The following is a 56,464-nucleotide window of genomic DNA, read 5'->3' on the forward strand; positions in this document are numbered from 1 at the left end:
ACTTCATCCATAAGCCGGATCCCAGCCATCCCGAAGCAAACAACACGAACGATGGGTGCCATATCGACCAACTTTACGGTCAGTCCTGGGCGCATCAGCTTGGAATACCACGAGTTGTTCCCGCCAAGGAAGGCAAGCGGGCAATGGCCGCCCTCTTCAAGCACAGTTTCTATCCGGATATCTGGGACTACCGACGAAAGGTCCGCGGAATCACCGGGGGTCGATGGTACGCAATGCCCGGAGAAGGTGGCTTGATCATGTGTACGTTTCCGAAAGGCGGAGCCGAGCGAGCAACGGGGAAGGGTGGCGATAGTTGGGCGGCCGCGTACTTCAATGAATGCATGAGCGGCTTTGAGTATCAGGCGGCAGCAAACATGATCCACGAAGGACTCGTGACCGAGGGACTCACAGTGGTCCGCGCAATCCACGCGCGCTATCACCCTTCTCTGCGGAATCCGTACAACGAAGTTGAGTGCAGCGACCACTACGGTCGAGCGATGTCGTCCTTCGGTTGCTACCTGGCAATCACGGGAATGCGAATCAATTCACCCAAAGGTGAATTACGCCTCGATCCCCGAATGAAGGGCAGATTCGTGTGCGCCTTCCTGGACGCCTCAGGCTGGGGAACTGCGACGTATGAGGGCGGTAAGACAACTCGCGAGTATGCCTACCGAAGTTAGGCTTATGGGTTGAACCGATGACTTGTCGGCGCTCCGGGGAGCGGGAACGTTGGCATAGGAAAGATGCTCAGGAGGAAGATCAAAATGAGCGAAATCGTGAAGGCAACTGCCTTCTGTAGTTTGGTCCACGAGCAGTGCCAGAACAAAAGGAACAATCCGATACCGATCCAGTCGATCAGGACGTCACTCATTCGTCCGCCCCGCCCAGGAATGTAGACCTGATGGAGCTCGTCGATCAAGGCGTAGGTTCCTGCGAGTCCCACAGCTAATCGGAGTTTTCCGCTTGTTGAGCGGTAGATCAGCCACCCAAGGATGCCAAATTCGGTAGCGTGCCACCCTTTCACAAAGATCCACCAGACCGACTTCCAAATGGCCTCGAACCCCTCAGGAGTGACTCTTACTGGACCCGCCGTTTTTGCAACGGCAGTGGAAAGCTGCCTCACTGTCACCACCCCGCTTGAGGTCGCGAAGATGAACAGCACCCAAAGAATGGGCCAGAGCTTCGGTTTGAATCCCTTCAAGGCGGAATTGCTCATCGAGTTGTCGAGATTCTATCACCTTGCCCAAGCCCAACTCGGTAATCTCGGCAGACATATGGGACACGTCCGACCGACAGACGAAAAGTTTTTTCGTACGATGATTCGGTTGCTGCATGTCGAAAACTCGCTCACAGGACTATCTGCTGGCAGGCAGTTCACAGGGTCACTTCACCAATGCGAGGGACAAGATGCTTGCCCTACGGTCGCCTGCCTGTGCGCCTATACTCACGCAGACTAGAGAGGAAAAATGAGACGAGCATTCACCCTGATCGAGCTGATGATTTGCATCTTAATCGTATCAATTCTCGCCTCATTGCTTTTTCCGGTATTTTCCAGGTCCCTCAAAAGTGCCCATGGCGTCGGTACGATCTCGAATCTTCGACAATGCTATCTGGCACTCGCTACTTATGAGTCCGATAACTCCGAGTGGCCAGATTACGAACAGTCAATCCTGGCTTTAGCCAAGGCTCCTACTCACGACTCAGGCGATTATTGGAAAGTATCCCACGGAAAAGTGTATGAGCCGATGATTTACTCTTATGCCTACATTAGAGGCGTGAAATACTCGTTCGGCTCCGATGCTCTATGGCATGCCTTTCAAAGTGAACAACTCTCAAAGGGGCAAGCTATTCCCCTCTTAGCCTCCGTTTGGCAGTCGGAGCCACGCACCGAGTTTGTAAGCTCGAGTGCAGTTTTTCCGACTCCCCCATCCTTTTTCCGCTGCTGGGCTGAACGTCGCTGTTTCATTCCTCCAAGGGTTACATACGTTTTTCTGGCGGGTAATGCGAAGGCAATGCAGTTTAAGCATGAAATTCCGCCACGGCCCTTCTACTGGGACCGCTTGTTTCTAAGATCCGTTGAGAAGTAAACATATGAAGTCATTTCCCACTGTGCCGCCCGCCTTTTGGAGATTTACCGCAAATTGGTCACGATTGCAGCGACTAGTTTTTTGTCCCCTAATTGTAAGCCCCATTCTGTATTTTGTGTCACTGCGACTCGCCTGTCTAGTGTCGAACTCCTATTGGTACTTATTCCGATTCGATCAGGTGTTTGCTTTTCAATCCAGCCTTTTCTTTGTCGTGGGCCTAACATTGGTAAACCGGTACTGGTTCATCATCGGCACCTGTTGGGTCTTGGCGCTGACTGTTCTCGCAGTTACCGTCTCGGTGGGAGTCGAATGGAGAAAGTTTCTCGCTGCTTTGATTTACAATCCGCTCGCAATCGTTCTCCTCATGAGTGTGCTCGGTCCGGTCAGCTCAATTACCGATACTCGGCGTGGACGCGATTCGTCGGGTCCGTAGCTTTGCACTCCAAGTACAATTGGCCCTCTTCGCGGAACTCTAGGCAGATCTGTGGGAGATGCTCGTTGAACAGATGAGCAGTTTTACCTCTGCGACCCTTCTACTGAGACCGCTTCTTCCTAATATCCACTGAGGAGTAAACAGATGAAATCATTTCCCACTGTACCGCCCGAAGTTTGGAACTTTACTGCCAACTGGAAACCTTGGCAGAGGACTCTTATCTGCCCACTCCTCGTTAGCCCTGTGATGTATTTCTTTACATTATTGCTATCTTGTCTAGCAACTAATTCTTACTGGTATCTGTTTAAACTTGATACTTCCTTTTATCTCCAGTGCAGCTTTTTTCTTGTCATCGGTGTTACGCTGATCAATCGTTTTTGGGTCAAAATTGGTCTCGTCTGGGTGCTATTCTTTCTGATTCTGACCCTGTCCCTTACTGTTGGAATAGACTGGAAGGGAAGAGTGATCACCATGGTGCAGAATCCGATCGCTCTGCTGCTGTTAATGAGTGTGCTCGGCCCGGTCAGCTCAATCACCGAGACAGGGCGCGGACGCGATTCGTCGGTTCCGTGACTTTGCCCTCTAAGTAGAATTGGACTTCCACGCGGTAATCTCGCCAAACATATGGGACACGTCCGACCGACCGACGAGCAGTTTTTTCGCACGATGATTCGGTTACGGCATGTCGAGACGGCCCTCTCCGAGCTCTCGGCAGCAGGTCAGCTTCGCGGTTCGCTGCACCTATGCGAGGGGCAAGAGGCTTGTCCGGCAGGAGCCTGTGCGGCGTTGCTGAAAGAAGACTATGTGACGGCGACGTATCGCGGCCACGGTTACGTTTTGGCGAAGGGGACTTCGCTGGATAAGGTGATTGCTGAAGTTCTAGGACGGGCGACGGGTTTGTGTAAGGGTAAGGGCGGAAAGATGCACTTATTCGATCAGGAGTTTGGTGTGCTCGGCACGAACGGGATCGTAGGCGCAGGAGTCGGGACCGCCTGCGGTGCGGCGTTGGCATCCAAGTTGGACGGGACTGGTCGGGTTGCGATGACTGTCTTTGGAGACGGCGCGAACAACCAGGGGCACCTGATGGAGTGTTGGAATATGGCGGTTCTTTACAAGCTACCGGTCATCTTCTTCTGCGAGAATAATCTGTATTCCGAGATGACACCGTTGTCGCGTTCGCACGGAAGCGTAAACTTAGCCGAGCGAGCAAGGGGCTTTGGGCTCCACACGGATTCAGTGAATGGCAACGACCCTCACGCGGTTTTCGAAGTTGTCTCCAAAGCGGCGGATCGAGGCCGCAGTGGCCAAGGTCCGACGTTTATTGAGGCGATGACCTATCGAACAACGGGACACTACCAGGCTGACTCCGGCACGGCATATAGAACAAAAGAGGAGGTTGAAGACTGGCGCTCTCGCTCGCCGATATTGTTGCTTCGGCAACGAATCGGGGCAAAGGCAGACGAGATTGAAGCTGAAGAGCTAGCGGCAGTGCAAGCCTCGGTCGGAAAAGCTTTGGCATCACCTGTGCCTGGGGTCGATCAGTCGATGACGGAGGTGTTCGCATGAGCAAGATGTCGTTTGTTCAAGCGTGCAATGCAGGGCTCCGACAGGAGCTTTCGCGCGATCCAATCGTGTTTTTGATGGGTGAGGATATCGCCCATTACGGCGGAATGTTCCGGGTGACCGAGGGGCTTCTTGAGGCGTTTGGCGAGGACCGAGTGATTGACACTCCGATCAGCGAGAGCGGGTTTATTGGAATGGCGTTAGGCGCGGCGTTGGCAGGCAAGCGTCCGATTGCGGAGCTGATGTTTATTGACTTCGGACTGGTCGCAATGGATCAGCTTCTGAACAACATTGCCAAGACGCACTACATGAGCGGCGGGCGGTGTCCGGTGCCGATGACGATCATCACTCAGGGCGGCGGCTACCGCGGCGCGGCGGCTCAGCATAGCCAGATGCTGGAGGCTCTGTTCTTACACCTTCCCGGGATCAAAGTGGTTTTGCCTTCCAATCCCGCGGATGCGAAGGGACTCATGGCGGCGGCGATTCGAGATGATAATCCGGTCGTCTTCATCGGCCATAAGCAGCTTTTCGGAAAGCAGGGCGAGGTTCCGGATGGGGAGCATTTCATCCCGCTTGGTACATCTAACGTGGTCCAATCCGGTTCTGAAGTGACCATTTTGACCTACTCGTTTACGGTCGATCTGGCCCTCAAGGCGGCAGAAGCGTTTCCTGGAAAGGTCGAGATTGTTGATCTTCGGACTCTAAACCCTCTCGACTGGGCGACGATCGAGGCTTCAGTGCGGAAGACGCATCGCGTGATCGTTGCTCACGAGGCGCACGGGCGGTGTTCGGTCGCTTCGGACCTTGCGTTTCAGGTTCAGCAACGGCTGTTCGATGAGCTGGACGCTCCGGTTGAAATCGTTGCCGCGCTCGATGCTCCGATTCCGTTTGCGGTTGAGCTCGAGAACGAGGTTCTTCCGACGGCGGCTCGGATCGAGGCGAAGTTGCGGGAGATGCTGGGTTGAGCCTTGCCCTCGTGACGGGCGCGGCCCAGGGGATCGGTCAAGCCATCGCCAACAAACTTCGGTCCGAAGGTCACGACGTGATCGGCATCGACCGACAACCGGGCGTTGAACTTCAACTTGATCTGATGGACCTCGATTCCATTCCCGTTGCGTTGGCAGGACTCGAAAGGTGCCCCCAAATCCTTATCAACGCTGCAGGAATCTGTCTCACGAGACCGTTCTTTGAAGTCGAGCAAGCGGGCTTTGCGAAGACTCATACCATTAACGTCCAAGCTCCGCTGGTTTTGATGCAAGCGGTTGCCGCACGCCTGATAAAGGAAGGCAAGCTCGGCTCGTTTGTCAATATCACCAGCAATTCGGCGTTTATGCCCAAACTTGAGCAGCTTGATTACGCCGCCACCAAAGCGGCGCTGATTTCAATCACGAAGTCTGCAGCCCTTAGCCTCGGCCCCCACGGAATCCGGGTTAATGCTGTCGCTCCTGGAATCACGAACACCCCGCTAACCCAAGGCATCGCCAAGCAGCGCGCCGAAATCCGAGGCGTCTCGCCCGAGGAAACCCTTGCTCCGGTCGTCGCCTCTCTCCCGCTTAAAAGGATGGCGGAGCCAGATGAGATCGCCCAGGTCGTCGCATTCCTCGCCTCGGATGCCGCGAGCTATGTGACTGGGCAGACTTATCTAGTCGATGGCGGACAATGGATGCACTAGGCGAGCGTTCGTGATATGATGCCGTGTGAAAACATCTCATGGTATCGTTGTCGCCACCGCGCTCGTTTGCGGAACGGCGGTATTTCTTCAGTCCACTCAGGCCCAAGAGCCTCGGCTTCAAGTTCCGAAGCTGAATACGTCCAAGCTCACCGCGGTTCGCAACTACGAGGTCTATACGTTCGAGAACAAAACGCTTCGGATCGATACGAGCACCGGGCAAGTCGATTGGTTGTTTTATCCTCAAGGCGACTGGTTCTGGCGGACTGACGAGGAAGGCGGCACCAAACCCCAACCCGGCACAAATCGGTACGTTCTGTTCAAAGACAGCAAAATCAAAGAGATTCTTCGCATGGATAAGCAAACTGGCCGAACCTGGAAGCAAAGCGTCAACATCACCGGTGCGCCGGTTTGGCTGGACTTCATCGCGAAGTAACCCGCCGTCCGGCTATGCTTAGTCGCATGGCATTCAATGGGCTTTGGCATGCGAGTTTTACGGTCTCGGATATGGAGGCTTCGCTGGCGTTTTATTGTGGGCTGTTGGGGATGGAATTGCATCACCAGCAGGTTCAGTGCAACGAGTACACGTCCAAGTTGGTGGGCTTTCCGAACGCTGATTTGAAGGTGGCGATGCTGCGGATTCCGAATTCGTTTGTGGGGCCGTCAAACCACCATTTGGAGTTGGTGGAATATGTTCATCCACGCGGAGAGAAGACGGATGTCACTACGAACCGGCCCGGCGCGCCTCACTTGGCGTTTATCACCGACGACATTCACGCCGACTATGCTCGACTCGCGGCAGCTGGTGTGCGCTTCAAAGCTCCTGAGCCCGTGGCTATAGAAGAAGGGGTGAACAAGGGTGGGTTCACGGTGTATTTCCTCGATCCTGATGACATCACACTTGAGATGCTCCAGCCTCCAGCCGGTCGGCCGTGGGGTTCAGTGAACGGCGTGGAGCTGAAAAAGCCGTGACAAAACTTGTTCTCCGAACGCGTGAGCAAGACACGTTTGAGAATGCACTTGCCTGGCAGATTGAAGATTTCCGGAAGGTTCGACCCGACATCGAGATCGAGGTCGTCGCAAAGCCGATCAGCGCTCATCAGCACGAAATGGTGGTTGAGGAAGGGGCAAAGAACGGTGAGGGCGATCTTTTTCTGTGCTGTACTGACTGGCTCCCAGAGGCTTTTGCGAAGGGGCTGATAGTGCCTCTGGATGGGTTTGAGCTTCCCGCAGATTGGCCGGATGGCTGGCATCCGGCGATGCAAAAACTTGTGTATCAGGGGGGTTCGCTGATCGGGATTCCCTGGCACGATGGCCCCCAGATGTTTATCTACTTGAAGCATATTTTCGAGGATCCCGGTCATATCGCACAATTTGAAGCTCGGTACGGCTGGCGGCTCGATGTTCCCAAGACTTGGGAACAGTTTCGACAGGTCGCGGAGTTCTTTACCCACCCCGAGAACGATGAATGGGGCTGCATCTGTGCGGGATATACGGATGGGCACAACAACGTTTATGACTTCCTAATTCAGCTCTGGAGCCGAGGCGGGGTTCTGCTGGACGACGAGTTTCGGCCTTGTTTTGATGGCCCGGAGGGCGTTGCGGGGTTGACGTTTTTGCGGGATTTATACCGTGATTGCATGCCTCCGGCGGCCCTGAATTTGGGCAGTGTGGAGGCAGGCGACTCTTTTGCAAAGGGCAACGTGGCGATGATGTGGAACTGGTGTGGATTTGCGGCGGTTTGCGAGATGCCGGAGTACAGCAACGTGGTCGGCAAGGTCGGCTTGGCCTCGCTTCCCGGCGGACCGGAGTCGGTTTCGCTGAACATCTATTGGGCGATGACGATCACTTCGGGTTGCGTTGACAAGGAGGCGGCTTGGGCGTTTATGCGTCACATTAGCAAGGCGGACTGCGACAAAGTGACGAGTATGGTCGGGGCAAACGGAACTCGGCTGAGCACCTGGCGCGACCCTGAAGTGCGAGCAAAGTATCCGCATTACAAGATCATTGAGGAGGTTCATGGGCAGACCCGGACTCTTCCCGCGATTCCGGAGTACACCATGGTTAACGACAACATCTCGACCGCCGTTCATGCCGTCATTCACCTCGGTGCTGATCCAAGACTCGCGTTGGAAGCCTCCCGGTGCGAGGCGGAGTACTTTCTGGAGCAGTCTGGGAGGCTACGACGGAACTAAATCAGACTCCTTTCATGCCGGATTCGTTTGTTCCGATCGTGAGCATCGGGGCAGGCGGAATCGTTCAAAACGCTCACTACCCGGCGTATCAAAAGGCTGAGTTTGCGGTTGCAAAGACTTACGATCTGAATCGAGACTCTGCCGAAAAAGCCGCCATGAAGGTGGATTCCACGGTGTGCGATTCAGTTTCGGAAGCCGAGCTTTCGGGCGCAATCTACGACCTAGCAGTGCCGGGTTCGGCAATCCTCGAAACCCTTCGCCAGCTTCCCGACGGAGCCTTTGTTCTGATCCAAAAACCGCTCGGCGAAACGCTCGAACAAGCCGAACAAATCGTTGGGCTTTGCGACGAAAAGGGGCTGAAAGCCGCCGTCAATTTTCAACTCCGCTGGGCACCCTACATGCTGGCCCTCAAAGATTTGATCGCTCGGAACGCGCTGGGCGAGACCCATGAGCTTGAGTTCAAGGTCAATGTCCATACGCCATGGGCGGAATGGAGCTTTCTTGAGAAGGCTCCGCGAATGGAGATGGTCTACCACTCAATTCATTACCTTGACTTCATTCGCCACCTATGGGGAGAGCCGCGATCGGTGAAGGCTCACTCGATCAAAGACCCAAGCTCGCCGAAGTTAGATTCTTCCCGGAGCACCGTGATCCTTGATTACGGTGACATGAAGCGGGCAGTGGTGCAGACCTATCATGGTCATGTTGCTCCACCAGGTCATCAGGAGTCCTATCTGCGAATCGAGGGTACCAAGGGAGCGGCTTGGGTTCAAATGGGCCTCAATATGAACTATCCACAGGGTGGGGACGATCGGCTTGAGTATTGGATCAGCGGGAATGTTGAGTGGACGAATGTTGCACTCCAGGGCAGTTGGTTCCCCGATGCCTTCATCGGCCCCATGGCGGCAATGATGATCTGGGCGGAAGGCGGAACGGCCCCGTCGACCGAAGTTCATGATGCTCTAAAGACCATGTTGTTGGTGGATGCGGCGTACAAAAATTCTGACCTTGGTGGAATCCTGCTTGCGTGAAGTTGAGCTAACGTTTCCAGTTTCGAATCTGTACCCGGAGCTTGTCAAAAGCTTCGATGCGAGGGGACTTCACTGCAAAGACATGGGTGGGCTAAAGTCTTATCCTGGTTGTTCGCACTGGCACGTTTCAAAGCCGGGAGAGCCAGGAGTTCTTGAACTCACATATTGGCCGGTTCAAAGTCGATTCTGGATAAAGGTCGCACATAATCGGAGAGCACCGTGGATTGAACTAGAGATCGACGCGCTTCTTACTGACTACTAGCTCTCAACTACCAAACGTCCCAAGCTGGAACCCCAAGCCCCGGAAACCCGTTCCTGAGTAAGATGAATCCGAACGTGGCACTGGTATCCATCAATAATCTCACGGTTCGGTACGGGGCATTTACCGCGCTGGACGACTTTTCTTGCCAAATCGAGGAAGGATGTACGGGCCTGCTCGGGCCGAACGGGGCGGGGAAAACCACGCTTTTGAAAACGTTACTCGGTTTCATCACTCCTTCCAGCGGAGGCGGGAATGTGCTGGGGCTCGACCTTTACAACGGTAACAAAGAGATTCGGCAAAAAATCGGGCTAATGCCGGAGCAGGATTGCCACATTCCGGGATTATCGGCGGTGGGGTTTGTCGCCTACGCTGGCGAGCTGGCCGGGATGCCTGCGGATCAGGCTCTCCGCCGGGCACATGAGGTTCTTGAATACTGCGGGCTGGGCGAGGCTCGTTACCGCAACGTTGAAACTTACAGCACAGGAATGAAGCAGCGCATCAAGCTTGCTCAGGCGATGATTCATGGCCCCAAGCTCCTCCTTTTGGACGAGCCGACGAACGGCCTTGACCCAAAAGGCCGCGAAGAGATGCTTGATCTGATCAAAGACATTTCACACAACAAGGGGGTCAACGTTTTAATTAGTAGCCACTTGTTGCCGGACATCGAACGGGTCTGCGACCGGGTCGTCGTCGTGCTTCGGGGCAAGCTGGTCAGCCAGGGCACGATTCGGGATTTGAAGAAGATCGAGGGTCAGCCACTGGATGTCGATCTTCGCGAGACCAATGAGGCGTTTGTTACAAAGATCAAGGCGAACGGAGGCAATGCCTCTCCCACAACGTACACGACGGTGCGAGTCCAGATTGCTGGAACGAGGGAACACGCGATGAACACGATTCTTCAAACGGCAAAAGACTCTGGCGCGCAAGTGCGCGGTGTAAAGCTGGCGGAACGCTCGCTTGAGGAAGCCTTCCTTTCGGCGGTGCAAGCATGAGCAACTCACCAATTGCCGATCTCAGCTATCGCCACTACGACGGCCCGCTAAGCGGCGTCAGTAAGCGCTGGTGGAGCATCGCTAAGATGACGATGCAAGTTGCAACCAAGAGGCGCGGCTTCTGGGGCTGGAGCCTTTTTTCGGCGTGGTGGTTCTTTATCTTGCTCGCAGTGTTTTGGTTTGCAGATAACGTTTTGGGGAACTTGACTGGCTCGGCTGGAGGCGCAAACGCCTTCTTACAGCAGATCAAGTGGAAGGATCAGTTTGTCCACGGCTACAGCTACAGTCAGATGATTCTGATGGTCGTCACCCTGATGATCGGAGTTGGGTCGATTGCAAATGATAACCGCGCGAACGCGCTTTTGGTCTATCTCAGCAAGCCTTGCTCGCGGTTTGATTATGTTTTCGGGAAGTGGCTCGGAGTCTTCATTCTCATCAGCTTGGTTTCGTTCGTTCCGATGATGGTGTTTTGGTTGTATGGCTACATGAGCTTTCAGCAATACGGTTTTTGGAAGGACGCCCCATGGCTGTTTTTGAAGCTCGCGCTGGTCTCTATTTGTTCAGGGGCACTCCATGCGTCGCTTGGCCTAGCGGTCAGCTCACTGTTCAATCAGGGCCGGTTGGCGGGTGCGACTTACGCGGGAATCTACTTCATGTCCTACATCCTGACGCAGGTGATGAGCGGGTTCAACGCAAGTTCGACATTCCAAAAGACCCCGACCCCAGCGATCGTGCGGCAACTTTTCTACGGTTCAATTGATGGAATTCAGATCGGGCTCTCCAAGCTCATCATCGGAACGAATGGTTCGCCACTCTTCCCTGGCATGGGGCCTGGCGGAGGCGGTGGAGGTCGACGTCGGAACGGACCTCAAATTGATGTGGATCAGTGGATCATTGGGGCGCCAAACGCATCCTGGATCGTGCCGGTGTTTTTTGTTCTGGTCATCGGCGGATTTGCTGTAGCCTACTCCCGAATCAAGGCCGTGGAGGTGGTGGGATGATCGAGATATCAAACGCTTCGCGATGGTACGGACAGATTATTGGCGTCAACGATGTCACCTGCCAGATCGGGCCAGGAATCACCGCTCTACTGGGAATGAACGGGGCCGGCAAGAGCACGTTGATGCGACTCATCACCGGTCAGATGCACCCAACGACTGGCTCAGTAAAGGTTTTTGGCGAAGAACCCTTCGATAACCCGGCGGTATTTAAGCGGCTGGGTTACTGCCCTGAGATCGATAACTTTTATGAGTACATGAACGGGCTTGAGTTCGTGACTTATATGGCCGAGATGGCGGGGTACGGCCGCGCCGAGGCCAAGAAGCGAGCGGCCGAAAAGATCGCCATGGTCGGCATGGCAGACCGAGTTAAGAAGCCGATCAAGGGCTACTCAAAGGGGATGCGGCAACGGATCAAGCTTGCCCAGGCAATGGTGCATGACCCAGACATCATTCTTCTGGACGAACCTCTGAATGGCCTCGACCCGGTAGGTCGTCACGAGTTCTTGAGCGTCCTCGGGCATTTGTCCGAAATGGGCAAGACAATCATCGTTTCCTCACATATCTTGTACGAAGTGGAGCAAATGACTCGCTCGATTCTGCTTCTCCATCGCGGTCGCTTGCTAGCGACCGGAGATCTCCGCGTCATCCGTGATCTGATCGACAAGTATCCGCACAAAGTGCGGATCGAGACACCGAAGCCACGCGAAGTGGCGGGCAAGTTGACCCAACTCGCTGGAGTTGTGAGTGCAAAAGTCGACGACCGCAACGAAGTGATTAACCTCGAAGTGAACAATCCGAACGAATTTTACGAAATCCTGAGCCGCTTGGTGCTGGAGGATGGTCTCCCGATTCTCAGCTTCACTAGCCCTGACAACAATCTGGAATCAGTGTTCCAGTACCTGGTGGAGGGCTAAATGTTGGTTGCCTATCGCTATATGCTTCGCGAAGGGCTTCGGCTTCGCAAGATGCTTCCGTGGCTCATGTTGGCGTTCGTCGCGTTCTTGTTCGCGATGTTTTGGGGGCGGTTTGCTTCGGACGCGACGCCGGCGGATAAATACGTCAACGTCATCAACTTGTTAATCTTTCGACTTCTGCCGCTGTCTGCCGCGATCTACTCAACGATGATCGTTGCACAGGAGATTGAGCAGAAGACGATTGTTTACTTGCTCACCCGGCCAATTCCGCGCTGGCAGCTCATCGTCGGTCGATGGGCGGCGACGGCGACAACGGTGGTTGTCATCTCGGTGATCGGAATGATTGCGGCCCAACTAGGATCACGCGGCGGCACGGCATTCTTCTTGCGTGACTTAATTGCTGTCGCGCTCGGAGCGGCTGCATACACCTCGTTGTTCATGTTCGTTACGCTGCTGTTCAATCGGGCGTTGATGATCTGCGTGCTGTTTGCATTTGGTTGGGAAAGCTCAGTTCCAAACTTGCCGACGGGCCTGCAAGGGCTGTCGATTCTTTCGCACATGCAGGCGATTGCGAAGCATCCGGACGGCGGAGAGAGTGGCGGACAAGTTTTGGATCTGATTGCTGGTCTCCTCGGGAAAACGGATATGAATCCGCTGACTTCAGGGTTCGGGCTTTTGGTCTTCTCGGTCGTGATGGTCGGATTGTCGGCATACTGGTTCAGCACCCACGAGTTCATCCCTCGCGAAGATTCGGAGTAGAGTTGGAGCGCGGACTCCGCGCTCCACAGTAAAACCGGGTAAACCTTCCAGCAGGCGCGAACATGGCGAGATTTGAAGTTTCGAACGACTACCTTCAGCGGTTCTTGGTGGACCTTCTGAACACCCCGTCTCCCACTGGCGACACCGAATACGGTATCGGCTTCATCGAATCCGAGCTCATGGGTCTGGGTGTTCCCACCGAGCGGACGAAGAAGGGCGCGCTCATCGCTCATCTGGAGGGTCTTCGGTCGACAGAGCCTCGTGCACTGACCGCTCACGTGGATACGCTCGGCTTTATGGTCAAAGAGATCAAGCCGAATGGTCGCCTCAAACTCAAGGCGTTGAATGGCATCAACTGGCCAACTACGGAAAGCGAAGGGGTCACGATTTCGACCTCCAATGGACGCCAAATCCGGGGTTCAATTGTTCTTGAGAATGGTGCCGCGCACGTCAACAAAGAGGCCGGAACGAAGCCTCGCAATGCCGACACAATGGAAGTTCGGCTGGACGAACGCACTCGAAAAGCGGAAGAGACCCGGTTCCTGGGAATCTCGGTTGGCGATTTTGTTCACCTGGATCCCCGCACCGAGATCAGCGAATCCGGCTTTATCCGCTCGCGATTCCTTGACGATAAGGCCTGTGTTGCCTGCTTGCTCGCCGCGATCGAAGGGATTCAGAAGAGTGGGTTAACCCCGGTCCAGAAGACGACGATCTTGTTCTCCAACTTTGAGGAAGTCGGTCACGGCGGAATGGACTCGCTGCCATCAGACTTGGCCGAGATGCTCGTCTTGGATATGGCCTGCGTTGGCGAAGGTCAAGCAGGATCTGAGTACAACGTTTCGATCTGTCTTGCCGATTCTTCGGGACCTTACAGCAAGAACCTGAGCGAGAAGCTGCGCGGTCTCGCCTTCCGACGCGGAATCGAACTCATCCCCGACATCTACCCCTACTACGGTTCCGACGGCTCAGCCTACTGGCGCAGCGGCGGCGGAGCGGAAGTGGCGTTGATCGGTCCGGGCGTGGATACTTCGCACGGCTACGAGCGAACGCACATCGAGGCACTTCGGGACACTGCTCAGCTCATCGCTGAGTATTTGATCGAAGAGTAAGAGCTTCATATTCGATGGCGTAAACTCGTCCGATGGAATATCGTTTGCTAGGCGCATCTGGGCTCAAAGTTCCCGTGCTCTCATTTGGCACCGGAACATTCGGCGGAAAGGGGGAGTTCTTTGAGGCTTGGGGAGTTTCAGACGTTCAAGAAGCAACGAGGATTGTCGATGTCTGCCTCGATGCTGGGCTCAACATGTTTGACTCAGCAGACGTTTATTCAAGCGGCAACTCGGAGTCAGTTTTGGGCCAGGCGATTAAAGGTCGACGCGACCAAGTCCTGATCTCAACCAAAGCAACATTCACATTTGGCAAAGGACCAAACGAAGTTGGGTCCTCAAGATTCCACCTCATCAACGCCGTAGAGGGGAGCCTGAAGAGACTTGGGACCGATTACATTGACCTCTTCCAGTTGCACGCCTTTGACGCGATGACGCCGATTGAGGAGACTTTGTCAGCACTCGATAATCTGGTAAGGGCTGGGAAAATTCGATACATAGGCTGTTCCAATTTCTCTGGCTGGCATCTAATGAAGTCGTTATCGATTTCGGAGCGTTACGGTTGGTCGCGACACGTCGCGCATCAGGCGTACTACTCACTGATTGGACGGGATTATGAGTGGGAACTGATGCCGCTCGCCAAAGATCAAGGGGTCGGAACTGTTGTTTGGAGTCCACTGGGATGGGGCCGGTTGACCGGGAAGATCCGTCGAGGCGCACCAAAGCCTGAAGTCAGTCGCCTCAACAGCAAGCTTGTCGTCGACAACGGCCCCCAGGTTGATGAAGAGTATTTGTACTCCGTAGTTGACGTCCTCGACGAGATCGCGGCTGAAACCGGCAGAACGGTGCCACAAATAGCCCTGAACTGGCTGCTCACTCGCCCAACAGTAGCGACTCTGATCATTGGGGCACGGAATGAGGAGCAGCTGAAACAGAACCTCGGGGCACTAGGTTGGGAGCTCTCGGCGGATCAGCTTGATCGACTTGATCGAGTCAGCCGACCCGCACTGCCTTACCCTTACTGGCACCAGAATGGCTTCTCACGGAACCCGTTCGTCGTGCCCTATTAGGCCCAAACCTTTGCAATCTCGGGCATCTTGGGGCCGAGGTGGTTGGTGAGGACCTGTCGATAGTCGTTGACCGGCTTCAGGTCGCCGACTTCATCGACATCCGCCTTTCCAATCCCCGGCCAGACTCCATCAATCTTGCCGCCGTTCACGCCGTTGAAGACCATCATCACGGAAGCCCGGCCGTGGTCGGTGCCAAGGCTGGCGTTCTCTTCGATGCGCCGTCCGAATTCGGTCATGATCACCACCGTGGTCTCCTTGCGGAGGTCGCCGAGGTCGTTCAGGAAAGCATCAACATTGTTCGCGACCGAGGCAAGGTTGTTTGCGTGGAAGCCGGTATCGGCACCCTGGGCAAAGTGAGTGTCCCAGCCGGTGGTTTCGAGGCAGGCGATCTCCAGACCAAGCTTGGACTTGATCAGAGCGGAAACCTCCTTCAAACCCTTTCCCAAATAGTCATCTGCATAGGCGGCTCCGCCGCTTGGCCTGTAGTTTTTAGGATCAAGTTGCTCAATCTTCTTGAGGGCATCAAGCGTGAGTTCTCCAGCACGATGCACGAGGGAGTCATCGCCCTTTTTGTACATGCTCTCAAGATTCTTGAGAAAAGCCGCATCCGCATCGAGACGAAAATCGGTGACTGATTGGACCACCAGTGGCGCAGGCGCGCCGCGTAACGAGTCAGGCATTGTGTCTGCCCAAGCGACCGAGCGGAGCGGACCGTCTTGTTCGTTTTGGGTCCTCGTGAGGTACCGGGCGAGCCATCCGTTGGCGGTGCCGCTGTGCCCGGTGGCGCTGCCAGTTTCCATAGCGACCATTGCCTCAAAGTGACTCCGGGTTCGGTCCTGCGAGCCTACTGCTGGAGTAAGGCAGAGTTCTCCCTTTTCATACCAACTTTTGAAGGGTTTGAGGGAAGGGTGCAACCCAAAATAGTCGTTTAGCTTTTCGACCTTACCAACCGGAATGCCGACCGAAGGGCGGGCCTTATAGTAGTTATCGTCCGCATAGGGAACGAGCATGTTTAGCCCGTCGGACCCGCCTCGCAAGAAGATGACAACGAGATTGTGTCCCCGATCTCCAAGCTTGACTTGGCTGAGGGCCGAGCCGGAAAGGAGCCAGGGAATCAGCCCGGCGGCACCGACTTTGAGAGCCGTCCGGCGGCTCATTGCATGCTCAAAACTCGAACAGTGTTTCATACAAATTTATGCGTATTGGAAGTCAGGGTGGGCGAGCTGACGGGCGAGAATGACCGCATCGGGAGCCTTGACGAACGTATTTGGGATCTTGCCATTTGCCAAGTCATACACGAATTGCCACCTAGGAAGGAGGTTGGTCGCCCAACTCAGTTGGTCAACGGGGTAGCCATCCGGGAGCGGCCATTCGTAGAGAGGCTGCCCCATTTTCTTGAGGTGATTCTGTAGGGCGGGGCCGCCATCGGTTGCCGCTCCGGAGACTCGAAGAGCCGCGCAAAGCAACTCGAACGGTCGACGCATAATCGGCGGCCCTTCGATGAGCGATGGCGATGTCAGGATTGGCCTCACCATTTTCGGAATGTTGCCTTTACTTTGAACAAACTGGCTCAACACCTCGCGCTCGAGTTCCGCATTCTGGGCACCAGTGAAGAACTTGACGAGTTTCTTGGCGAGATACTTCCCGGTCTCCTCATGGCTGACCAAGTGATCCACGACCATCTCACCATCTTTCACTCCGCCACCGGCCGGAACCCTCACGCCAAAGACCTGTTTTGCACCGTCGTCGTGCCTTGTTTCGTCGAACCGAAAGGCACCTTTGGGCTTGGCAAAGCGGTCCTCCATTGTCCATCCCGTGAGGCATCGGGCGAGTTCCTGGATGTCCTTTTGGGTGTAGCCGCCGTCGATACCCAGCGTATGGATCTCCATCAGCTCGCGAGCATAGTTCTCGTTCGGGTGACCCTTAAAGTTCTGATTGTTGTCCAGATACACAAGCATCGCGGGAGACTTGGACATGGCTTTTGCCATTGCTCCAAAGTTGCCCAAAGCGTGTTTGCGGATAATTGCTTCCTCTTCGTTGCCTTTGAAGAACGTGCCGTCGACTTTGCCCGCGTAGATGTTGAAGTGGTTGCTCCAGAAGTCGACGAGCCGCTCCTTGAGCTGGTTTGTCGAGTAAGTTGCCCGGACGATTGCCGCACTCTGGAGCTGCTGAGTCACCCTCCCACGAGGGATTTCCATCAGCTCGACTGGGTGCATCCGCAGGCAGTCAAGCGATTGGAGCTGAATACTCAATTCGAGCGGCTCGTCGAAATCCGCCCGGAGCTGGCGTTCGATGTACTCTGTTTCACCGAGATCCGCAAATCGGTCTGCTTCTTCAACCGACCATCCGAAGGACATCCGATCAATGATTCTCGCCGAGCGATCTTTTGGCTTCGCACGGTACTCCGGCGCAGGCTTCCGACGCCGAGCTTCGGTAGCAAGGCGACCACAACCGGCCACCGCCACTCCACTCGCGCCAACCAAGAGTGCGTCTCGGCGAGAAATCATGGTTTTACGCTACCTCGCCAACGGGCTGGCTCTTCAGGGCGGCCTTGAAACCGGCTCCGCCACCAACTACCATCATGAGCGGGGCAAAAAGGAACCAGCCGAGAACCGGGAGCATTCCGGCGACCACGATGTACCAGGACGACTTACTGAACGAGGCAAAGTGAGATTCTTGTTGGTTCGTCAGAGCTCGCAGTCGCTCGGCGGCGAGCTTGGCAACCCCAGCGGTGCCAACCATTACGCAAGCGAGGTAGCCCGAAGCGACCATCAAGCCTGCAAGCTTTGCGAGAGGATTTGGGACCTGAGCAATTACGATGCCTACGAAGCCCAGTAAGAAAGCAACGAGTCCCATTCCGAAACACTTGCCGAGAGAACTCGACACTGCCGAGCGAGCTTCCTCGACCCGGACGGGGAAGAGAAGAGCGCAAACGAGCATGAAGCTCCACAGCGTGAGAGCGATTCCGGCCAGGGTTGCGACGATTGAGAAGGAGTCACCGATTGTAACCATTGCTTTACATCCTTAACTGGAAAGAGCGCGGATGACTACTTTGGAGTTGCAAAGGTTCCATAATCGGGTCTAATGCCCCACAGAGAGCGTCCGCTGATAGTCCGATGTGCCTATGGCGCGTTCGGAATTGTATGTGTGGCGGTGGGGTTTGTGGGCATTGTCACCCCCGTGATGCCAGGGTTCGTTTTCCTGGTGATCGCGCTTTGGGCGTTTCGGCAGAGTAGCGAGCGGATGGAGAATTGGTTGCTTAACAACCGCTACGTCGGGAAAACTCTGCGCGACTGGGACTCCGGCAGGTCAATGAAGCTTCGGACCAAAGTCGTGGCACTCTGCATGATCTGGGCGGCGATTTCGGTGACGTGCTACAAAATTTACTCTTCGGCTCCGATCTACATCAAGCAGATTGATTGGACCCTCCCGAAGTGGGTTCCGCTCGTATTACTGGTTGGAACCGTGATCTGGCTTACGGACTTTCTCCGCCGGGTGCCGCTCGCAGTTGAAACCCCGTCTGCTGAAAATCAGTAAGAATGGGATATGTCTGAGCGAAGACAGCCTTCTAGCATCGACCGATTCTTCTGGACTCGTGGGGTCGGGCTGTTCGGTTACGTCCGAAATCCAATGGCTTTGGGATTCCTGATCGCTTCGATTTCCACACTCGGCCTCGGTTCCTGCATGACAGCAATCTCGTTTGCTAGTGGCGGCAAAATGCCAATTGCAGTAGGCATCGTCAACATCCTTGTCGCTCTGGTGTTCGGTGGAATCTCGTTTTGGGCCGGGCGCCGGGCGAAGAACATACCAACCACAGAAGTCCGGCTTTCATCGCAAGCCAGAGGGTTGCTCACACGAATTGGGCAGCACATCGGTTGGCATGACACCAGCCACGACTGGGATTGGGCAGGCGGGCAAGCCGGGAACTTCTTGGTAGGCTTGTTCGGCAACAAAACTGCCGCGAACGTGATGGCCGCCCCGGCCGCCGCTCTGTTGGAGAACGCTTGTTCCGAGTACAACCGAGTCTGGGGTTTGCTCAAAATCGCTGATGGATCAACGGGGAGAGCCAAGCAACTCGTACCGCAGATGCGAGTTGCCGCTGATGAGGCAATGATTAGTATCCTGAACCAGGTCTCACTATTGGACAAAGCTCCGGAGACTCAAGGAACTATAAACGCCCAGACAGGGCAGCAAACTGGCAAGCTCAAGGAGCTTGCAGATCACCTAGAGGCAATGCTCTCTGAGCCAGCTTCTATCGCAGACCGGCTGGTGTCATCAAACGTCATGGATGGGGTTCTGGACAACCTGAGAATGGAGCGGATCGCAAACGACGAACTCCGAGACTTCAACTCCACAAACAACTAATCGGGACGGCGTGGATGTCGCTCGTCAGGGCTTTGGCCTCGGTTCCGGTGTGGAGCCAGATTCCCCTGTGCCACTTGTCACCCACGACTTCTTTGACGTAACTCAGCCGCTCCAGAGATTGCGGACTGGGAACCGCTTGGTCTTGGAAGTCGATGGCAACGATCCGTCCGTCTCGGGCTTCGATCAAAAAAGGTATCTCCTTGTTCTTCACCGTCCTCATATGAAACAGCTCTGCGCTGACCTCTGCGGTCTGAATGAGACGCAGGAGTTCATTAGCGAGGAACGTCTCAAGCATCGCGGCTCGTAGGTCACCTGGTCGAGTGAGTTGCTTTTCGTCAACCTGGTTCAGATGGCAAGCGAGGCCAGTGTCGACCAGGTACGCCTTCGGCGTTCGGGCGAGCTTTACTTCGGCATCCGCCGACCATGCCGGCACACTCCGAATGAGATAGAGAGCCTTGAGAAGGTCGACGTAGCGCGTGATCGACGTGTGAGGCAGATTTGTTTCACGGCTGAGCCCACTCAAGTTGAGCGGAGTTCCGGACCGTGCGGCCAGCAGGCGAAGGAGCTTTGGGAGCTGGGTGAGGCCATCGATGTTCGCGAGGTCGCGTACGTCGCGGTCGAGAAGAGTTCGGATGTAGGATTGGAACCAGGGGTCTCTTCTTTTCGCGGGCCGTTGGGCAGGTTCAGGGTAGCCACCACGAGTGATACGCTCTTCGAGCTTAACGAAGTCTTGACGACTTTCCAAGACTTGAGGGTTGTCGAAAACGTCATCGACCCAGTTGTAAGTGTGGCCCTCCAGTTCGCATTGGGAGAGGGGTTGGAGGTCAATGATTTCCATCCTTCCGGCGAGTGAATCTGCCACTTTTGGGAGGAGCAGAACGTTAGCCGAGCCAGTGAGAATGTACGATCCGGGCTTCCTGGCTTTGTCGACGGCAAGCTTCAATGGTAGGAACAAACCCGGTGCTCGCTGGATCTCGTCGATGATGAGCGGGGCCGGGTGGGAATGGAGAAAATCTGCCGGGTTGTTCGTGGCGTGTGCCAGAAAGACGGGGTCGTCCAGCGTCACGTACTCTCGCCCTTCGCCGAACTTAGTGGCGAGGGTCGATTTGCCGCACTGCCGTGGTCCGACAATGATCACTACCGGTGTATCTTGGAGCGCGTCCGCGACCGTCCGCTCAGCCATCCTTGGAAACATTTCACGATTATACCAACAATAATTCCCCACAAAATGGGGAATTATTTCTACTCGGTAAACTAGAGCCGTGACCTCCAAAGAAGCCTACGAGCTGTTCATGACGCCTCCGCCTCAATCGCCAAGGGCGAGACGGGAGCAGGAGTTGCTCGCCCGAGGCGAACCTTTGGGGTTAGTAGTACAAGGTCACCGGTTGCAGGGTCGAGCCTGGGGCAGCGGCAGAAACGTCCTCGTCCAACACGGCTGGGGATCGCGGGGAACCGCAATGTGGGCCTTCGTTAAGGCACTTGAACCGCATTTTCGAGTGATTGCTCTCGACGCTCCGGGCCACGGGGATAGCGAAGGCACCCGCTCAAACATGTTTCTCTTCGCCCACACTATTCATCAGGTCAGTGAGCATTTCGGCCCGCTCCATGCGATTGTGGCTCACTCGATTGCCGCCGCCGCAACGCCTAAAGCAACGTCCTTGGGAGCAAATGCCGACCGTTTTGTGCTGATCTCGGCGAGAAATGAACTTGTCGACTTTCTGACCAGATTCTTTGAACTCTCAGAGATCGACTCAGGTCTCTCACCGGAGGTCCATCAACACTGGAAGGACGAGTTCGGCTGGGACTCGGTCGTTGCCGCTACGCCAAGCCTGATTGCCCCAAGCATTCGAAAGCCCGCACTCATCATCCACGACGAAGAAGATGAAGATATCAACGTGAGCGAAGCGCACACCTTACATGCGGCCTGGCCCGGGTCCGAGCTAGTGATCACCCAAGGCCTGGGTCATGTTCGCATCACTCGCTCGGCAGAAGTTGCCGAGCGCGTGCGCGAGTTTCTACTTGCCTAGACGCTGCGAATACTTATCTCGAAGCATCGTGTGCTTACTGGTCAGCGGCCTTGGCTGACCGCTGATGAATACGTATCGCATGGTCGATGTGACGTCGAGCGGATCGCCGTCGGTAACGATTAGGTTCGCAATCTTGCCCTTTTCGACCGAGCCGAGGCGATCTGAAACTCCAAACATCTCGGCTGGCCACAGGGTCAGAGACTTAAGGGCGTCCTGCCGCGAAAGACCGTAGGCGAGGTGCATCCCGACCCGTAGCGGGAGCATCATAACGTTTGATCCTTCTCCGCTGGAAAAGGCAAACTTGACGCCAGCCTTGGCAAGCATCGCTGATCGCACATAAGGCGTGTCGTAAGGATCCCAAGCGTTGCTCACTGAGTTTGCGCCCAACGTGCTCTTTCCAGCAACCGGAAGAATAACGGGAATTCCGCTCTCCTTCAGAATGGCGGTCTCCTTCCAAGCCTCGGTCGCGCCAGTCAGGACGGCCTTCAGTCGATACTTCTGAGCAAATGCAACTGCTGAGCGGATCGCCGATGCGCTGGAGGCAGATAGCACAACCGGCTTTTGGCCGAGCACATAAGGAAGCATTGCTTCGTACTTGAGGTTAAGGGGAGTGGAGGGCTCGACTCGCCGTTCTCGCATGTAAGCAATCGCCTTATCGAACTGGCCCTCGACCGCACGGTCGATCTGAGTGTTACTTGCGGAGGTGCCTTGGACGGCTCCGCCAAGGAACTCGTACCACTGTTCAAGCTGATTTCGGGTGAGATGCGCGTCTCCCTGCTTTGGCGCCCCCCCGAAGAGTGCCGAAGAGTCGATCTCGTCGCAAAGATCGAATTCCATCTGCGAGCGTCCGGCAGAGAAGTTGACGATCAGCGCGGCCTTGCGCTCCACGCCGAACTCCTCAGTCGTGTACCCGTCAGTGTTGATCACCGCGCCTTGGCCCGAGAACGAGCCTCCGCTTGGGGCTGAGAAGCAGTTGGTGACTCCGTTAAATTTGGCGGGGCCAAAGTGAGCGCTCTCGCACCAGAGGTTGGTCAGAGAATCTAACTCCGGATTAAAAACCCCAAACTCGCGGTTGTCGTTCATCACCGGGATCGGGCTGATTTCCATCAATCCGATGGACGAATTTGCGTCAAAGAAGCCGGGGAACACGTGCTGTCCTCGGGCACTGATGACGCTGGCACCTGCGGGAATCTTCACCGACTTACCGACGGCGGTGATCTTTCCATTCTCGATCACCACCGAGCCATCGGTGATGTCTTCACCGCTGATCGTGTGGATTGTGGCTCCCTGAATGACGTACGAAGTCGACTTTCGAGGAAGGCTGGTGCCTTCCCAGTTGTTCATCTTTCGGTCCAGGTGCTGCTTAGCTGTCGAGGTCTTGTCGATCCCAAATGCGTCTCTGCGCTCGAAGAACACGTCACCTTCGATCATCGTCATCACGCACTTGGCTTGCGTACTGAGTGGCGTGCCATCCCAGATCGCAATATCCGCGTCCTTCCCGGGTTCGAGCGAGCCGGTCCGATGGTCGATTCCGAGCTCTCTCGCGGGGTTGATCGTGATCGTTTGGAGAGCCTGCTCCTCGGTGAGTCCCCCAAAGCGAATGGTCTTCCCGGCGTCGACATTGAGCGAAGTCGTTCCGGAGAGTCCGTCGGTGTTGATCGAGACGTTGACTCCCGCCTTCTGACAGATCCAGGCGTTCCAAGGGATGCAGTCGTAGCCTTCTTGCTTAAAGCTCCATTCGTCGCTGAAGATCGATATCCCGACCTTCGCTTTCGCAAGCTCGGGTGCGATCTTATACGCTTCAAGGGCGTGCTGCATGGCGCCGATCTTGAAGCCGAACTCCTGCGAGAGCCGAACCATCATTAGCATCTCATCGCTGCGATAGCTGTGGCACTGGATCCAGATCTTTCGATCGAGAATGTCGCTCAGAGTCTCCAGACGGAGGTCCCTTCGCGGTTTGACCTTGGTCTTCCCTGAGTTGAAGTCTGACCATGCAGACTTGTACTTCTTCGCCTCATTGAAGCCGTTTCGGTAAACCTGCTCCTGACCCATTCGGGTGTTGGGATAACGGGTTGAGTTGTTTGACGACTTCCGAGTGACGTTCTCGCCAAGCGCAAACTTGATCATTCGCGGAGCATCGGGGATCGGTGCTTCGGTAGCAGAGCGGCCGTACTTGTACTTCAGAACCATGCTCTGTCCACCAATGTTGTTGGCTGAGCCGTGAAGCACCATCGCCGAAGTGTGCCCGCTGGCGAGGGCGGTCCAAACGTTGATTCCGCTCAGGTTGAGCACATCGCCTATCCGAACTTCTCCGGTGATGCTTTCAGAGCCCTCGTTAGTACCATCTGCACCACGGTGGGAGTGCCCATCAATGATTCCGGGGACGACCACTTTGCCAGTCGCGTCGATCACCTTGGTACCGGCAGGAGCGGTGAGGCCGCGCCCGATCCGGATGATTTTTCCGTTCTGGACGAGTACATCGGTGTTGTCAAAGCTACCCTTGGTGGCGGTCATGACTCGCCCGCCTTTGATCAAGCAGTTGCCGCTCGTGACGGTGGATGGCTTGCGGTGAGCTTCAAGCTCAATTGGGAACTGTTGGGCACTGGCAAGCGAGCCGAGCATCAGGGCGAGAAGCGAGAAGTGCTTCACTTCGCACCTCCCTTGGTCGGGTCAACAATTGGGGTTCCGGCGATCCAAAGACCCTCCACTTTGCTTGTTTCACTTTCCATTGGGCCACTCATCAGGACGAGATTTGCCATTTTTCCGACTTCGACGGTGCCGAGTTGGGAGTCTAAGCCGAATATTTTTGCGGGATTGATCGTCATTGCTTTGAGGGCATCGTCGACCGGGAGGCCGTTCTTGATAAGGACCCGGATGTTCTTGAGGAAGTCGCCAGGCGAAGTCCCGGAGCTGAACGCAACGGGGATTCCGGCCCGGAAGAGCTTCGTCGGAGCGGAAATCTGTTCTTTCCAGCGGTCAAATCTTTCCTGTTTGAACTCCGTAGGAGTTCGATCAGCGGGGGCAACCGTGTCCTTGTCAGGTTCCACCGAAGGGGCATCATTGTAATCGACCATCAGCAGAACCGCAGCCTTCGATTTGGTCAAGGTCGGGATTGTCTTGTAAGCATCGCGTCCACCGGCGATCATGAAGGGAAAGCTGAACTCGGCGGCAATGCGAGCGGATCGATCGATCTCGCGGTCAAGACTGACTTCAAATACCCCGGCCCGCTTTCCGGTCATAAGTGGGCCGAGGTCGGTCAGAGCCTTGAGGTTGTCCTTCGGGGAGCCGACATCGACTCCTTCGGCGGTGCTTTTTGCATCGGCCAGTACTTGCCGCATCAGAGCGATGACGCCCAAGATATTAGAAGGATAACCCTCTCCCGAGCCCCCGCGGTAGGACATCCCAAAGGGTCCATCCGGGTTGATGATTCGGTCTTTGGCTGTTGATGGAAGGAGGTTGACGATCGCTCCTGCGCCCCGGATAGAGCCTTTGTTTGGTGCGAGAAACGCTGTGGTTACCCCGTTCTCGTAGAGGCTAGAGTCCTTCTCAAAGTCGAGAAGCGAGGCGGCGGAATAGTCTGAGTAGATGCCTTTGCGATTCCCGGCCCACATGTAGGGCGGGGCGGTGGTATTGGTTTCTGGTCGCCCTTCTTGCTTAGGTTCAGGAGCTGATTTTTGGAGGCGAGTCGAGTAGGCGTCGATGAAGCCAGGATAGAGAAACTTGCCCTTTCCGGAGATTTTGGTTGGGTTGCCAGAAAGATTGAGGATGTTGCCGACCGCCAAGATTTTCCCGTCAGCGACGAGAACGCTCTGGTTTTCAAGGGTTCTGCCGTCGCCGACTTTGACGGTGACATCGGTGATAACTGTGATTCCGCTTTGGGCCACCGCAACAACTGGCGCAATGCAAACCAGTACCGGAAATAATCGCATGACGGGCAGTTTAGCCAGCCATCTATCCGAAAATCTAGGGAATCTGGTTGACACTTGTGCGTTTGTACGTTGATATAATGGGCGAGTACAATTCGTCCAACAATAAAGAACATGTTTGATCCGCTGCTTCCTGCTAACACGATCGTCCAATGGCACTTGGAGCAAATGGTGACGGTAACACCTCTTAGGGTCCAGAAGGTTCTGTATTACTCTCACGGTTGGCATCTGGCACTCGCTGGCTACCCAATGGTTTCCTCCCCGATGGAGGCTTGGACATGGGGTCCTGTTAACCCTCGGGTTTACGCCGCTTTTGAGAGATACAGCAAAGATGAACCTATTCGGCATCTCGCTTTTCGCGAGAACGGTGAATCTAGAAAACTTGAGGATGAGTCAAACGAGCACTCCAGATACGCGGCATCGCTCGCTCGAGCGGTGTGTGACTCTCTGAAGGGCATGAGTGATACTGCACTCTTTGAGTCCACTCATGAAGAGGGGACACCTTGGGAGGTCGCCGTCAGAGATTTTACGGCAGAGTTTCAACGACCCCCGGAGCCTTGGGACCACGAAGCCATTTCGAATGCGAAGATAAAGCACTTCTTTGCCGCACAATTGAATAATTCAAGTGGAGAAACGGCGGCGGTCAACTCATCATCCAGGAGCGACTCAAGCTCAAGATGATGAGCGGGTCACCATTCGGAACCGGTGGTCCCCCTCAAGGTGCTGGAAATCCGCCAGCGCTCCCCTCTGATCCGCCAATGAATCCTGATCAGGATGATCTGCGGGGTGCGAATAGTGGTCAAGAAGGACGGGTTGATACTCCGTTCGGACTCCTGAGCCGACTCATTCTGGATAAAGGAGATAATCTTCGTATACGGGAGTTTTCCTTTTTATTGGCACTTCTGCTAGTTTTTGGAATTCTTCTCTATGACAACAATTTGGGGCGGTTGCAAACCTACTCGAGTGGCATTCGCTCACTCTACAAGATAATTGCAAGCGGTGCCATTTTTGGATTCGTCGGTTTACTCTATTTGTCGCTATCTGATCATCGATTCAAATTCAACTGGAATCTGCTCTGTCGATTGGGATTGTTTGGACTGTTACTGATTTCTTCGCTCAAGTACGGCGTCCCCATCTTCAAAAGTCAGTTTGCTACGGATTCAAGAAGCGGTTTACACGATGCATCCTGGAAGGAAAGCGTCCGGGTACTGTCTGAAATGCACTACCAAGCGGACGTGTCCAAGGCACGTCAAAGACTGGCGGAAGTAGAGCAGACTCCAAAGTCTTCTGTGCACACCGAGGTCGCTCGACAAGAGATGGTCATGAGAGCCAAAGTGATCTATTCTCAAGACATCTCAGAAGCGATGCTAGAGAAGTCCGAGCGCGAAGCCAATTTGTGAATCCGATGTTAATACCGCATCGCTAAGCCGAGGATACGACTTGCAAGTTGGCCATCGCCCGGTCGTGGTTAGGTTCAATGGTCAAAGCCTGGCGATAACAACCCTCGGCACCTTGATCCAGATTCATTTGCGCCATGGCGTTTCCAAGGACAAACCAGCCGTCGGCAAAATCTGGACGAAGCTGAAGTCCCACATGGTACATCTCGGCGGCTTGTGGATAGTAGCCAAGTTTATAGAGTAGGTCGCCGCAGCTGAATTGGATGTTCGAGTCCAAAGGCGCCAGAGCCATCGCTCTGCGGAAGCACCCGAGGGCGTCATCCAAGCGACCCGCCGAAGAAAGCGCATCGGCCCATTTCATCAAGAGGTTTGCATCCAGCGGCTGATACTTCTCAAGCATTTGGAAAGGCGTCAACGGGTCCCCGAGCTTGATCATCGCGAATGCCCAGGACTCCCAAGTGCCTAGGTCTGCCGGGTTGGCATCCCAGGCGGCCTTGTAATGTTGACTCGCGGTCGAAAAATCGTTTCGAGCAGCGGCGACCGTCCCTAGCCCGCGCTCAGCGGCCCAGCGAGTCGCGGCGTTGCTCAGGGCCATCCGGTAGGTCAGCTCGGCTTCTTCAAACCTTTCGAGCCTGACAAGCGCGTCTCCGCGTCCGAGTAACGCTGGCGGATAACCAGGTTGCCGCGATAAAGTTTCGTCGTACCACTTCAGCGCTTCGGACCAGTTTTCTTGAGCGCCGAAGATCATGGCCTTGTGGCCATAGCGCCGAAAATCGGCGATGGCTTTATCGCCGACAAAGTTCTCGGGCCATTCGTGGGCGAGGCAGCGGTCAACTGCGGCATGAGCTTCTTCGTAGCGACCCAAGTTAAAAAGGGCGATCGACCACAGATACTCGTTGACGATTCCGCTGTAGGCCGTTCCTGCACACAGTTCGCATACTTTGACGGCTTCTTCAGATCGGCCGTCCATATCGAGAGCAGTGGCCCAAATTTGGAAGGCGGAACAGCCGTAATCGGCACCAGAGGCGGCGATGTTTCGGACGCATTTTTCGGCGGTCTCGGCGGCTTGCTGGTAGGTTTTTGCCACGAACTGGGTGTTCGCTAGGTTAAAAAGCTGAAAAGGATCGTTGGGATTGCCTGCAACCGCCTTCTCTAGCATCTCAAGGGTTCGGTTAACCTTGTCTTTCGATTTCACTAATTCCTCGCGGTACCCATCATGATGGATTTTTGCCGCTGGAAGCGGAGTCCAAGGTAGCCCAAGTGCAATCAAAGAAGGTGTGATCTGCTCATGGATTGGCTCGGAAAACTGAACGCCGGGAATCCGTCGGAATAGACGGGTCGGAGAGTGAACGAACTCAGTAATCGTCCCCGACTCGTCGAGGTAGTTCACGATTTCAATGCTGAATCCGCCGATGTGCGGCCGACAGACCGCCTTCTGAAACTCTTCAAAACACGAAGGATCAAGTTGCTCGTCGGCGTCGATCCAAAGTGCCCATTCCCCGCTGGCTAACGAAAGTGCGTGGTTACGGGCGGCAGAAAAATCTTTGATCCATTCGAAGTAGCCTTCGATTGCGCCAAATCGCCGGGCGATTTCCATCGTACGGTCGGTGGAGCCAGTGTCCACAACAACGATTTCATCGACGATCCCTTGAAGTGAGGCGAGACACTTCTCCAAAACCGCCTCTTCATTTTTGACGATCAGGCAAGCAGAAATTCGAGCGCCGATGCCGGGTTCAGGAGTGTACGGATGAGCGTTTAGCCAACCATCTGCCGAAACGTCGGCACGGGAACGTCGTTGTGCCACCAGTTGGCGGCAATAGTAGTAACGCGACAGAAACAGTTCAAGATCATGGTGTCGTGGGGCGCCGATCGTCTCGGCAAACCTCTGCGACGCAGCCTCTTCATTGCCGAAAAAGGATTCTACAAAGAGGTACTCGCATAGCAAATCGGGATTTGTTGGCTCCTTTTCAAGAGCCAAAGCCAGTTGCTCACGCGCCGCCAGAAAATGGTGCTTCTGCAGGCTTTCTCGGGCTTGTTGGGCAACTGGATGGGGCTTCATGCGGCTCGTTCGCTTCGTTGTCTCGCAAGGAACTTGCGAGCACCAGCGATGCTGAACATTTCGTCTCGGACGAGCCGTTTGATCGTGAAGACGGTTTGAATGTCCTCTGGTCGGTAGCGTCGCTGACCGCCGTCGGTTCGCACTGGCTCAAGAAACTCCTCGAACTCACGCTCCCAGTACCTCAGCGTGTGGATTTCCACCGCTGTGATCTTGCTGGCAACGCTAATGCTTACCAATCCTTCTGACTTTCGCCTTTCACTCATCGTTTGCCCTTACTCAGGTTGAATTGAAGCGTTATCCGCCTCACACGATGATGTATTGGTAGGTTGCTGGCAAATATGCAGGGGAGATGGGAAGTTTTCACTGGGATCGCGGGCGTCTCGCCTGCAAAAGCCTCGTAGTCTTTCGCTGATCCCGACCGAGCCGAAATGTTGGTACCGCAGTGGGATAGACTAGCAAAATGTTCTCGGCCGCCCTCGCCACCGTCTTGCTAAGCCGCCTCCAAGCCGACGCAAATATGCACATGAACGGACCGTTCAACAGCGGAGTCCCGACTCCCGAATCGGTGCTGGGCTACAAGATCGGATCGCGAATCACGACCTACCGTGAGCAAGAAAGGGTCTACGACGCCATCGCCGCCAAGGCGGGTGGAAAAGTGCAGCGGATCGACTACGGCACTTCCAACCAAAACTTTCCTTTGAGGGTGTATGCCATCTCCTCACCCAAAAACATCGCGCGGTGGGAGCAGATTCAGAAGGCAATGGAGAAGGCGGGCAGCACCGGCACTGAGCCGCCGAAGGATACTCCAGCCATTGTCTGGATCAACCAGACGATCCATGGCAATGAACCTGCCTCGTTCGAGTCGGGCATGGAGTTGTTCTACAACCTGGTCGCAGGCAAAGGCGAATTTGCTAAGTCCCTCGATAACACCGTCGTCATCCTTAACCCCGTTTACAATCCTGACGGTCACGAGCGATTCGCGGTCGGCTATAACTCCTACGCCCGAGGGAACTACCAAGACGGCGCGTTCGAGTCATACGAGATCAACCTCCTCTGGGGACGCTATAACCACTACCGGTTCGATATGAACCGAGACCGCATTTCCTTCTCCCAAAAAGAAACCCAGGCGGAAGTCAAACTCATGCAGTCGATAAGACCCCAAATCTACATTGACCAGCATGGCCAGGTGCAGAATTACTTCTTCCCGCCCAACCCGATGGCGATCAACGTCAACGTAGATCGCGCGAGAATCAACAAATGGACCGATATCCTCGGCCGAGCCTGCGCCAAGGCGTTCGACAAAACCGGCTGGAGCTACTTCATTAAAGAGGACTTCGACTTCTACGCTCCCTGTTACCTCGATTCCCACGCCGCGCTCAGCGGGGCAATCGGAATTACCCACGAAACCGATGGCGGAAAAGTTCTGGCGAAGAGCCGCGACGATGGCTCCATCTCGACCCTTCGCGAAGGTGCCGCAAAGCACCTGACCACGGCCCTTGCCGTGATAAAAACCGCTAGCGAAAAGCGCGACGACCTCATTTCCGACTGGGCAAAATACAAGAAAGCCGCCGTCTCTGCCGAAGGCAGCGAGATGAAGCGGGTCTACGTCACCACGAAAGATGCCCGGGTTCTGCAACGCCTGCAGGCGCACCTAAAAAGAACCGGAGTCGAGGCAGAGTTTGCGTTCGCCCAACAATCGCCAACCCCTCCGGTAAGGGCCAAGAGCAAACCCATTCGAATCGAGGGCACCGACTTCTGGACGAACAAGAAAGACAAGTACGAGCTTGATCCTTACACTCTCGTTGTCGACCTTCGCCAAGAGTTTGGCCCTATCGCCAAATCGCTCTTCGAACGCGTCTCTGATTTTGAAAAAGAGTTCACTGACGCCCAGATGAACAAGAAGAAGACAGCGCCGGAAGGCGAGCAATACCCAGGACCACAAGGCACCGAGTTCTACGATTTGACCGGGTGGGCCCTGCCGTTCGCGTACGACCTTAAAGCTTATTGGACTGATGGCTCGGAGAAAGTTTCAACGACCAAGGCGTATCAGTCACTCACACCTCAAGTCCAGGACAACCCTCTCGGCTGGGTGATTGCTTACCGTGACTCAGAGGATGTCTTAGCGGTTCGAGAACTGCTTGCCGAAGGTGTCAAGGTGTCGGTAGCAACCGCGGATATGAACTTAGGTGACCAGAAAATCGCCAAAGGATCGTTCGTCATCTTTGCGCTTCGTAATCCCGCAGAAACCGCAAAGCTGATCAATGGAGCCACTTTTTCACGAGGCTCAGAGGTCACCGCCCTCACCACCTCCTACCCCGAATCCGGGCGAGAAGGTCCAGGAAACCGCCTCGCTGGACTCCGATCTCCGAACATCGGCCTCGTGTTCGGAAATCAGGCGAACATGACGGGCAGCAGCGGCACCTGGTTCACGTTCGATCAAGAGTTCAAGCTACCGTTCGTTTCCTTGTCCTCGAACGCCCTCGGCACACCCGCTATCCGCGACTACACCGCCATCATCGCCCCCTCCGGCTCTGCCGCACTGAGCAACTCCAAAGTTAAGGACTGGGTTCGAGAGGGCGGAGTCCTCGTCGTTTATGGCGAGAACCCTTCGGGAGTTGCTTCCTTTATTGCAAGCTCCGAAACCCGGGCAATCCCTGGTGCGATCTTCCAGGCCGTTCTTGATAAACGATCTCTTCTCGCAAGCGGCTACGAAGGCGACCGAATCGCCGTCCCGGTCGACGGCGACTCGTTCTACAAGGCCCGCAAGGAAGGCGGCGGAGTTGTCAAGTTCGCCGACGATGAGACGTCCAAACACCTCACCGGTTGGACGTGGGGCGAAGAGTCAGAGAAAGCCATTAAGGGAACAGTCTGGCTCCACGACGAACCACTCGGACGTGGACACATCATCTGGTTCGCCCAGGACCCTTGCGAGCGCGCGATGTGGCCCGGTCTCCACAAACTGCTGCTCAACTCGCTGATTCTGATGCCAGGGAACTAATTGTCAGCATCACCTTGGGGACCCGTGTAAAGAAGAAAGGGCGATGGTTCATGACGACCATCGCCCTTTCTCTTCTCCGGTTTTTTGCGTGGTTCAGTGACCTTTGCCGGATGGTTTTGAAGCAGGCTTTGATGCAGGCTTCGAGGTGGACTTGGCTGGGGTTTTCGATGAACTCTTCGTGCTCTTCGCACCGGACTTTGCGCTGGCTTTGCTTGCCGACTTGGCGGGCGCTTTGGTCGTGGTCTTCGAAGATGTTTTCGCTGGAGTCTTTGATGTCGACTTGGGTGCCGACTTGGTCGTGGTGGGCTTATGATCCTGGGCAAAGCCGACGGCGCACACCGAGACAAGAGACAAGATGGCCAGGAGCTGAGTGAGGTGTTTCATATTTGCGATTGTGGGCAACTGCACACAGGAGATACAACATTCCCCTACGGGGTATTAGTTCCCACTAATTTTGTTTTCTTGAAATTGTGAGTTGGCTACCTCAGTTCGCTCCGAAGTGTATTACTCGGAGATGCCCGCCGGTTGTCTTCCCTTCTTTCTTAACTTGCTGATTCTGACGCCAGGGAACTGATAGAACTATCGAGGATCATAACCTGACTCTTTGACGAGCCAAGCTGGGTCCCTGCACTCGATGATCTGCTTCACCGCCGCATGCTTGTCGGCAGCTTTGTTGTAATACGCCTGCGCGATTCGGGCACCAATAAAATAGCCGAGGTCGCCCGGTCGAGGCTCTTTTTGTCCGAACGTGGATATCCAGTCGAGCACACGGTTCTTTCCGGCGACTTCCGCCTTCCACTCCTTCCAAAGCTCAGCTTCGTGAGCCAACCCGTACTTCCACTGTTCGGTGTTAATCAGTCCTCCGCTCGCCAAGTAGCCGATCCAGTCGGCACTTCCTTCGCGAATCGTAGCCGCGAGGAGTCCGTTTCCACCACCTTTAGGTTGCAGAAAGTGGATGAGCTCATGGGCAACGATATACGGCATTTTGTCGGGCTCGTTGATGGACATCTCAACTCCGAGCATGAGGCCCGCCGAACTCGCCGTGCCTCCGCTCGTATGTCTGCCGATCACGCAGTAAACCGGTGGAAACGTTGCTTCGGGATACAAGTGCTTCATTGCGTAGAACGCTGACTTGATTCTTGGAAGAGCCTCCTTGACTTTCAACGTCCGCTCTCGCAAAAACATGTAGTCAACCTTCCGACTCCGGATGTGATCGGCAAGTCGGTCGGCACCTTGAATCTTGGTGAGGTTGAAGAATGCCAGTCCATGGGAACCACCATTCAGATACTTTTCCTTGAGATTTTTGGCGAGGTCTTCTGAACTCGAGTTGTCGAACACCGTCCAAAAACGGTCTATGTCGGATGTGATGAACTGGAACTGATCGGGATCGGAAGGAAACGAAGGCGGCGTCTGCTGCGCAGCAATCGCAAGAATGGCAATTCCGGACGAGATCATTCTCAATGATTACCTAGAATCGAAGACTTCAAGTTTCAATTTGAGTGATTGATAGGCTCTACGGCGTATCATTCTCTCATGCCCGTCGGACGACTTCTTCTCTGCCTCCACTCGCACATGCCATATGTGCTGAGCCATGGGAAGAGCCCTCACGGGACGGACTGGATTCACGAAGCGATTCTAGAGTGCTACTTGCCTCTTCTCGATGCTCTCTGGCGCCTCGAACAAGACGGCATCAAGCCCCGCTGGACGGTCAACATGACCCCGATTCTCGCCGAGCAGTTGGAAGACGAATCGCTCAAGGCCAGTTTTGAGCACTACTGCCAAGAAAAGATCGACTACGCAAAAGGCGACGCGATCGGCTTCAAAGCTCAAGGCGAAATGTGGATGGAGGGCCTTGCCCACTTCTGGGTCGCCCAATACGAAAAGGAACTTCAGCAGTTCCGAGAGCGATGGAATCGCTCGATCATCGGCGGGTTCAAGCACTTCAACGACAACGGCTCCATCGAGGTCATAACGAGCGGAGCAACCCACGGTTACCAACCGCTACTCGGTACCGACGAGAGTTGCAAAGCCCAAGTCCGGCTTGGCGTCGAAACCCACAAACGGCACTTCGGCAAGCAGCCCCGAGGTATCTGGCTCCCTGAATGCGCCTACCGGCCCCGCTATGACTGGAAGTCCCCAGTCGCCGATAACGAATCGGCTTGGCAGAGGATGGGCACAGAAGAAATTCTGAAGGATGAGGGAATCGAATACTTCTTCGTCGACAGCCACATGATTCGCGGCGGGAATCCACTCGGGACGTATGCAACCAAGTTTCCCCAGCTAGCCGAGATGTTCGCTCGGTCATCGAAGTTCTTCACCCCGCCCGCTGAGTACCGCTCGGAATACGAACATTACATGCTCCCCAACGGAGTCGTCTGCTTCGCCCGAGACCCTCAGACAACCGTCAAAGTCTGGTCAGGAGACGTCGGCTACCCAGGCGATCCTTCGTATTTGGAGTTCCACAAACAGCTTTATCCCGGCCGCCACAAGTACTGGCGTATCAGCGAGAACAAGGCTGATCTCGGTCAGAAGCAGCCGTACGACCCATTCCGTGCCTACGAGTCGATCCAGAACCACGCCGCGGACATGGTCGACGTCATCAAACAAACCTTGGCCCACTACAAGGGTCTTGCAGATCGCAACGGCTGCATCGTCGCGATGTACGACACTGAGCTCTTCGGCCACTGGTGGTGGGAAGGTCCCGAGTTCCTGTATCAACTCGGCAAAAAGCTTCACGAAGACGGCGAAGTCGAAATGGTGAGCGGCGGCGATGTGCTCGATACGGATCCGGCCAAGCACGTCATCACCCTTCCCGAAGGCTCCTGGGGCGAAGGTGGTTACCACTACATCTGGCTTAATGAGGAAAATAACTGGACCTGGGGACGACTGTACGAGTGCCAGCGCAAAATGCGCTGGATGGCGAAAGAGTGGCGTGACGGGGCGGCCAACGAAATCATCACCCAAGCCGCGAGGGAGCTTCTGCTTGCCGAAGCCAGCGACTGGCAGTTCCTCATCTCCACCCAAGCCGCTCGCGATTACTCCGAAATCCGCTTTAACGACCACGTAGACCGCTTCTTAGAGCTCTATGGCATTGCCGAGAAAGTTCACACCGGCGGAACTATGAACGAGAAGGAACTCGAATTCCTTAGAGATTGTCAAATCAAGGACGCGCCTTTCCCCGAGATCGACCTCACGATGTGGGCAATCGACCCAGTGACGGGTGCGCTAGTACAATGATCTCTATGCGCCGCTTCTCAGCTCTGCTACCGCTCCTGCTTGTTTGGGGATGTTCCCCTCAAAAGGATGAGCAGGCGATTTCCTCAGCTCCGCCAGCTACCGAGGCGACGTCATCTGAGCCAGCGCCAAATCCTCCTGTGACACCGGAACCCGGCAAAAGCGATCCCGTTACCAAGGCAGAGCCCAACAAACCCGCCCCAGCCGCACCCAGCAAACCAAAAGAAACCCCGATCCCGCCTCCAATTCCTGGACCTGCACAGTCCGGATTCAAGCCAACGCCGAATAACGCAGTCACTACTCTTGCCGCCGTGGACGCTCAGATGAAACGGATGAGAGACGTTGAGTTGACCCAACGCGTCCGTGCGGTCTACCCCGTGGGCAAGGGAAGTGCAGAGCTCATAAGCCGAATCAAGGGTCCCAATGATGTCCTGCTGAGATACGCCAACCTAGAACCGATCGGATCCAACTTTAACTTTGTCCAGTACACCGAGGTGCGTAAGGACGGAAAATCTCAAACGCTCGTCGGACAGAAATACGAGCCCGGTCACCGACTCCCTTCAGGAAACATCCTCGAAACCTGGCCGAAGAACTTCTCTCATCACCTTCTTAACAACTTTGGTGACGGCAAAGCAAACACGCTTAGCGACCTCGCACGGGCGGCAGCAAAGGCGGGCTGGACAACTGCCGTCGAAACCAAGAAGTTCGATACCGGAACGTTCCAGCGTGTGATTTTGACTTCAAAGAGTAAGCCAAAACGTACTTACACGATCCTGATCGAGCCCGACAAGAAGTTGCCAATGGAGCTTCAGATGGACGTCGACGATACCAAGAAGACCCGCGTCACGGCTGCTCTCCGGTGGAGGCAAAGTGACAAACCATTGACGCCAAAGGATCTTGATCCAAAAGTCGAAACGGCTCCGCACGTTGGTGGAGAGATGGGCAAAAAATCAGGAATCTAGGCTCCTCGTTTGGTAGCGAAGAGCCGAATTCCTTTCAATGTCGCCGGCTTGTCACTGGCGTTCAGGATTCGTAGGTAGCGCCCTCCCATCGGCTTTGGGCGGTACACGGTGGAATCAGGATCGGCATTCGGGTAGTACCGAAGTCTCTCGCTCAGGCTCGCTTCGGCGATCCAAGGCCTTGAGTCGTTGACCTTTTCGGTGGTTCCGTAAACTGCCACGAGGAAAGCCTGCGGTAGTTCGCCTCGGAGCTCAAGTTCGCCGAGCAGCCTGTCGCGGCCCAGGTCGACCTCAACCCACGCCTTCGGGGCAAGTGTGAACGTCGTCCCGTCATTGTCATCAGTAAGACCAAGCAGCTGCGCAGGGAACGAGCTTGCTGAGTCGCGAGTTGGCTTGCCGAGGACGAGATTGTTGTCTCGCGTGATCTCGCTCGCTGGTAGATTAAACGGCAGCTCGATCGAAGCCGCCTTTGTCATCCCGCGGGCGTAGATATTGCTCAGCTTTGCCGAACTAAAGCTGAACGAATCCTTGGCTCCGTGGATTTCGGCGGATACGGTGATCAATCCCACAAAGCCTTGCTCGGGAGACGCAGGGAAGGCATAGCCATTCTTGTCCGTAACCATCTCGGGCTGGTTTGCGAATCGGAGCTTTGCCCCAACCAGAGGATCGCCTTCGGGGGTGACTACACGCAAGATCATCACTGCCGGATAAGAGACGGTCGGGTTCATCAGACGGTCGACCTGGAACATGGTGAGCGGACCGGTTTCCGGTCGAGCGAGCTGCTTAAACAGCGGCTCGTTCGTCGGCCTCGCCGGAGGAACAAGGGCGGCAAGCAGTGAGATGTCCGTCAGGTTTTCGTCTGGTGCATTCTGAGGGATCAGTTGCTTGATCAGGTCAACTTGACTCTGTTGCCCCAACGGATTAACGTGTCTATTTGCTCCGATGGGCGCGAAGCTGTAGGTCGAAGCGTCGACAGCGTTGAGATTCCAAGCTCGCGAGGTATCAGGACTGACTTCAAGCCAAGTTCCGTTCGGATCGATGAAGATTGGATTCGTTGCAATCGCCTGATCTCCAAAGGCCGGGACGATTCGATAGATTGCGTTGCGGCTGTCCTTTGATCTCGAAGGAGACGGCAGCTTCAGCTCAACCTCAGTCGCCCCACCTTGGATCGTCGTTTGCGACGAAACTTGAGTGCCGCCAAAAACCCGATAGCCGGTGATTGGCTGGTCGCTGTTCAGGGTGATTTTATCTCCGCTCTTGGTGAGCCAGGTCTTTGCAGTTTTCGCAGGCTTCGCAGCCAAAGTCAAATGGAGCTCAGGTTGGTCAGACGGCGAGAGAGAGCTCCAGACTTCTGTCTTAGTTGAGCATTCAACTAAGAGTCCGAAGTTAAGTCCCTCGTGGCTTTTGAGATACTGCAAGGTGGAACCGAGGCCGGAGATCGTGACCGTATCTCCCTTGACCTCAACCTTGGCATTAAGCTTTTCGGAGTCTTCGCTCCCCAATGCGCCTGGAGTCTGCCAGTTTCCAGTGTCGCCGCCTGACTTGGTCCAAGTGACACCAGGAGCAAACGGCACCTCGGCTCCGACGACCGGAGCTTTGATTCGCTTTGAGAGGGCTTGCACACCCGGCCAAAGCCAAGGTCGCTTCATGAGCCGGACGCCGGTGATGCCCGCCTTTTCTGGGTCAGACAGCTTGAACTTGATGGAGGCGTCTATAACTTCTTTCCCTTCGCCAACTGCAAGATCGAGCGAGCCGAATCGGATGAGAATGCTTCGCTTGGCATCGCCAGAGAGACCGAAGCTGGTCGGTATCGGCAGACCTGGAGCCTCTGCGTCGATCTGGGCTTCTTGAACATCCCAATATCGAACCAGGGGAGAAGCTTCGAGATTGACTCCGCGCCGAAGGATCAGAGTATCGGCTGCGACTGCGGCGAAGGCCAGCGTGGAAAGCATCTCTCTAGTTTGACGCTTACGCCGGTCGAATGTGTCCCTAAAACAGAACGACCCGCTCGTTGGCGGGTCGATCAAAATCGGTTGTCAGTAGATTGATCTTACTCTTCAGTCTTCTTTGGAGCGGCGGCTTTCTTTGCGGCAGCTGGCTTTGCTGCTTTAGGAGCGGCGGCTTTCTTTTCTTTCTTAGCTCCGCCGGCCATTGCTTCCTTCTTAGCAGTCTTAATGATCTGCTCTTTTCGGTGTCGCTTCACTCGTAGTTCTTTATTTCGGACTCGCATCGTTGTTTCTAAATCTCCAGCTATATGCTAAAAAGGCAGTTTACCATAGGTGCCGATTTTGGGAGCGCGAGGGGCATCTTGTCAGCCTAGGATCCGTCCGATCTGCTCCAAATCGTCGTTCGACGGAACCGCGACCCCTGGCTTCCGAACCACACTGGCGGCAGTATGCGTTGCTAAGTGCAGGCTGGTCTCCGTTAGCGGCCCGAGTGCCGAGCAGAGGGCTAGCGTGGCAATGACCGTGTCGCCCGCTCCCGCTTCGTCGTAGACATCGACCCGGACGGCAGGTACCTGTGCGGTTCCAGTTGTGGTGGCGACCACCATCCCACTTCCACCTAGGGTGACAACGAGGTTGTCAATGTTGTACTGCTCGCGAAGAAGCGAGGCGATGGACGCCGCTTGGTCATCACCGATGGGCTTGTTTGAGCCTACGGCAGCACTGGCTTCAAAACGGTTCAGGCTCACCATTCCAGCACCACGATAGTAGGCCAGAGTTCCTGGTTTGGCGTTCGCAACCACCGGCAAACCCTCGCTTCTCCCGAACGCAATGATTTGTTCAATAACGCCTTGGGGGATCGCGCCTTTTTGGTAGTCGCTAAGCAGGATCACGTTTCGCCCGGTGGAGTTCGCTTGGACACGCTGGATCAACTGCTGGGCGATCGACTCGGGAATAGGTCGGTCGTCCTCGTGGTCGATTCGCAAAACTTGGTGCGAGTGGTTTGCAACGACACGGGTCTTTCTGGTCGTCGGCCTCGCCGGATCGCGCTGAATGAGAATTGGGTCGATCCCGCTGAGTTTGAGGGCGTTCTCAAGATCGTCTCCTGCGCTATCCTGTCCGGCGATCCCGATGATTCCGGTCTTTGCGCCGAGGGCCATCAGGTTCATCGCAACGTTTGCGGCGCCACCGGGAACGGAGCTGACCTTCGACTGCTTCACAACAAGCACCGGAGCCTCTTGGCTGACCCGAGTCGCTTGTCCGTAAATGTACTCGTCAAGCATCAGGTCTCCGACGACGAGGACGCTCAGTCCGTGAAACTTCGAAAGATAGCCTTTCCCGTTCACGCCGCCACCGCAGCCTTGGCCGGGCGCAGCACGAAGAAGAGTCCAAAGAGCGCAACCACGATAGCCATCACGTGACCTTCAGTAAACGGTAGCCCGCCGATGGTTGTCGAGCTAGAGCCCGCCCTGAAAAACTCGTAGATGAAGCGAGTCAAGCCATGCAGTACGAAAACCAAACCGAAGGTAAATCCTGGCTTGTCCGATCGCTTCTCTAACTGAAGAACCACGAAAAACACGATGAGATTCATCAGTGAATCGTAAAGCTGGGCGGGAACGGTTTGGGCCTTCGCCTCGGCGCTATAAACAGTAAACGGAAACGCTGTCGCCGCGACCGCTCCATGACAACACCCGTTCAGAAGGCATCCGATTCGTCCGATCACGTGCCCAATCACAAACGCCGGGCCAGCTAAATCAAGAAACCCAATGACGCTGAGCTTCTTCCGCTTACACCAAATCGCCGCCGCAAGGCCGCCGACGATGAACCCGCCAAAACTCGTCAGGCCCTGCATCTGCAGGCTAAAGAGCTGATCCGTGTGCGCCAAGTAGTACGGCAAATCTTGGATGATAAAGAACACCCGTGCGCCAAGAATTCCGCCGATGATGGCAACAAATGCGACATCCGAAACCTGCTGCTTGGTGAACCCAAACCTCTCGGCCCGCCTGGAAGCCACCATGAGTGAGAGCAGGAAGGCGACGACCATCGCCGCGCCAAAACTAGCAATCTTAAAATTGCCGATGTGAATCAGCTCGGGATGCATCGGCTAGAAGTGTACCGACTAGCGAATGTAGCGCCCAGCACCGACAAGCTCGAACTTCTCGATCATCGAGTTGATTTCTTCGGGATGAGATTCGGCGTAACGCAGAGCAGCCTTGATCTCACTCATCGGCAAGCTGGGATACATATTCGCCAACCCATTGACAGTGGCGCCTTTTCGCGATTCTCGGGCAACCTCCCAGACCGCAACCTGGCAAGAGACAAGCTTGGCAACGCCATCTACGATCTCAATTCGATGATCGCCTGTGCTGTGATAATGCGCGAGCTTCGATTCAGCTTCTTCTCGCCCGATTAGAAGGAGCTCAGAGACCTCCGGAATCGAGATTTGCCCTTCATCCGCAGCCATGATGGCAAGCTCTTCCAGAAGATTTGGATAGCGGTTCCAAAGAGCCGTCAAGAGCTCTTCCAGCCGCTCGGGTGTGCGTTGCCCAATGCGTTGAAGCTGGTCCAGTTGCCAAGATGCTTGCCGTGTCATTTACTCTAATGCCTATGCCCTGTTTCTTTATATGATTTGGGAGTAGACATCGTCGGCTACGTCAATGCTGATTATGCCCAATTCCTGACTGAAAGTGTTCCCTCAGGAACCCGAGGACTTCCTCGAAATACTTCTCAGGGTCCTCCCAGCGCGCCTCGGAGTGGTTGCGTCCGGTGAACCAGACGAGCTTTTTGGGACCCTTCAATGAAGCAAAGTTGCCTTCAGCGGCTTTTGGTAGGGCTAGCGAGTCTCGATCTCCATGGAGAACCAACGTTGGTTTCCCGATCTTTGATAAAGCATCTGAAACTCGAATCCGAAATGGATTCAAACCCAGAATAGGAATCCCGAGGTAGATCACTGGCTTGAGCAGAATCTGCATCTTTTTTCCCCCTAGAAAGTTCCACCAGCCATCAATCGCACTACTCAAATGGTCGTAGGCCGAATCCAAAATCAGCACATCCGCACACGACGAATCTTCAGCCAGAGCGAACGCCGAGGCTGCCGAGCCCATCGAACTCCCGATCAAGGCCACCGGAACTCCCGGATGCTTCGCCCGAACCCAGGCGCAAGCCGCCAAAACCGCCGTCCGCTCACGCCAACCCAACCCCGACTTCCGCCCTTGCGATGCCCCGCAAGCCGGAAAATCGAAGTAGAGCGACGCGTACCCATTCTCCAACAGTCTCGGAGCCAATGGAGCCATCTCTGCCCGGTTCATCATATAGCCGTGGGCGCAAATAACCACCCCTTTTGGTGATGAACACGGCACCCACCAGCCCCGCAGTTTCAGACCAGTTGAAGGATCGTCAAACTCCACCCATTCTTGCGGAGCCCCAAGAAACCCCGGAGACAAGAACAACGGAGTTCGCATCGGATACGCGAAAAGGTAAGCGATCCCCGCCATCGCCGTCACATACAGGCCAAGAAGTAGAAAAAGAATGAACATGTTTGCGTTTTGTGGCTGGGTTAGAAGACAATGTTAGCAGTCTCCATGTTCGCACTCAACTTTTACTCAGATTTGTACGGCGACGTTTTGAAAAACAACCGCAAAACGGTCACGATTCGACTGGGGGATAAGGCCGACAAGTATGTGGAGGGCATGGTCGTCTGGGTCACCGTCGGCCCCCGCTTCGGCCGCCGCCAGAAGTTGTACTCCGCAATCATCGACCGAGTAGAAGTGAAGCCGATTCATGAACTCTCACCGAGAGACATCGAGCGCGAAAATCCCGAGTTCCGCTCGCAAGATGATGTGATCGGGTTGCTTTCGCGGGTTTATGGGGACTTGATCACGCCGAACCACCACGTCACCGTCATCTACTTCTCTCGCATCGACGAGTAGGTCAGTTGAACCCACAATTTTGACGGCGAGTCATACAATCTCCGCTCGCTGAGGTCACCGAGTGCGTTGCGACGGGGTTAAACTCCGTTCCAAATGAGCTTCAAAATTGCCGTCCTAGGCGCCGGTTCCGTTGGATTCACTCGCACTATGGTGCGAGACCTTCTGTGCGTCCCTGAGTTTGCGGAGATGACGGTTGCTCTACACGACATCAACGAGCACAACCTCTCGATGGTCCACCAACTCATCGAAAGAGACGTCAAATCCTCCAACCTCCCTACCAAGATCGAAAGCCATCTCGACCGCCGCAAAGCTCTCGAAGGTGCCAAATACGTGTTCTCATTCGTCCGAGTCGGCGGCCTCGAAGCCTTCGCCTACGACATCAACACACCACTGGAATACGGCGTGGATCAGTGCGTTGGCGACACCCTTGGCCCCGGCGGAATCATGTACGCCCAGCGCGGCATCCCTGTCCTCCTCGACTTCTGCGCGGACATGGAAGAAGTCGCCCACGACGAAGTCCTCTTCCTCAACTACAGCAACCCGATGGCGATGCTCACCTGGGCCTGCAACAAATACACCGAAATCCCCACCATCGGCCTCTGCCACGGCGTGATCGGCGGTCACAGCCAAATCGCTTCCGTCATCGAAAACCTCGGTGTAGAGAAAGGTTGGCACCCCGAAGGCACAAAGCTGAGTCGCAAAGATATCGACATCATTTGTGCAGGTATTAACCATCAAACTTGGTATATTCAGGCGCGATACAAGGGCATGGACATGACGCCATTCCTGCTCGAAGGCTTCGAAAAACACCCTCGTTTCCCGACAACCGAGAAGGTGCGAATCGACATGCTTCGCCGCTTCGGCTACTATTCAACCGAGTCAAATGGACACCTGAGCGAGTACGTCCCCTGGTACCGAAAGCGGGCCGACGAGATCCCCGATTGGATCGACATGTCCACCTGGATCCACGGAGAAACCGGCGGCTATCTGCGCGTTTGCACCGAAGGCCGAAACTGGTTCGAGCACGAGTTTCCGCAATGGCTCAAAGACGATCCTTTTACTTTTGAACCAGAAAAGCGGGGCAACGAACATGGCTCGTACATTCTCGAAGGCCTCGAAACGGGACGAATGTATCGGGGGCACTTCTGCACCGTCAATAACGGCGTCATTACGAATCTTCCGGACGACTGTGTTATCGAAGCACCAGGCTATGTGGACGGGAATGGAATATCCATGCCAGTCGTTGGTGACCTTCCGCTCGGCTGCGCCGCAGTCTGCAACGCCAGCATCTCTGTCCAAAGAATGGCGGTCGAGGCCGCCGTCCACGGCGACCTCAACCTGCTCAAACAAGCAATGATGATGGACCCGCTCACCGGCGCAGTCGGCAACCCGCCGGAAATCTGGCAGATGACGGACCGAATGGTCTCCGAGCTTGCCGAATGGCTCCCCCAGTATCAGGCGTTCTTGCCCGAGATCAATGCCCGTCTCGATTCCGAGCCCTCCCTTGCGAGGCTTCGAGGCAACAAAGGCGCCGCCCGACTCGTCACGAGGTCCGTCGAGCAAATGGAAGCCGATGCCGAAGCCAAAAAGGCGGCAGCGGCGAGCGATAAAGCCGGACTCTCAACCTAGATACCAACGTGGATTCCAGGAAAAGACTCAATGGGGATAACTCCCGCTAGTCCTTCAGTCCCGGTAACCCTTTGGGGTTTCGTATCATGGAGCCAAGAACCGCGCAATTACTGGTTCTTAAGACGCCCTTAACACGGCAACACGAGGATACGATGACAAATCGAACACGAGCTTGGCGAAGAAAGCAAACCCGACGCGTGGTTGCAAAGATCGAAGACACAAAGGAGTGGCTCCTCAAGACGGTTCAGAAGCGGAAGGCCGACCGACCTGCCCCGGTCCCCGGTGCTAAAGAGCACAAGCACGGAAACCTCACAAAGATTCAGGAGCTCCGGCTTCAGGTCTATGTGAACCAACAGTTACTCGACGAAGTCAAAGCGGCGTAAGGCGAGACTCAAAACAAAGCCCGGTTCTCAGTTGAGAACCGGGCTTTGTCGTTTAAGAACCCGAAGCTTACTTTCGCTTGCGTCGAGCGGCCAGGCCAGTGAGTCCGAGACCGAGCGCAATCATGCTCGCAGGCTCTGGAACCGGCGTGTAGTTATAGGTGATCGTCGCGGATGCCTTAGCAAGAACATCGGCATTCGATGTAATGTTTCCGGCTGGCGACGTGGTTACACCGCTGAAGCTCGAGCCAGCGATTGGCAATGCAATCGTTCCCGCGCCCGAGAAGAGGGCGAAATCTGCAGGCCCAGTCAGAGTATTCATCTGAGTGTCCGTCGCTGACAGAGCAGAATACGTCTTTCCGGAGGTTCCGCCAAAATCCGTAGTTCCGTCGTAGGCACTGACGGTGTCGCTGGTTGTTGCCAGCGGGCTGGTCACAACCAGGTTCGAAAGATCCGGCTTTTGGATCTTAACTTGACCAGCCAAGTTCCCAGTAACGCTTGCCCCACTTCCGGTTTCGAGCCATTCGAACTTGATCTCACCGTTCAACTGACCTGTCAACGAGACCACGATGCTGGTGAGGTTGCCAAGAGCAGGGTTGAACTTGTTGAATGTCAGCGAGTTGGTCCAGTTCGTGGGGGCAAAACCGAACGACTGGGTCTGAGTGATGACTTGAGCGCCCGAAATGCTCGCAAGCCCCAATCCAACCAAAAGAATTAATGCAGGTTTTTTCATAAGAAACTCCAGCCTGGCATGCCAGGTAACACCTGATTCTAACATAAGCTCAAGTTTCTTGCTAGGTTTTCCTGCCAGTTTGTTAACAGAAATTAACCTGTTTCATCTTTGTTTGCAGTCAATGAGCCGTATGGCTGACTCATCCCGCGAGTTCGCGACCCAACCTGTCATAATCACTCACAAGATGGGATTTAAGGTAAGCATCATTGGCGGCGGCGGACGGGTTGGATCGGACGCGGCTTATGCGCTCCAGCTTGGCGGAAAGGTTCGAGAGATCGCGTTGGTGGACGCGAACCCAGACATGGCAGACGGCGAGGCACTTGACCTTCGCCACGGCTCTTCCCTGACGTCGAATATCAAGTTCACCTCTTCCAGCTCCTACGATATCGTCAATGGTTCCGATTGTGTGGTCATCACCGCCGGTCTACGCCGCAAGCCAGATGAGACTCGGCTCGACCTCATCAACCGAAACGTCGGGTTGTTCAAAGGGATTCTTGAAAGCCTAAAGGGCGTCAAGCTCGCCGAAGGCGCGACCATCGTGGTCGTCTCCAACCCGGTCGACATTTTGACCCACCTCGCCGCCAAGAGCGGAATCCTGCCCGAGTCGCAAGTCCTTGGCCTCGGAACCGTACTCGACACAGCTCGATTCCGATCCCTATTGGCTGATCACTTCAACCTCTCGGCCCCAGACGTCAAGGCCCTTGTCCTGGGTGAGCACGGCGACACGATGGTTCCGATCCTTTCATCGGCAACTGCCCAAGGCGTACCCCTCACTTCCTACCCTGGAGTAGATGCTGAGGCTGTGAAGGGCGTATTCGAGTTCACACGAAAGTCCGGAGCCGAAGTCATTCGCCTCAAGGGTGGCGCAGGCCGCGCAGTTGGAGTTTCGATCAAGGAAGTCGTCGAAGCAATCGCTCTCGACTCCCACGCGATCCTCCCGGTCTCCGCGGTTCAGAGCGGCAAACTCGGAATCGAAGGCATCTCACTCTCGCTTCCGACGGTCGTCGGACGACACGGCGTGGTTGAGATCGTCGAGCCTTCAGTTTCCGCGGAAGAGAAAGAGTTGCTTCACAAGTCGGCAGCTTCTCTCAAAGAAATCTGGGCGCAGATCAACTGACCACACTTTCAAAAGTAAAATAGCCACCCCTTTTTAGGGGTGGCTATTTTTTCAAGAACCCACTTTAGCGAGCGACCATTGGAGGCCCGAGTAGCTCCATCTTATACTTCGCGTGAAGGATCGCGATCTCTTGCATCGGTGGTTCAGAGTGAGCCTTAAGCAGCGCATCAAGCTCAATGAAGAAGTCATCTAAGCCGCCCGGTGCAACCACCAAAAGGAGTCGACCTGGCTCGGACCCAACATTTTGATAGAGGTGTTTAACACCAGGCTGGATATGAACAACGTCCCCTGCAACCGCGTTCACAATCACGCCGTCTAACTCAAAGATGAAGGTTCCTTCGAGCACGTGAAATGTCTCGGAGTCCGAAATGTGCGCGTGCAGTGGTGGTCCCCCCATTGGCGGAGTTTGCCCATGGATGACTGTGTACTGGTTTCCGGTCTCAGTCCCGGAGACTTTGATCGAAACGAGATCTCCGAAAATGTTGAGAATCGCTGGAGTGGTCTGTTCTTCTTGTTTACGGACACCTGAAAACGGCATGGAGGGAATTCTACTACGCCCGAATTGAGCCAGGCTCTGAGAGTATCATTTGTGTGTGCTCACGACTCTTTTCATCGCCACCAGCCTCGACGGCTATATCGCCGGGCCGGATGACGATTTGTCGTGGCAGTTCACCGACAACGACTACGGTTTTGACGAGTTCTACCAGTCGGTTGACACCCTCATCATGGGCCGTGGAACCTACGACGTCGTTCGCGGAATGGGACGCTGGCCGTACTCCGGCAAACGAACCCTGGTCGTCACCCGCTCGGAAAAGCTGGACATCACAACCGCGGATACCGCCTACTTCAACGGCTCGCTCGTGGACCTAGAGAAGATGCTGGAGGAGCAAGGCGTCAAACGATCCTGGTTGGTCGGTGGCGGTGAGCTTGTAAAGGGCTACCTTGAGGGCAAGCTGGTTGAGGAAGTCGTGGTCTCCGTCCACCCAGTCTTGCTCGGTAAAGGCGTTCCCTTGTTCCCGGGCGGCTTCCCCCAGACCTCACTGAAGCTAATTGACGCCGAAGCATTTGATAGCGGATTGGTCCAATTACGCTACGGCGTCAAGAGCTGATCGAGCTTGTCCTTTCGGATTGAAGTAAGTGCTCCGTGGCGTCGCATCGACTCATTTGCTGAATCGACCGATGACATCCCGCAAACCCTTATCGGATAGTGACCAAGGACGCCCAGCAGAGTGGAGCCGTTGAAATCAGTTCCCGCAAAGTAGTGGTCAAGGAAGCAGACCTCGTACTGAGCCAGCTCGATCTCACTCGGGTCGCCGGCATGATGAGGATCGATTCCAAAAAAGCGCTGATCAACTCTCTCGATCCCTGAGTAGCTATGAATCTGGTGCCCATATTGACGGAGGGTTTCTCGGAGTCGGAGGGCAAAGGAAACATGATCTTCGATAATGAGCACGCGACACTTCCGGGTCAGCTCCAGCATCAGTTCGAGTGACTGCCAGCTCACTTTCGCCTTTTGGGCTGCTCCACCGCCAGATCTTCCGAGTCCTGAGTTGTTTCATCAACGACACCCTTGATCGTGATCGCGTGAGGAACTGGTCGAGAAGGATCCTTAGCCGACGAATGACCCGACGCCTTGATCTTTCCGTCAAAAACCAGTGAAGTCGAAAATCCGGAATCGATCAGAACAGCTTCCTCGACTCCAGCTTCTGCGATAGCAATCGCGAGTTTTTCACTCGAAACCGAGGTGACAGCCGCCCCGGCAACAAACTGGCCGTCCTTCGTGATCCCGATAAAGGCTCGGCGCCGAAGGTCTTGGATATCCTTCGCACCAACAACATCCTGAAACTCGCGAGGCTGAGGAACTCCATTGTGAACAAGCCAAACACCGGCCATGAACGTATCGGTGTAGCCCTTCATGAACCACTGAAACTGCTCCTCACTGTGCATTTGGGCGGGTATGTAAGGCAGTATGGCAAATTCTTCGTCACTCCAGATCACCAGTGGACGACCATTGATTTTGTCCCATCGCTCAGCCGATTGGTCAGGTACGACCTCGGTCATTTCTGGAGTCTTGAGGGGTCCGACCATGGCGTTGTCCGTCGAAGCAATCGCCGCCATCGCAAAGAACCCTCCGTTGATTCCCGCCTGAGCCTGCTCTCTCTCAACAAATGTTGAGACCATCTCCCGACCGGTCAGGCTCATGTGGGTCGAGGGCATACCTCCGAAGGTCATTCGCAACGGAATACCCGCAAACTTTTCGTTGACGTATTTGATCTTTGATTTCTTGTTCCAGGGAGCCCGAAAGATCGTCGCAGGATGTCCATAGATCGCTCCGTCCCGGTCGCGAAGAGCTTCTTGATAACGTGTGTGGACATACCTGCCCACGGACATAATATTCGGCGACTCCTCGGCAGGAGTATTGACGATGGTGTAGGCCATTTTATAACCCGATTGCCGAGTGATCAGCTGGGTGTCGTCCCCGTTACTCCCGTTCGGGTAAGCAAGAAAATCTACCGTCACTCCGAGTTTCGTTTCAAGGTCCTTCTTAGAGTCGACAAGTTCGGTCGTTTGAACGGAAATATCACGCTCTTTGAGGTCCAGAAAATGGTTAATCGTGTGCCCACCAACCGTAAAAAGCTTGTTTTGGGTGAGTTCCTTGAGGGTCTCCCAAGTCATCTTTGGTCGACCTTGTTGGCTGCCCACAAAGCCTGTGTGGACAAACATGGTACTGGGGTAGTTGTACTGCTGGAGTAGCGGCCAAGCGTAGTCGTAAAAGCTCTGATAGTTGTCATCAAAGGTCAAAACAATCGACTTTTCAGGGACTTCCTTTCCAGTAGTGAGATGCTCATAGAGTTCTTGGGAAGAGATGACGCTGAAGCCTTCAATGTCAATCGCCCGAAGAATCGTTTCTAACTCCTCAATGGTGCAGTCGTACCAGAGGGTGCCTTTGCCACGCTCCGGCACAATGTCGTGAAACATGAGCACGGGTATTCGACGGCGCTGGGATTCAAAGCAGATGTCTTCCTCGAGAGGCGGTTCCCCTCGAAATGCGGCGTATTCGTCCGAGCTGACTTGCTTGGTTTCGCTGGGCTCGGCCTTTGTAGTGGTCGCGCTTTCTTTCGGTTGCTCCTTGCATCCGACCAAAGTCAGACCCAAAGCCAAACCCAAAAGCCACCACTTTCTCACCCAAGTATTGTAGCGTTTGGCAGGTAGGCTTTGGTTCCATGTTCGTAACGTTTGAGGGGCCGGAGGGTGCGGGGAAGTCGACCGCAATTCGTGGTCTTTCTATAGCTCTTGAATCTCAATGCCACTCAGTTTTGGTAACAAGAGAGCCAGGAGCCGGCGAGTTTGGGCAGAAGATTCGTGCGCTATTGCTAGACCAAGACGAAGTGGTGCCTGAGGCCGAGCTGCTACTCTTCCTTGCCGACCGAGCGAATCATGTGGAGAATATCATCCGACCAGCCTTGGCAGCAGGAACAATTGTTCTTTGTGATCGGCACGCTGATTCTTCCGTGGTTTACCAAGGATATGCCCGGGGCGTAGACATCGAGTTTTTGAAAGCCGGAAACTCCTTCGCCACAAAAGGGCTGAAACCTCATCTCACCCTCCTTTTTGATCTTGATCCCGTCATTGGGCTCAAGCGGATCGGCGATGGGCGCGATAACAACCGACTCGACCGCGAGCCACTCGAGTTTCATCAGAAGGTACGAGCAGGTTTTTTAGACCTTGCTTCAGATGAGCCAGAGCGGTGGGTTGTTTTGGATGCAACAAGGGCACCGGAAGCACTTTGCTCCGATGCCCTTGCCGAAATCTTGAACAGATTAGGCCGCTAGTTTTTCGATCTTCTTTTTCAGATCTGCCGGGACAATGGCTTCGGGCTTCAACAGCAAACAGAGCGATCCGCCTTTCTTGCCAACGCCATATGCGAGATCCGGTTCAACGCTCGCCAACCAATCCTGAGCCTCATCAAAGTCCGCTTCGGAGAAGTGGTAGATGGTTTCGACCCCTTCGACGCGCAAAGCATAGCGGCCAACGTGAGTTGAAATGACTAGGAAGTGCTCGGGTTCTTCATTCAGGGGAATCTCAAACCGCGCCGAAGCGTCAATGACCGCAACGGTGGTGTCTTGGTAAGGAAACATTCCGACGAGGGTTTTTGGTGCCTTCGGAATTTTCGTCAGAGACTGGGAAGGCAAAATCCTCTCTACAGACCCAATCGGCACTCCAAACTTCTCGTCACCCAGGCGAAACACAACAAACTTTCCTTCCATTTCCTTAACCCATTTACAGGTTTCCATTGATGGAAAGGCGTCATACTGCCATAAATACCAGATGCGACTGGAAAAATTTGAGCTAAAGATGACCGCGTGTGCAATGTCGATTCTTGCTGGACTCTTGGCGTCTGGTTGCCAAAAAGGAAACTCTCTCGAACAGTTTGCAAAGCAAGTTTCGGGCGCCAAAAGTATACGGGTTGAAGCGACCTTTAAGATGGGATCCGAGAATCGATCTATCTCGATTCTGCGCCAACTTCCTAACCGTGCAAAAACCCTGTCGGGCGACGTCGTAGTTGTGGTTGATGACAAGAATGGTTGGCTCGAAGTCGATAACTCGATCAAGAAGTATGCGGCCGTCCCCTGGGGAGGAAAATTCTTTCCAGCGCTAGGCAAATTGGTCTCTCCGAACCTGACCGCCTGCCTTTTTGCCTATGGCGTTTCTCCGCTCCAGATTGCCCCGATCAAGTCATGGAAGGCATCGAAGAGTGGGAGTAACGATGTTTGGACTACGACCGTCGAGTCTCAAATGGGACCTCAGAAGTATGAGTTGGAGCTCAATTCTCGGGGAGAACTCACACGATTTTTGAATCCAAACGGCGAGTTCCTCGTAAAAAAGTGGGAGATCAACCCGTCGCTAACCGACAGCGATTTCAAAGTCACGATTCCCGATGGCTACGTGATGTCATCGCTTCCATTGGAACCCATGAGTCTGATGGCAGGCGCAAAAGTCGACTTTTCCAAGATGCAGGATAACAGCAAAAAGAAGCTCGGCGAAAAGTGGTCGCTGGTCCTCTTCAGTGATCCTGCGGATTCCCTTTCGACTGGACTGCGAACGTGGCTCAACGGAAAGTCCTTTGGAGCACCTGTTCTCGAAGTATCGCTCGGCAGTGGCGGTGACTTTTCCGTTTCGGACAGCAAGGGCTTCTGGCATTTGGTGAGTGCCACACCCACGTGTGTTCTGGTCGATAAGGAAGGAGTGATTCGCGCGCTTTGGCAAGGATTTGACCCGGCCCAAACGTCACGACTAGAAGCTGAGATCACTAAGGCGATGAAAGAGCACGCCTAGCGATCAAGCCACTTCTTACGCTGAACCCGCTTTTTCTTACGAGTGCGAACCATCGCTTCGCGGATATCACGATACATTTTTGTTCGAGCCTGGAGCCCCTTCACAAGGCCGAGTTTTTCTTCCTTGAAACAGTTGCTCACTCCGCGAAGAATCACGCGCTTCACCTTTGCTCGCTTCTTCCGCACTGCTTCGGTGATGGCGACTTCGACTCCGTAGCGTAGTTCGCCGATGTACGGAATACTCTCGAACAGCTCTCGCCTCATCGCCCGTTGACCGCTGAGGAACGGAGTGACGGCCATTGCGGCATTACTGCCGATTTTGCCGCCTCGGAAGACACCAACGCACATGTCGCACTCGCCCCGGATCAACGGGAGGACGATGGAGTCGATATGTCCGGGTTCTATTCCCTCAAGGTCAGCATCAACAAACGCAATAATCGGCGCGAGGGTTGCGCTGACACCAGCGACCATGGCCCCGCCCTTACCGACGTTTTTGACCATATCCACCAGATGGACCCCGTCAATCTTGCGAACGACTTCTGCCGTGTTATCCGCACTTCCGTCGTTTACAACAATGATTTCGTGCGCATACGAAGAAGCCTTCACCGCCTGCAGGACGTTGGCGATGCGCGAGGCCTCGTTATAGGCCGGAATAATGATCGCTACACGTTTTGTCAACTTTGCTTCTTACGTTGGTATAACGTCAGTTTTGAGGCTTAGGGTTGCGAAGACTTTTCCCCTCTACTCGCTCTCTTACCTTTGATTCTACTCGCCAAGCTGCCTTGTTCCATGCGTAGCCCGCCTTTGTCAGCGCAGTTTGTGGGGGCAAAATGATACGAAAATTCGTTCGTTCCCGGGTTGGTTTCCACCTGCGCTTATAGGGTTCGTCTCCTCGCATAAAGTCGAATTCCGTACACCCTTCTTCGATGGCTCGTTGGATCGTTTGGGCAACCAAAACTGTGCCCGGAGATAGACTTGCTGCCGAAGGGTCCATACCAGCTTGGTAGAAGTAGCACGTCTGCTCGTGGCGCATGGCGTAAACGCAGCCAACTGCCTTTCCTTCGGCGATAAGGAGGTTCATCCAGAGCTTGTTTTGCTGGGCGACAAGGCGGAGCCAGTCGCGCTGGAATCGCTCCGCTTTACCAAAGAACGCACCAGGGAGCCCGCGCTGTTTCCAGCGCAGCTTGTGAAGCTCGAAGAAGGCGTCGGCGAATTGCTCGACGGTTTCGACACTCACCCATTCAACCCTAGCACCTTTCTCCTGAAGGGCCTTACCGTTGATTCGGCGTACATCGTAACGGAGGCTCTTGCTAAGAGTTTTGACGTACTCATCAAAACTGGATGGAAGATCCAGGACGAGGCACTTCGCTTGCTCAATGGCCCCATGGCCTTCCAACGAGCCCAGCGCGGGGTGATCAGAGGGGAGCTGATGAATATCCAGAAGAGATTTTTTGTTGAGATCTTGGATCGCTTCGCGATACAAATCGTTGTACTGACCGATTGGTCCTAAATAGTCACTCGGCCCAACACCGAGCGGCCGGATGGATCGCCAGCCAGAGCGGTGCCGATAGAGATTCCAGAGGCCAACTAAGTCGTTGCCTTCTTTGACCTGAATGCTGACGACCCGCGAAGGATCACCATAGTGAGTCAGCCAGTTCTGCTGCCACTCGGCGGTCTGGAAGATTGTTCCTCCAGAAAGCGGGTGTGCCGAAAAGCCTTTTATGATATCAAGCTTCGGCATCATAGCTAGTATAAACTGAGCGCGATGGTCGCCGCTTTCGTTCCCGCTTTATTAGGTCAATCCACTGCGGGTGTGGTCGCTGGGCCCTACCTTCAACTGGCGTCATCACCGGGAACGATGGTTGTCCAGGTCATTCAGCAAGGAGATCTCAAGATTCCTCTGAATGCGAAGGGGTTGACTGTCAAAACTCTACCTTCCATCGCCATGGCGACTCCCGGTTTGTTTGTCCGCAAATGGGCAATTTCTGGCCTGAAGCCTGGGCAGGCTTGGACTTATTCGTTGGGGGCCAAGAATTACTCGGCACACGGACTGCCAGCCGGAAAGGTGCGATTGGCGGTTTTTGGCGACTCTGGACGCGGGCTCCCGGGTCAAAAACTGATCGGTAAGCAACTGGCGAAGTACGATCCCGACCTCATTGTCCACGTTGGAGACATCGTGTACCCTCGGGGTCGAGAAAGTGAGTACCTGCTCTATCATTTCCCGGTTTACGGTTCGATTCTTGCAAAGACCGCAAGCGTGGCGGCTCCCGGCAATCATGACACCGCGTATCGTGACCTCAAATCCTATCCGGACGGCCTTGCCTACTACAAGCTGTGGCACCTGCCCCAGTTTAAGCCGAAGTGGGCGAAGGGCCCCGGAAACTTTGGTTTTGGTTATGGAGACGCCTATTGGGTGATTCTGGATAGCAACACTTACATCAACTGGAAAAGTAGCGGTCCGCAAACTTGGCTGAAACAAGAACTGGCCAAGGGAGCGAAGTACAGGTGGCGATTTGTGGCGTTCCACCACGCACCATTTCATTCCTCTGAGAAGAAGAAAGATGAGGTCTATATGCAAGCCGTCGCCCCAATCTTTGAGCAAGGCCGAGTCACCGCAGTTTTCTGCGGACATGTTCATAACTACCAGCGAACAAAGCCGATCAATGGAGTCACGTACTTCGTCACCGGGGCCGGTGGGGCTGAGTTGTACGACCAGAAGATCGCAGGCAACAAGAAGCTCTGGAAGCCGTTTACTGCCGCCTACATTCCGGGCTACTCCTTCACGTCTCTGGAGTACGACAGGAGCGGCGCGACGGTGAGGCAAATTGACGCCAAAGGCAAGGTGATTGACACCATAAAGCTGACGCCATAAGCAATACCGGGCATCACATTTACCAGCCAGCATCGGTGTCAGCTAGCACCGATGCTTGTTTGTTTTGACCCTGGTAAACGCCGCAGGACTTCCGGCATTGGCACTCAGGAAACACCAACCCCGAGGCACAATGAAGGTTCAGCAATTTGGGGTTATCGCGGTTACCGGACTACTGTTCGCAACCGGGTATGCAGGGTTCAAGGCTCGAGCAGCAGTTCATCCGCAAGCATCCGACACGATCGACGCGGCAAGAAAGCAATTCGAGAAAGGCGACAAAGCGCAGGCGAAAGGCTATGCCGAATCCATGCTCATGGGGCAGCGACTTTTGGTGTCGGTTGATTATGGAGATACGCCAGAGTCACAGATCGGAGCCTGTTCAGAATCCCTCGCTGGAGCATTCGAGATGTGGGAGACCGCGCTGAATGGTGATGTCAAGTTTGCACTTGCCAAGCAAGGCGAAGAAGCAACCATCAAGATCCAGTACGGCAAAGATGTTCGACTTGACGGCTCAATCGTCTCGGGCTACATCAACTGGAGCCGAACCATTGAGCGCCAAGGCAACCAAGCCACTCCGATCTTCAACGCCGATATTCACCTCCGCACAACCGACCCGAACGGCAAACCGATGAACGCCACTCAGATGCGGCACACCGCCGGTCACGAGCTAGGCCACATGTTTGGTCTCGACGACGTCAATACCGTTGGGATGCTGATGGGACCGCTTGACCTTCGTCGACCAGTTTCAAAACCGAATCCAACCGAGGTTGAAACGGTCCAAGCGATCCGAGCTGAGTGTGAAAGCATCGTCGCGAAAGCCGATGCCCCGCACGGCCACCACTTCCTCGGGTTTGGCTCCTGCCACGAGCACAAACACCACTAAGATTTATCTACCGCACAACCTAACCCCAACCCCAGCCCCCTCCCTCCAGGGGGCTTTTTCGTTGATCTGTTGGCAGTAAACTCAGTTGGTGACCACCGTTGTTCTCGCTCGCGACACAAATCAGGCGTATGGAATTGGGCAGTTTGCCATCGACTTTCTAGCTGGCAAACTTGGGCCGGGACCGTCGCAGGCGGTTTTGGATCGCTGCCGGCTCTTCCACACGGATTCGATTCTGTGCGGAGCCTCAGCACTGGCGTACCAGACAAACGCTCCTCGGCTGCTACGCCTGGAGGCACTTGAATATCCAGATGCTAACGGTGCCACCGTGTTTGGGTCAAACGTTCGAGTCAAAGCGGAGAAGGCGGTCGCGGCAAATTCCTCAGCTGTTAGAGAGTGGGATTCGAACGGGACAAACTTTGGCTATAACCCAGCTCTTGGTCACCTGGCGGGTGAGTTTGGGCATAACGATTACTATCCTGTCGCGGTGGCGGCTTGCCAGGAGCGGGGACTGGACGGCCGAACTGCACTCCTCGCAATGGTTCTGATCGACGAGATTCGTGGGCGACTCGCCGAGGTTTTTAGCCTCAAGACCTACAAAATCGACCACGTTGTTCACGGAGCTATTGCTTCAGCGGCGGTTTATGTGGCGTTGCACGGTGGAACAGCGCAGCAGGCTGAGCACGCAATCGGCATGTTCGTGGCGCACTACATTCCTTGGCGCGCGATTCGCGCTGGCAAGCAGCTCAGCGACTCGAAGGGGGCTTCGGCAGCAATCAGTGCAGAAGCGGCGGTCCTATGTGCGCGGCGAGCGTTGAGAGGGTTCGTGGGGCCGAAGGACATCTTCCGGAATCCGGAGTCGATGTTTAGGCAGTTCGAGCCCACCTCGGGCTCATCGCCTTTTGATCTTCATTTGACTCACTCCGGCGATGACTTTGCGGTGATGGGGATGCACTTCAAACTCGGGCTTTATGAGCACCAGTCGGCTGGGGCATTGCAAGGTGCGTTGGATTTGCTCGGAAAAGACCCTTCCTTTGTTTCCAAGGTTGCTTCGATTACGATCAAGGCGTATGAACCCGCTTTTGGGATCATCGGCGACCCAGCCAAGCGTGACCCCAAGACACGGCAATCGGCGGACCACTCAATGGTCTACATTGTGGCAACCTTGCTCAGGAAAGCATCAGAACTCGGAGCCGGCCCTGATAATGATTCACGTTGGAAGTCGCTGATGCTATCTCCGGAAGACTATGGTGCAGACGCCCTCCACAACACGGCGACTCGGGAATTGATGGAGAAGATTCAGTTCGAGCACGGCGGATCGGAGTACGACCGGAACTATCCGGATGGGATTCCGACTTCGATGGTGGCGACTTTGACCGATGGAACCGTTTTGGATTCGGGGTTTGTGATGTATCCGGCAGGACATGCTCGCAACACTTCTGCTGATTTGGCGGGGATTTTGGATCACAAGTTTGGTCTTTTGGGGTCCATCGCGGTTCCTGCTGGCGGAGATGTTGCTGGTTTGGTTTCACGGCTGAATGGGCTAGCTTCGATGTCTGCGGCTGCTTTGCTGGGGCTGTATGACTTCCCGATTGCCGAGC

At 54.9% G+C, this 56,464-nt stretch carries 57 protein-coding genes (2 of these 57 cut by a window edge); 33 read left to right on the top strand and 24 right to left on the bottom strand.

The window, feature by feature from the left end; all coding sequences use genetic code 11:
• Positions 1-680 carry the final stretch of a GH116 family glycosyl hydrolase gene (locus WCK51_03260; protein MEI7575886.1) on the top strand. It extends 2,125 nt beyond the left edge of the window, so the window shows 680 of its 2,805 coding nt (coding positions 2,126-2,805); its start codon lies beyond the left edge, outside the window; the stop codon is at positions 678-680.
• A 2-nt stretch (positions 681-682) separates the two neighbouring features.
• Here the strand turns inward: WCK51_03260 and WCK51_03265 are convergent, their stop codons facing one another.
• Complete coding sequence (locus WCK51_03265) at positions 683-1,216, bottom strand: VanZ family protein (GenBank protein MEI7575887.1); 534 nt, start codon at positions 1,214-1,216, stop codon at positions 683-685.
• 1,448 nt (positions 1,217-2,664) lie between these two features.
• Here WCK51_03265 and WCK51_03270 point away from each other — a divergent pair.
• The 14 genes from WCK51_03270 to WCK51_03335 all read left to right on the top strand — a co-directional run bounded on the left by WCK51_03270 (position 2,665) and on the right by WCK51_03335 (position 15,082).
• Complete coding sequence (locus WCK51_03270; GenBank protein ID MEI7575888.1) at positions 2,665-3,093, top strand: hypothetical protein; 429 nt, start codon at positions 2,665-2,667, stop codon at positions 3,091-3,093.
• A 51-nt stretch (positions 3,094-3,144) separates the two neighbouring features.
• The gene (locus WCK51_03275) at positions 3,145-4,086 is read left to right on the top strand and encodes a thiamine pyrophosphate-dependent dehydrogenase E1 component subunit alpha (protein ID MEI7575889.1); all 942 of its coding nucleotides are present in this window, start codon (positions 3,145-3,147) and stop codon (positions 4,084-4,086) included.
• Entirely contained in the window at positions 4,083-5,048 is a 966-nt protein-coding gene (locus WCK51_03280; protein MEI7575890.1) for an alpha-ketoacid dehydrogenase subunit beta, read from the top strand. The genes WCK51_03275 and WCK51_03280 overlap by 4 nt, the downstream gene beginning before the upstream one ends.
• Positions 5,045-5,755 carry an SDR family oxidoreductase gene (locus WCK51_03285; protein MEI7575891.1) on the top strand — a complete coding sequence of 237 codons (711 nt, stop codon included), beginning with the start codon at positions 5,045-5,047 and terminating at the stop codon, positions 5,753-5,755. The genes WCK51_03280 and WCK51_03285 overlap by 4 nt, the downstream gene beginning before the upstream one ends.
• Before the next feature lie 25 nt (positions 5,756-5,780).
• Positions 5,781-6,188: a hypothetical protein gene (locus tag WCK51_03290; protein ID MEI7575892.1), complete on the top strand. Its 408-nt coding sequence runs from the start codon at positions 5,781-5,783 to the stop codon at positions 6,186-6,188.
• Between the two features lie 26 nt (positions 6,189-6,214).
• Positions 6,215-6,724, top strand: coding sequence for a VOC family protein (locus WCK51_03295; GenBank protein ID MEI7575893.1), 510 nt, complete (start codon positions 6,215-6,217; stop codon positions 6,722-6,724).
• Positions 6,721-7,947 (top strand): extracellular solute-binding protein, encoded by a 1,227-nt coding sequence (locus tag WCK51_03300; protein MEI7575894.1) that lies wholly within the window; start codon positions 6,721-6,723, stop codon positions 7,945-7,947. Before WCK51_03295 ends, WCK51_03300 begins: the two co-directional genes overlap by 4 nt.
• 14 nt (positions 7,948-7,961) lie before the next feature.
• The gene (locus WCK51_03305) at positions 7,962-8,978 is read left to right on the top strand and encodes a Gfo/Idh/MocA family oxidoreductase (GenBank protein ID MEI7575895.1); all 1,017 of its coding nucleotides are present in this window, start codon (positions 7,962-7,964) and stop codon (positions 8,976-8,978) included.
• A 336-nt stretch (positions 8,979-9,314) separates the two neighbouring features.
• Positions 9,315-10,232, top strand: a complete 918-nt coding sequence (locus WCK51_03310; protein ID MEI7575896.1) for an ABC transporter ATP-binding protein — start codon at positions 9,315-9,317, stop codon at positions 10,230-10,232.
• Entirely contained in the window at positions 10,229-11,233 is a 1,005-nt protein-coding gene (locus tag WCK51_03315) for an ABC transporter permease subunit (protein ID MEI7575897.1), read from the top strand. Before WCK51_03310 ends, WCK51_03315 begins: the two co-directional genes overlap by 4 nt.
• Positions 11,230-12,147 carry an ABC transporter ATP-binding protein gene (locus WCK51_03320; protein ID MEI7575898.1) on the top strand — a complete coding sequence of 306 codons (918 nt, stop codon included), beginning with the start codon at positions 11,230-11,232 and terminating at the stop codon, positions 12,145-12,147. Before WCK51_03315 ends, WCK51_03320 begins: the two co-directional genes overlap by 4 nt.
• Positions 12,148-12,906 carry an ABC transporter permease gene (locus WCK51_03325; GenBank protein ID MEI7575899.1) on the top strand — a complete coding sequence of 253 codons (759 nt, stop codon included), beginning with the start codon at positions 12,148-12,150 and terminating at the stop codon, positions 12,904-12,906.
• Between the two features lie 62 nt (positions 12,907-12,968).
• Positions 12,969-14,015 (top strand): M42 family metallopeptidase, encoded by a 1,047-nt coding sequence (locus WCK51_03330; protein ID MEI7575900.1) that lies wholly within the window; start codon positions 12,969-12,971, stop codon positions 14,013-14,015.
• A 32-nt stretch (positions 14,016-14,047) separates the two neighbouring features.
• A complete protein-coding gene (locus WCK51_03335) occupies positions 14,048-15,082 on the top strand; it encodes an aldo/keto reductase (protein ID MEI7575901.1) in 1,035 nt (344 codons plus the stop codon).
• Here WCK51_03335 and WCK51_03340 read toward each other — a convergent pair.
• The 3 genes from WCK51_03340 to WCK51_03350 are packed head-to-tail and all read right to left on the bottom strand — an operon-like array spanning position 15,079 to position 18,094.
• On the bottom strand, positions 15,079-16,269 hold the full coding sequence (locus WCK51_03340; protein MEI7575902.1) for a DUF1501 domain-containing protein: 1,191 nt from the start codon (positions 16,267-16,269) through the stop codon (positions 15,079-15,081). The genes WCK51_03335 and WCK51_03340 overlap by 4 nt on opposite strands.
• Before the next feature lie 6 nt (positions 16,270-16,275).
• Positions 16,276-17,589 (bottom strand): DUF1800 domain-containing protein, encoded by a 1,314-nt coding sequence (locus WCK51_03345; protein ID MEI7575903.1) that lies wholly within the window; start codon positions 17,587-17,589, stop codon positions 16,276-16,278.
• Between the two features lie 4 nt (positions 17,590-17,593).
• Positions 17,594-18,094 (bottom strand): hypothetical protein, encoded by a 501-nt coding sequence (locus WCK51_03350; protein ID MEI7575904.1) that lies wholly within the window; start codon positions 18,092-18,094, stop codon positions 17,594-17,596.
• 72 nt (positions 18,095-18,166) lie between these two features.
• On the opposite strand from WCK51_03350, the gene WCK51_03355 reads away from it, so the two are divergent.
• Together WCK51_03355 and WCK51_03360 are read left to right on the top strand one after the other, a co-directional pair.
• A complete protein-coding gene (locus WCK51_03355; protein ID MEI7575905.1) occupies positions 18,167-18,619 on the top strand; it encodes a YbaN family protein in 453 nt (150 codons plus the stop codon).
• Between the two features lie 9 nt (positions 18,620-18,628).
• Positions 18,629-19,447 carry a hypothetical protein gene (locus WCK51_03360; GenBank protein ID MEI7575906.1) on the top strand — a complete coding sequence of 273 codons (819 nt, stop codon included), beginning with the start codon at positions 18,629-18,631 and terminating at the stop codon, positions 19,445-19,447.
• Here the strand turns inward: WCK51_03360 and WCK51_03365 are convergent.
• On the bottom strand, positions 19,428-20,642 hold the full coding sequence (locus WCK51_03365; protein MEI7575907.1) for an ATP-binding protein: 1,215 nt from the start codon (positions 20,640-20,642) through the stop codon (positions 19,428-19,430). The two genes, WCK51_03360 and WCK51_03365, sit on opposite strands and share 20 nt — an antisense overlap.
• A 67-nt stretch (positions 20,643-20,709) precedes the next feature.
• On the opposite strand from WCK51_03365, the gene WCK51_03370 reads away from it, so the two are divergent.
• A complete protein-coding gene (locus tag WCK51_03370) occupies positions 20,710-21,474 on the top strand; it encodes an alpha/beta hydrolase (GenBank protein ID MEI7575908.1) in 765 nt (254 codons plus the stop codon).
• On the opposite strand, the gene WCK51_03375 is transcribed toward WCK51_03370, so the two are convergent.
• Entirely contained in the window at positions 21,463-24,123 is a 2,661-nt protein-coding gene (locus tag WCK51_03375) for an amidohydrolase family protein (protein MEI7575909.1), read from the bottom strand. The two genes, WCK51_03370 and WCK51_03375, sit on opposite strands and share 12 nt — an antisense overlap.
• Complete coding sequence (locus WCK51_03380; GenBank protein ID MEI7575910.1) at positions 24,120-25,403, bottom strand: amidohydrolase family protein; 1,284 nt, start codon at positions 25,401-25,403, stop codon at positions 24,120-24,122. Before WCK51_03380 ends, WCK51_03375 begins: the two co-directional genes overlap by 4 nt.
• 111 nt (positions 25,404-25,514) lie before the next feature.
• On the opposite strand from WCK51_03380, the gene WCK51_03385 reads away from it, so the two are divergent.
• Together WCK51_03385 and WCK51_03390 are read left to right on the top strand one after the other, a co-directional pair.
• Complete coding sequence (locus tag WCK51_03385; GenBank protein MEI7575911.1) at positions 25,515-26,081, top strand: type II toxin-antitoxin system antitoxin SocA domain-containing protein; 567 nt, start codon at positions 25,515-25,517, stop codon at positions 26,079-26,081.
• Between the two features lie 77 nt (positions 26,082-26,158).
• On the top strand, positions 26,159-26,800 hold the full coding sequence (locus tag WCK51_03390) for a hypothetical protein (GenBank protein ID MEI7575912.1): 642 nt from the start codon (positions 26,159-26,161) through the stop codon (positions 26,798-26,800).
• A gap of 22 nt (positions 26,801-26,822) precedes the next feature.
• Here the strand turns inward: WCK51_03390 and WCK51_03395 are convergent, their stop codons facing one another.
• Positions 26,823-28,856: a glycosyltransferase gene (locus tag WCK51_03395; GenBank protein MEI7575913.1), complete on the bottom strand. Its 2,034-nt coding sequence runs from the start codon at positions 28,854-28,856 to the stop codon at positions 26,823-26,825.
• A complete protein-coding gene (locus WCK51_03400) occupies positions 28,853-29,119 on the bottom strand; it encodes a MerR family transcriptional regulator (protein MEI7575914.1) in 267 nt (88 codons plus the stop codon). The genes WCK51_03395 and WCK51_03400 overlap by 4 nt, the downstream gene beginning before the upstream one ends.
• 197 nt (positions 29,120-29,316) lie before the next feature.
• Here WCK51_03400 and WCK51_03405 point away from each other — a divergent pair, with 197 nt between their 5' ends.
• Positions 29,317-31,854: a M14 family zinc carboxypeptidase gene (locus WCK51_03405; GenBank protein ID MEI7575915.1), complete on the top strand. Its 2,538-nt coding sequence runs from the start codon at positions 29,317-29,319 to the stop codon at positions 31,852-31,854.
• 93 nt (positions 31,855-31,947) lie between these two features.
• On the opposite strand, the gene WCK51_03410 is transcribed toward WCK51_03405, so the two are convergent.
• Entirely contained in the window at positions 31,948-32,238 is a 291-nt protein-coding gene (locus WCK51_03410; protein ID MEI7575916.1) for a hypothetical protein, read from the bottom strand.
• 195 nt (positions 32,239-32,433) lie between these two features.
• Positions 32,434-33,309, bottom strand: a complete 876-nt coding sequence (locus tag WCK51_03415) for a hypothetical protein (GenBank protein ID MEI7575917.1) — start codon at positions 33,307-33,309, stop codon at positions 32,434-32,436.
• Between the two features lie 78 nt (positions 33,310-33,387).
• Here WCK51_03415 and WCK51_03420 point away from each other — a divergent pair, with 78 nt between their 5' ends.
• Entirely contained in the window at positions 33,388-35,091 is a 1,704-nt protein-coding gene (locus tag WCK51_03420; protein ID MEI7575918.1) for a 1,4-alpha-glucan branching protein domain-containing protein, read from the top strand.
• Between the two features lie 5 nt (positions 35,092-35,096).
• Entirely contained in the window at positions 35,097-36,050 is a 954-nt protein-coding gene (locus WCK51_03425; protein ID MEI7575919.1) for a hypothetical protein, read from the top strand.
• On the opposite strand, the gene WCK51_03430 is transcribed toward WCK51_03425, so the two are convergent.
• The 6 genes from WCK51_03430 to WCK51_03455 form a co-directional block, all read right to left on the bottom strand.
• Positions 36,047-37,999, bottom strand: a complete 1,953-nt coding sequence (locus tag WCK51_03430; GenBank protein ID MEI7575920.1) for a hypothetical protein — start codon at positions 37,997-37,999, stop codon at positions 36,047-36,049. The two genes, WCK51_03425 and WCK51_03430, sit on opposite strands and share 4 nt — an antisense overlap.
• Positions 38,000-38,097: 98 nt before the next feature.
• The gene (locus WCK51_03435; GenBank protein MEI7575921.1) at positions 38,098-38,277 is read right to left on the bottom strand and encodes a hypothetical protein; all 180 of its coding nucleotides are present in this window, start codon (positions 38,275-38,277) and stop codon (positions 38,098-38,100) included.
• 81 nt (positions 38,278-38,358) lie between these two features.
• Positions 38,359-39,336, bottom strand: coding sequence for a bifunctional ADP-heptose synthase (locus tag WCK51_03440; protein MEI7575922.1), 978 nt, complete (start codon positions 39,334-39,336; stop codon positions 38,359-38,361).
• Positions 39,333-40,091: a prolipoprotein diacylglyceryl transferase gene (lgt, locus tag WCK51_03445; protein ID MEI7575923.1), complete on the bottom strand. Its 759-nt coding sequence runs from the start codon at positions 40,089-40,091 to the stop codon at positions 39,333-39,335. The genes WCK51_03440 and lgt overlap by 4 nt, the downstream gene beginning before the upstream one ends.
• A gap of 18 nt (positions 40,092-40,109) precedes the next feature.
• The gene (locus tag WCK51_03450; protein ID MEI7575924.1) at positions 40,110-40,583 is read right to left on the bottom strand and encodes a DUF433 domain-containing protein; all 474 of its coding nucleotides are present in this window, start codon (positions 40,581-40,583) and stop codon (positions 40,110-40,112) included.
• Positions 40,584-40,644: 61 nt separating this feature from the next.
• Positions 40,645-41,526 carry an alpha/beta fold hydrolase gene (locus tag WCK51_03455; protein ID MEI7575925.1) on the bottom strand — a complete coding sequence of 294 codons (882 nt, stop codon included), beginning with the start codon at positions 41,524-41,526 and terminating at the stop codon, positions 40,645-40,647.
• A 30-nt stretch (positions 41,527-41,556) separates the two neighbouring features.
• Between WCK51_03455 and WCK51_03460 the strand changes: the two genes are divergently transcribed.
• From WCK51_03460 to WCK51_03470, 3 genes are all read left to right on the top strand, one after another.
• A complete protein-coding gene (locus tag WCK51_03460; protein MEI7575926.1) occupies positions 41,557-41,919 on the top strand; it encodes an RNA-binding protein in 363 nt (120 codons plus the stop codon).
• A gap of 93 nt (positions 41,920-42,012) precedes the next feature.
• A complete protein-coding gene (locus tag WCK51_03465) occupies positions 42,013-43,548 on the top strand; it encodes an alpha-glucosidase/alpha-galactosidase (GenBank protein ID MEI7575927.1) in 1,536 nt (511 codons plus the stop codon).
• 152 nt (positions 43,549-43,700) lie between these two features.
• Positions 43,701-43,931 carry a hypothetical protein gene (locus WCK51_03470; protein ID MEI7575928.1) on the top strand — a complete coding sequence of 77 codons (231 nt, stop codon included), beginning with the start codon at positions 43,701-43,703 and terminating at the stop codon, positions 43,929-43,931.
• A gap of 67 nt (positions 43,932-43,998) precedes the next feature.
• On the opposite strand, the gene WCK51_03475 is transcribed toward WCK51_03470, so the two are convergent.
• Positions 43,999-44,661 carry a PEP-CTERM sorting domain-containing protein gene (locus WCK51_03475; protein MEI7575929.1) on the bottom strand — a complete coding sequence of 221 codons (663 nt, stop codon included), beginning with the start codon at positions 44,659-44,661 and terminating at the stop codon, positions 43,999-44,001.
• Between the two features lie 184 nt (positions 44,662-44,845).
• On the opposite strand from WCK51_03475, the gene WCK51_03480 reads away from it, so the two are divergent.
• Positions 44,846-45,778: a lactate/malate dehydrogenase family protein gene (locus tag WCK51_03480; GenBank protein ID MEI7575930.1), complete on the top strand. Its 933-nt coding sequence runs from the start codon at positions 44,846-44,848 to the stop codon at positions 45,776-45,778.
• A gap of 64 nt (positions 45,779-45,842) precedes the next feature.
• On the opposite strand, the gene WCK51_03485 is transcribed toward WCK51_03480, so the two are convergent.
• Complete coding sequence (locus WCK51_03485; protein ID MEI7575931.1) at positions 45,843-46,316, bottom strand: cupin domain-containing protein; 474 nt, start codon at positions 46,314-46,316, stop codon at positions 45,843-45,845.
• Positions 46,317-46,371: 55 nt separating this feature from the next.
• On the opposite strand from WCK51_03485, the gene WCK51_03490 reads away from it, so the two are divergent.
• Positions 46,372-46,887, top strand: a complete 516-nt coding sequence (locus WCK51_03490) for a dihydrofolate reductase family protein (protein ID MEI7575932.1) — start codon at positions 46,372-46,374, stop codon at positions 46,885-46,887.
• Here the strand turns inward: WCK51_03490 and WCK51_03495 are convergent.
• Together WCK51_03495 and WCK51_03500 are read right to left on the bottom strand one after the other, a co-directional pair.
• Positions 46,869-47,282 (bottom strand): hypothetical protein, encoded by a 414-nt coding sequence (locus WCK51_03495; protein ID MEI7575933.1) that lies wholly within the window; start codon positions 47,280-47,282, stop codon positions 46,869-46,871. The two genes, WCK51_03490 and WCK51_03495, sit on opposite strands and share 19 nt — an antisense overlap.
• On the bottom strand, positions 47,279-48,964 hold the full coding sequence (locus WCK51_03500; protein MEI7575934.1) for a polysaccharide deacetylase family protein: 1,686 nt from the start codon (positions 48,962-48,964) through the stop codon (positions 47,279-47,281). The genes WCK51_03495 and WCK51_03500 overlap by 4 nt, the downstream gene beginning before the upstream one ends.
• A 38-nt stretch (positions 48,965-49,002) precedes the next feature.
• Here WCK51_03500 and tmk point away from each other — a divergent pair, with 38 nt between their 5' ends.
• Positions 49,003-49,611: a dTMP kinase gene (gene tmk / locus WCK51_03505; GenBank protein MEI7575935.1), complete on the top strand. Its 609-nt coding sequence runs from the start codon at positions 49,003-49,005 to the stop codon at positions 49,609-49,611.
• Here the strand turns inward: tmk and WCK51_03510 are convergent.
• Complete coding sequence (locus WCK51_03510) at positions 49,600-50,046, bottom strand: chemotaxis protein CheW (protein MEI7575936.1); 447 nt, start codon at positions 50,044-50,046, stop codon at positions 49,600-49,602. The two genes, tmk and WCK51_03510, sit on opposite strands and share 12 nt — an antisense overlap.
• Before the next feature lie 88 nt (positions 50,047-50,134).
• Here WCK51_03510 and WCK51_03515 point away from each other — a divergent pair, with 88 nt between their 5' ends.
• Complete coding sequence (locus WCK51_03515) at positions 50,135-51,115, top strand: hypothetical protein (GenBank protein ID MEI7575937.1); 981 nt, start codon at positions 50,135-50,137, stop codon at positions 51,113-51,115.
• On the opposite strand, the gene WCK51_03520 is transcribed toward WCK51_03515, so the two are convergent.
• Together WCK51_03520 and WCK51_03525 are read right to left on the bottom strand one after the other, a co-directional pair.
• A complete protein-coding gene (locus WCK51_03520) occupies positions 51,112-51,792 on the bottom strand; it encodes a glycosyltransferase family 2 protein (protein ID MEI7575938.1) in 681 nt (226 codons plus the stop codon). The genes WCK51_03515 and WCK51_03520 overlap by 4 nt on opposite strands.
• Before the next feature lie 25 nt (positions 51,793-51,817).
• The gene (locus WCK51_03525; protein MEI7575939.1) at positions 51,818-52,855 is read right to left on the bottom strand and encodes a GNAT family N-acetyltransferase; all 1,038 of its coding nucleotides are present in this window, start codon (positions 52,853-52,855) and stop codon (positions 51,818-51,820) included.
• 24 nt (positions 52,856-52,879) lie between these two features.
• Between WCK51_03525 and WCK51_03530 the strand changes: the two genes are divergently transcribed.
• The 3 genes from WCK51_03530 to WCK51_03540 form a co-directional block, all read left to right on the top strand.
• Complete coding sequence (locus WCK51_03530; protein ID MEI7575940.1) at positions 52,880-53,986, top strand: metallophosphoesterase; 1,107 nt, start codon at positions 52,880-52,882, stop codon at positions 53,984-53,986.
• A gap of 130 nt (positions 53,987-54,116) precedes the next feature.
• Complete coding sequence (locus tag WCK51_03535; protein ID MEI7575941.1) at positions 54,117-54,866, top strand: matrixin family metalloprotease; 750 nt, start codon at positions 54,117-54,119, stop codon at positions 54,864-54,866.
• A gap of 88 nt (positions 54,867-54,954) precedes the next feature.
• Positions 54,955-56,464: the 5' portion of an MmgE/PrpD family protein gene (locus WCK51_03540; GenBank protein ID MEI7575942.1), read on the top strand. 20 nt of this gene lie beyond the right edge of the window; 1,510 of the gene's 1,530 nt are visible here — the first part of the coding sequence; its start codon is at positions 54,955-54,957; its stop codon lies beyond the right edge, outside the window.

Source organism: Armatimonadota bacterium (genome assembly GCA_037138755.1).
GTDB lineage: Bacteria > Armatimonadota > Fimbriimonadia > Fimbriimonadales > Fimbriimonadaceae > Fimbriimonas.

Coding starts and splice junctions, on each gene's coding strand:
- WCK51_03420 (MEI7575918.1), top strand. CDS start 33,388: ATGCCCGTCGGACGACTTCTTCTCTGCCTCCACTCGCACATGCCATAT.
- WCK51_03465 (MEI7575927.1), top strand. CDS start 42,013: ATGAGCTTCAAAATTGCCGTCCTAGGCGCCGGTTCCGTTGGATTCACT.
- WCK51_03380 (MEI7575910.1), bottom strand. CDS start 25,403: ATGCGATTATTTCCGGTACTGGTTTGCATTGCGCCAGTTGTTGCGGTG.
- WCK51_03265 (MEI7575887.1), bottom strand. CDS start 1,216: ATGAGCAATTCCGCCTTGAAGGGATTCAAACCGAAGCTCTGGCCCATT.
- WCK51_03275 (MEI7575889.1), top strand. CDS start 3,145: ATGGGACACGTCCGACCGACCGACGAGCAGTTTTTTCGCACGATGATT.
- WCK51_03470 (MEI7575928.1), top strand. CDS start 43,701: ATGACAAATCGAACACGAGCTTGGCGAAGAAAGCAAACCCGACGCGTG.
- WCK51_03295 (MEI7575893.1), top strand. CDS start 6,215: ATGGCATTCAATGGGCTTTGGCATGCGAGTTTTACGGTCTCGGATATG.
- WCK51_03345 (MEI7575903.1), bottom strand. CDS start 17,589: ATGATTTCTCGCCGAGACGCACTCTTGGTTGGCGCGAGTGGAGTGGCG.
- WCK51_03460 (MEI7575926.1), top strand. CDS start 41,557: ATGTTAGCAGTCTCCATGTTCGCACTCAACTTTTACTCAGATTTGTAC.
- WCK51_03395 (MEI7575913.1), bottom strand. CDS start 28,856: ATGAAGCCCCATCCAGTTGCCCAACAAGCCCGAGAAAGCCTGCAGAAG.
- WCK51_03410 (MEI7575916.1), bottom strand. CDS start 32,238: ATGAAACACCTCACTCAGCTCCTGGCCATCTTGTCTCTTGTCTCGGTG.
- WCK51_03280 (MEI7575890.1), top strand. CDS start 4,083: ATGAGCAAGATGTCGTTTGTTCAAGCGTGCAATGCAGGGCTCCGACAG.
- WCK51_03415 (MEI7575917.1), bottom strand. CDS start 33,309: ATGATCTCGTCCGGAATTGCCATTCTTGCGATTGCTGCGCAGCAGACG.
- WCK51_03305 (MEI7575895.1), top strand. CDS start 7,962: ATGCCGGATTCGTTTGTTCCGATCGTGAGCATCGGGGCAGGCGGAATC.
- WCK51_03340 (MEI7575902.1), bottom strand. CDS start 16,269: ATGAAACACTGTTCGAGTTTTGAGCATGCAATGAGCCGCCGGACGGCT.
- WCK51_03365 (MEI7575907.1), bottom strand. CDS start 20,642: ATGTTTCCAAGGATGGCTGAGCGGACGGTCGCGGACGCGCTCCAAGAT.
- WCK51_03430 (MEI7575920.1), bottom strand. CDS start 37,999: ATGCTTTCCACGCTGGCCTTCGCCGCAGTCGCAGCCGATACTCTGATC.
- WCK51_03435 (MEI7575921.1), bottom strand. CDS start 38,277: ATGCGAGTCCGAAATAAAGAACTACGAGTGAAGCGACACCGAAAAGAG.
- WCK51_03425 (MEI7575919.1), top strand. CDS start 35,097: ATGCGCCGCTTCTCAGCTCTGCTACCGCTCCTGCTTGTTTGGGGATGT.
- WCK51_03325 (MEI7575899.1), top strand. CDS start 12,148: ATGTTGGTTGCCTATCGCTATATGCTTCGCGAAGGGCTTCGGCTTCGC.
- WCK51_03535 (MEI7575941.1), top strand. CDS start 54,117: ATGAAGGTTCAGCAATTTGGGGTTATCGCGGTTACCGGACTACTGTTC.
- WCK51_03390 (MEI7575912.1), top strand. CDS start 26,159: ATGAATCCTGATCAGGATGATCTGCGGGGTGCGAATAGTGGTCAAGAA.
- WCK51_03385 (MEI7575911.1), top strand. CDS start 25,515: ATGTTTGATCCGCTGCTTCCTGCTAACACGATCGTCCAATGGCACTTG.
- WCK51_03330 (MEI7575900.1), top strand. CDS start 12,969: ATGGCGAGATTTGAAGTTTCGAACGACTACCTTCAGCGGTTCTTGGTG.
- WCK51_03405 (MEI7575915.1), top strand. CDS start 29,317: ATGTTCTCGGCCGCCCTCGCCACCGTCTTGCTAAGCCGCCTCCAAGCC.
- WCK51_03450 (MEI7575924.1), bottom strand. CDS start 40,583: ATGACACGGCAAGCATCTTGGCAACTGGACCAGCTTCAACGCATTGGG.
- lgt (MEI7575923.1), bottom strand. CDS start 40,091: ATGCATCCCGAGCTGATTCACATCGGCAATTTTAAGATTGCTAGTTTT.
- WCK51_03270 (MEI7575888.1), top strand. CDS start 2,665: ATGAAATCATTTCCCACTGTACCGCCCGAAGTTTGGAACTTTACTGCC.
- WCK51_03475 (MEI7575929.1), bottom strand. CDS start 44,661: ATGAAAAAACCTGCATTAATTCTTTTGGTTGGATTGGGGCTTGCGAGC.
- WCK51_03320 (MEI7575898.1), top strand. CDS start 11,230: ATGATCGAGATATCAAACGCTTCGCGATGGTACGGACAGATTATTGGC.
- WCK51_03515 (MEI7575937.1), top strand. CDS start 50,135: ATGACCGCGTGTGCAATGTCGATTCTTGCTGGACTCTTGGCGTCTGGT.
- WCK51_03485 (MEI7575931.1), bottom strand. CDS start 46,316: ATGCCGTTTTCAGGTGTCCGTAAACAAGAAGAACAGACCACTCCAGCG.
- tmk (MEI7575935.1), top strand. CDS start 49,003: ATGTTCGTAACGTTTGAGGGGCCGGAGGGTGCGGGGAAGTCGACCGCA.
- WCK51_03480 (MEI7575930.1), top strand. CDS start 44,846: ATGGGATTTAAGGTAAGCATCATTGGCGGCGGCGGACGGGTTGGATCG.
- WCK51_03335 (MEI7575901.1), top strand. CDS start 14,048: ATGGAATATCGTTTGCTAGGCGCATCTGGGCTCAAAGTTCCCGTGCTC.
- WCK51_03355 (MEI7575905.1), top strand. CDS start 18,167: ATGCCCCACAGAGAGCGTCCGCTGATAGTCCGATGTGCCTATGGCGCG.
- WCK51_03530 (MEI7575940.1), top strand. CDS start 52,880: ATGGTCGCCGCTTTCGTTCCCGCTTTATTAGGTCAATCCACTGCGGGT.
- WCK51_03455 (MEI7575925.1), bottom strand. CDS start 41,526: ATGTTCATTCTTTTTCTACTTCTTGGCCTGTATGTGACGGCGATGGCG.
- WCK51_03360 (MEI7575906.1), top strand. CDS start 18,629: ATGTCTGAGCGAAGACAGCCTTCTAGCATCGACCGATTCTTCTGGACT.
- WCK51_03315 (MEI7575897.1), top strand. CDS start 10,229: ATGAGCAACTCACCAATTGCCGATCTCAGCTATCGCCACTACGACGGC.
- WCK51_03510 (MEI7575936.1), bottom strand. CDS start 50,046: ATGGAAGGAAAGTTTGTTGTGTTTCGCCTGGGTGACGAGAAGTTTGGA.
- WCK51_03400 (MEI7575914.1), bottom strand. CDS start 29,119: ATGAGTGAAAGGCGAAAGTCAGAAGGATTGGTAAGCATTAGCGTTGCC.
- WCK51_03525 (MEI7575939.1), bottom strand. CDS start 52,855: ATGCCGAAGCTTGATATCATAAAAGGCTTTTCGGCACACCCGCTTTCT.
- WCK51_03350 (MEI7575904.1), bottom strand. CDS start 18,094: ATGGTTACAATCGGTGACTCCTTCTCAATCGTCGCAACCCTGGCCGGA.